Origin of the sequence: Kineococcus sp. TRM81007, from assembly GCF_022669155.1 — a bacterium.
Lineage (GTDB): Bacteria > Actinomycetota > Actinomycetes > Actinomycetales > Kineococcaceae > Kineococcus.
The window spans coordinates 1-57671 of sequence record NZ_JALBVB010000060.1 but is presented as its reverse complement, the minus strand read 5'-3'; the positions used below and the strand labels follow the sequence as shown (position 1 = coordinate 57671).

Annotated in this window: 54 protein-coding genes and 1 tRNA gene (1 of these 55 running past the window's edge); 39 read left to right on the top strand and 16 right to left on the bottom strand. The window is 75.0% G+C overall.

Annotation, left to right across the window (positions count from 1 at the left end):
* From MN205_RS21310 to MN205_RS19390, 4 genes are all read left to right on the top strand, one after another.
* Nucleotides 1-564, top strand: partial view of a flagellin gene (locus MN205_RS21310; protein WP_305037246.1) — the 3' end only. It extends 642 nt beyond the left edge of the window; 564 of the gene's 1206 nt are visible here — the last part of the coding sequence; its start codon lies beyond the left edge, outside the window; its stop codon occupies nt 562-564.
* Between the two features lie 127 nt (nt 565-691).
* Nucleotides 692-2197 (top strand): flagellar filament capping protein FliD, encoded by a 1506-nt coding sequence (fliD, locus tag MN205_RS19400; protein WP_242130082.1) that lies wholly within the window; start codon nt 692-694, stop codon nt 2195-2197.
* A gap of 181 nt (nt 2198-2378) precedes the next feature.
* A complete protein-coding gene (gene fliS, locus MN205_RS19395) occupies nt 2379-2804 on the top strand; it encodes a flagellar export chaperone FliS (RefSeq protein ID WP_242130081.1) in 426 nt (141 codons plus the stop codon).
* On the top strand, nt 2801-3172 hold the full coding sequence (locus MN205_RS19390) for a hypothetical protein (RefSeq protein ID WP_242130080.1): 372 nt from the start codon (nt 2801-2803) through the stop codon (nt 3170-3172). The genes fliS and MN205_RS19390 overlap by 4 nt, the downstream gene beginning before the upstream one ends.
* Nucleotides 3173-3250: 78 nt before the next feature.
* On the opposite strand, the gene MN205_RS19385 is transcribed toward MN205_RS19390, so the two are convergent.
* On the bottom strand, nt 3251-4462 hold the full coding sequence (locus tag MN205_RS19385; protein WP_242130079.1) for an EAL domain-containing protein: 1212 nt from the start codon (nt 4460-4462) through the stop codon (nt 3251-3253).
* 165 nt (nt 4463-4627) lie between these two features.
* On the opposite strand from MN205_RS19385, the gene MN205_RS19380 reads away from it, so the two are divergent.
* Together MN205_RS19380 and MN205_RS19375 are read left to right on the top strand one after the other, a co-directional pair.
* Nucleotides 4628-5203, top strand: coding sequence for a hypothetical protein (locus tag MN205_RS19380; protein ID WP_242130078.1), 576 nt, complete (start codon nt 4628-4630; stop codon nt 5201-5203).
* Between the two features lie 87 nt (nt 5204-5290).
* Entirely contained in the window at nt 5291-5851 is a 561-nt protein-coding gene (locus MN205_RS19375) for a Uma2 family endonuclease (protein WP_242130076.1), read from the top strand.
* 2 nt (nt 5852-5853) lie between these two features.
* Here the strand turns inward: MN205_RS19375 and MN205_RS19370 are convergent, their stop codons facing one another.
* Genes MN205_RS19370 through MN205_RS19355 form a run of 4 tightly spaced genes read right to left on the bottom strand, consistent with a single transcriptional unit; the run spans nt 5854 to nt 12048 of the window.
* Nucleotides 5854-6015, bottom strand: coding sequence for a M15 family metallopeptidase (locus tag MN205_RS19370; protein ID WP_242130075.1), 162 nt, complete (start codon nt 6013-6015; stop codon nt 5854-5856).
* Between the two features lie 19 nt (nt 6016-6034).
* A complete protein-coding gene (cydC, locus tag MN205_RS19365) occupies nt 6035-9484 on the bottom strand; it encodes a thiol reductant ABC exporter subunit CydC (RefSeq protein WP_242130074.1) in 3450 nt (1149 codons plus the stop codon).
* Nucleotides 9481-10554 carry a cytochrome d ubiquinol oxidase subunit II gene (cydB, locus tag MN205_RS19360; RefSeq protein WP_242130073.1) on the bottom strand — a complete coding sequence of 358 codons (1074 nt, stop codon included), beginning with the start codon at nt 10552-10554 and terminating at the stop codon, nt 9481-9483. Before cydB ends, cydC begins: the two co-directional genes overlap by 4 nt.
* A 27-nt stretch (nt 10555-10581) precedes the next feature.
* The gene (locus tag MN205_RS19355; protein ID WP_242130072.1) at nt 10582-12048 is read right to left on the bottom strand and encodes a cytochrome ubiquinol oxidase subunit I; all 1467 of its coding nucleotides are present in this window, start codon (nt 12046-12048) and stop codon (nt 10582-10584) included.
* Nucleotides 12049-12211: 163 nt separating this feature from the next.
* Here MN205_RS19355 and MN205_RS19350 point away from each other — a divergent pair, with 163 nt between their 5' ends.
* Together MN205_RS19350 and MN205_RS22180 are read left to right on the top strand one after the other, a co-directional pair.
* A complete protein-coding gene (locus tag MN205_RS19350) occupies nt 12212-12613 on the top strand; it encodes a BlaI/MecI/CopY family transcriptional regulator (protein ID WP_308220316.1) in 402 nt (133 codons plus the stop codon).
* Between the two features lie 45 nt (nt 12614-12658).
* Nucleotides 12659-13633, top strand: coding sequence for a M56 family metallopeptidase (locus MN205_RS22180; RefSeq protein WP_242130071.1), 975 nt, complete (start codon nt 12659-12661; stop codon nt 13631-13633).
* 135 nt (nt 13634-13768) lie between these two features.
* Here MN205_RS22180 and MN205_RS19340 read toward each other — a convergent pair whose 3' ends face one another.
* Entirely contained in the window at nt 13769-14293 is a 525-nt protein-coding gene (locus MN205_RS19340) for a hypothetical protein (RefSeq protein WP_242130070.1), read from the bottom strand.
* A complete protein-coding gene (locus MN205_RS19335) occupies nt 14290-16701 on the bottom strand; it encodes a hypothetical protein (RefSeq protein WP_242130069.1) in 2412 nt (803 codons plus the stop codon). Before MN205_RS19335 ends, MN205_RS19340 begins: the two co-directional genes overlap by 4 nt.
* A 517-nt stretch (nt 16702-17218) precedes the next feature.
* Here MN205_RS19335 and flgB point away from each other — a divergent pair.
* The 28 genes from flgB (at nt 17219) to csrA (ending at nt 43314) form a co-directional block, all read left to right on the top strand.
* The gene (gene flgB, locus MN205_RS19330; RefSeq protein WP_242130067.1) at nt 17219-17569 is read left to right on the top strand and encodes a flagellar basal body rod protein FlgB; all 351 of its coding nucleotides are present in this window, start codon (nt 17219-17221) and stop codon (nt 17567-17569) included.
* 58 nt (nt 17570-17627) lie between these two features.
* Nucleotides 17628-18023 (top strand): flagellar basal body rod protein FlgC, encoded by a 396-nt coding sequence (flgC, locus tag MN205_RS19325; protein ID WP_242130066.1) that lies wholly within the window; start codon nt 17628-17630, stop codon nt 18021-18023.
* Nucleotides 18024-18028: 5 nt separating this feature from the next.
* The gene (fliE, locus tag MN205_RS19320; RefSeq protein WP_242130064.1) at nt 18029-18454 is read left to right on the top strand and encodes a flagellar hook-basal body complex protein FliE; all 426 of its coding nucleotides are present in this window, start codon (nt 18029-18031) and stop codon (nt 18452-18454) included.
* Nucleotides 18454-20052 (top strand): flagellar basal-body MS-ring/collar protein FliF, encoded by a 1599-nt coding sequence (gene fliF, locus MN205_RS19315; RefSeq protein ID WP_242130062.1) that lies wholly within the window; start codon nt 18454-18456, stop codon nt 20050-20052. The genes fliE and fliF overlap by 1 nt, the downstream gene beginning before the upstream one ends.
* A gap of 3 nt (nt 20053-20055) precedes the next feature.
* The gene (fliG, locus tag MN205_RS19310) at nt 20056-21084 is read left to right on the top strand and encodes a flagellar motor switch protein FliG (RefSeq protein WP_242130060.1); all 1029 of its coding nucleotides are present in this window, start codon (nt 20056-20058) and stop codon (nt 21082-21084) included.
* Nucleotides 21068-21916: a FliH/SctL family protein gene (locus MN205_RS19305; RefSeq protein WP_242130058.1), complete on the top strand. Its 849-nt coding sequence runs from the start codon at nt 21068-21070 to the stop codon at nt 21914-21916. The genes fliG and MN205_RS19305 overlap by 17 nt, the downstream gene beginning before the upstream one ends.
* A gap of 35 nt (nt 21917-21951) precedes the next feature.
* On the top strand, nt 21952-23274 hold the full coding sequence (locus MN205_RS19300; RefSeq protein ID WP_374115993.1) for a FliI/YscN family ATPase: 1323 nt from the start codon (nt 21952-21954) through the stop codon (nt 23272-23274).
* Entirely contained in the window at nt 23271-23720 is a 450-nt protein-coding gene (locus tag MN205_RS19295; protein ID WP_242130055.1) for a hypothetical protein, read from the top strand. Before MN205_RS19300 ends, MN205_RS19295 begins: the two co-directional genes overlap by 4 nt.
* Nucleotides 23717-24799, top strand: coding sequence for an NlpC/P60 family protein (locus tag MN205_RS21305; protein WP_308220315.1), 1083 nt, complete (start codon nt 23717-23719; stop codon nt 24797-24799). Before MN205_RS19295 ends, MN205_RS21305 begins: the two co-directional genes overlap by 4 nt.
* On the top strand, nt 24796-26793 hold the full coding sequence (locus tag MN205_RS22175) for a flagellar hook-length control protein FliK (RefSeq protein ID WP_242130054.1): 1998 nt from the start codon (nt 24796-24798) through the stop codon (nt 26791-26793). The genes MN205_RS21305 and MN205_RS22175 overlap by 4 nt, the downstream gene beginning before the upstream one ends.
* A gap of 87 nt (nt 26794-26880) precedes the next feature.
* On the top strand, nt 26881-27498 hold the full coding sequence (locus tag MN205_RS19275) for a flagellar hook capping FlgD N-terminal domain-containing protein (RefSeq protein WP_242130053.1): 618 nt from the start codon (nt 26881-26883) through the stop codon (nt 27496-27498).
* A 51-nt stretch (nt 27499-27549) separates the two neighbouring features.
* Nucleotides 27550-28818 carry a flagellar hook protein FlgE gene (locus tag MN205_RS19270; protein WP_242130052.1) on the top strand — a complete coding sequence of 423 codons (1269 nt, stop codon included), beginning with the start codon at nt 27550-27552 and terminating at the stop codon, nt 28816-28818.
* A gap of 211 nt (nt 28819-29029) precedes the next feature.
* On the top strand, nt 29030-29344 hold the full coding sequence (locus MN205_RS19265; RefSeq protein ID WP_242130051.1) for a flagellar FlbD family protein: 315 nt from the start codon (nt 29030-29032) through the stop codon (nt 29342-29344).
* 2 nt (nt 29345-29346) lie between these two features.
* On the top strand, nt 29347-30120 hold the full coding sequence (locus MN205_RS19260; RefSeq protein WP_242130230.1) for a motility protein A: 774 nt from the start codon (nt 29347-29349) through the stop codon (nt 30118-30120).
* Nucleotides 30120-31097 (top strand): flagellar motor protein MotB, encoded by a 978-nt coding sequence (locus tag MN205_RS19255; protein WP_242130050.1) that lies wholly within the window; start codon nt 30120-30122, stop codon nt 31095-31097. Before MN205_RS19260 ends, MN205_RS19255 begins: the two co-directional genes overlap by 1 nt.
* Before the next feature lies 1 nt (nt 31098).
* Nucleotides 31099-31596, top strand: coding sequence for a flagellar basal body-associated protein FliL (gene fliL, locus MN205_RS19250; RefSeq protein WP_242130049.1), 498 nt, complete (start codon nt 31099-31101; stop codon nt 31594-31596).
* Nucleotides 31597-31826: 230 nt separating this feature from the next.
* Entirely contained in the window at nt 31827-32771 is a 945-nt protein-coding gene (locus MN205_RS22170; RefSeq protein WP_242130048.1) for a flagellar motor switch protein FliM, read from the top strand.
* Nucleotides 32768-33523 (top strand): flagellar motor switch protein FliN, encoded by a 756-nt coding sequence (gene fliN, locus MN205_RS19240; protein ID WP_242130046.1) that lies wholly within the window; start codon nt 32768-32770, stop codon nt 33521-33523. The genes MN205_RS22170 and fliN overlap by 4 nt, the downstream gene beginning before the upstream one ends.
* On the top strand, nt 33523-33987 hold the full coding sequence (gene fliO / locus MN205_RS19235) for a flagellar biosynthetic protein FliO (protein WP_242130045.1): 465 nt from the start codon (nt 33523-33525) through the stop codon (nt 33985-33987). The genes fliN and fliO overlap by 1 nt, the downstream gene beginning before the upstream one ends.
* On the top strand, nt 33984-34874 hold the full coding sequence (gene fliP, locus MN205_RS19230; protein ID WP_242130044.1) for a flagellar type III secretion system pore protein FliP: 891 nt from the start codon (nt 33984-33986) through the stop codon (nt 34872-34874). Before fliO ends, fliP begins: the two co-directional genes overlap by 4 nt.
* Before the next feature lie 145 nt (nt 34875-35019).
* Nucleotides 35020-35295, top strand: a complete 276-nt coding sequence (locus MN205_RS19225) for a flagellar biosynthetic protein FliQ (RefSeq protein ID WP_242130043.1) — start codon at nt 35020-35022, stop codon at nt 35293-35295.
* A gap of 3 nt (nt 35296-35298) precedes the next feature.
* Complete coding sequence (locus tag MN205_RS19220; RefSeq protein WP_242130042.1) at nt 35299-36087, top strand: flagellar biosynthetic protein FliR; 789 nt, start codon at nt 35299-35301, stop codon at nt 36085-36087.
* Nucleotides 36084-37166 (top strand): flagellar biosynthesis protein FlhB, encoded by a 1083-nt coding sequence (locus tag MN205_RS19215; protein WP_242130041.1) that lies wholly within the window; start codon nt 36084-36086, stop codon nt 37164-37166. The genes MN205_RS19220 and MN205_RS19215 overlap by 4 nt, the downstream gene beginning before the upstream one ends.
* Nucleotides 37167-37415: 249 nt before the next feature.
* Complete coding sequence (gene flhA, locus MN205_RS19210; protein WP_242130040.1) at nt 37416-39470, top strand: flagellar biosynthesis protein FlhA; 2055 nt, start codon at nt 37416-37418, stop codon at nt 39468-39470.
* Nucleotides 39448-41967, top strand: a complete 2520-nt coding sequence (locus MN205_RS19205; RefSeq protein WP_242130039.1) for a hypothetical protein — start codon at nt 39448-39450, stop codon at nt 41965-41967. The genes flhA and MN205_RS19205 overlap by 23 nt, the downstream gene beginning before the upstream one ends.
* A gap of 31 nt (nt 41968-41998) precedes the next feature.
* Entirely contained in the window at nt 41999-42697 is a 699-nt protein-coding gene (locus MN205_RS19200; protein ID WP_242130037.1) for a PilZ domain-containing protein, read from the top strand.
* The gene (locus MN205_RS19195; protein ID WP_242130034.1) at nt 42694-42951 is read left to right on the top strand and encodes a hypothetical protein; all 258 of its coding nucleotides are present in this window, start codon (nt 42694-42696) and stop codon (nt 42949-42951) included. Before MN205_RS19200 ends, MN205_RS19195 begins: the two co-directional genes overlap by 4 nt.
* A gap of 126 nt (nt 42952-43077) precedes the next feature.
* Nucleotides 43078-43314, top strand: coding sequence for a carbon storage regulator CsrA (gene csrA / locus MN205_RS19190; RefSeq protein ID WP_242130033.1), 237 nt, complete (start codon nt 43078-43080; stop codon nt 43312-43314).
* 419 nt (nt 43315-43733) lie between these two features.
* On the opposite strand, the gene MN205_RS22165 is transcribed toward csrA, so the two are convergent.
* From MN205_RS22165 to MN205_RS19165, 4 genes are read right to left on the bottom strand one after another with little or no spacing between them, the layout of a single operon-like run.
* Complete coding sequence (locus tag MN205_RS22165; RefSeq protein WP_308220314.1) at nt 43734-44975, bottom strand: phosphatase domain-containing protein; 1242 nt, start codon at nt 44973-44975, stop codon at nt 43734-43736.
* Between the two features lie 9 nt (nt 44976-44984).
* On the bottom strand, nt 44985-45956 hold the full coding sequence (locus tag MN205_RS19175; RefSeq protein ID WP_242130032.1) for an NAD(P)-dependent oxidoreductase: 972 nt from the start codon (nt 45954-45956) through the stop codon (nt 44985-44987).
* On the bottom strand, nt 45953-48682 hold the full coding sequence (locus MN205_RS19170) for an alpha/beta fold hydrolase (RefSeq protein WP_242130031.1): 2730 nt from the start codon (nt 48680-48682) through the stop codon (nt 45953-45955). The genes MN205_RS19175 and MN205_RS19170 overlap by 4 nt, the downstream gene beginning before the upstream one ends.
* 37 nt (nt 48683-48719) lie before the next feature.
* Nucleotides 48720-49778 (bottom strand): 3-oxoacyl-ACP synthase III, encoded by a 1059-nt coding sequence (locus tag MN205_RS19165; protein WP_242130030.1) that lies wholly within the window; start codon nt 49776-49778, stop codon nt 48720-48722.
* Nucleotides 49779-50061: 283 nt separating this feature from the next.
* On the opposite strand from MN205_RS19165, the gene MN205_RS19160 reads away from it, so the two are divergent.
* A tRNA-Leu gene (locus MN205_RS19160) sits at nt 50062-50146 on the top strand.
* Nucleotides 50147-50281: 135 nt separating this feature from the next.
* Here the strand turns inward: MN205_RS19160 and MN205_RS19155 are convergent.
* Together MN205_RS19155 and MN205_RS19150 are read right to left on the bottom strand one after the other, a co-directional pair.
* The gene (locus MN205_RS19155; protein ID WP_242130029.1) at nt 50282-51070 is read right to left on the bottom strand and encodes a 5'-3'-deoxyribonucleotidase; all 789 of its coding nucleotides are present in this window, start codon (nt 51068-51070) and stop codon (nt 50282-50284) included.
* Between the two features lie 119 nt (nt 51071-51189).
* On the bottom strand, nt 51190-52824 hold the full coding sequence (locus tag MN205_RS19150; RefSeq protein ID WP_242130028.1) for a methyl-accepting chemotaxis protein: 1635 nt from the start codon (nt 52822-52824) through the stop codon (nt 51190-51192).
* A 210-nt stretch (nt 52825-53034) separates the two neighbouring features.
* Between MN205_RS19150 and MN205_RS19145 the strand changes: the two genes are divergently transcribed.
* Both MN205_RS19145 and MN205_RS19140 read left to right on the top strand, forming a co-directional pair.
* Nucleotides 53035-54177, top strand: a complete 1143-nt coding sequence (locus MN205_RS19145) for a DUF2332 domain-containing protein (RefSeq protein ID WP_242124046.1) — start codon at nt 53035-53037, stop codon at nt 54175-54177.
* A gap of 219 nt (nt 54178-54396) precedes the next feature.
* A complete protein-coding gene (locus MN205_RS19140) occupies nt 54397-55275 on the top strand; it encodes a hypothetical protein (RefSeq protein ID WP_242124044.1) in 879 nt (292 codons plus the stop codon).
* A gap of 46 nt (nt 55276-55321) precedes the next feature.
* Here MN205_RS19140 and MN205_RS22160 read toward each other — a convergent pair whose 3' ends face one another.
* From MN205_RS22160 to MN205_RS19125, 3 genes are all read right to left on the bottom strand, one after another.
* Nucleotides 55322-56299: a 3-hydroxyacyl-CoA dehydrogenase family protein gene (locus MN205_RS22160; RefSeq protein WP_242124042.1), complete on the bottom strand. Its 978-nt coding sequence runs from the start codon at nt 56297-56299 to the stop codon at nt 55322-55324.
* A gap of 64 nt (nt 56300-56363) precedes the next feature.
* Nucleotides 56364-57158, bottom strand: coding sequence for a triose-phosphate isomerase family protein (locus tag MN205_RS19130; RefSeq protein ID WP_242124040.1), 795 nt, complete (start codon nt 57156-57158; stop codon nt 56364-56366).
* Nucleotides 57159-57189: 31 nt separating this feature from the next.
* Nucleotides 57190-57671, bottom strand: a 482-nt coding sequence (locus tag MN205_RS19125) for a ribose-5-phosphate isomerase (protein ID WP_242130027.1), incomplete at its 5' end; no start/stop codon positions are given.

The window sequence follows — 57671 nt, the reverse complement described above, 5'->3', positions numbered from 1 at the left end:
ATTGGCGCATCGATCCTGACGGCCATCGGTGCCGAGAACTTCACGGTCACCGTCACCGGCACGAACATCGCCATTGAGGCCAAGACTGCCGTCGACGGCACCTACGACCTCGCCTTCACCGAGGGCACTGTCACTGGTTCTGGTGTCACCGTGGGTACTGCTGCTGCCCCGGGGGCCACCGAGGTCCTGGCGAGCGCCTCCGGGTTCAGCGCGGCTGGTCTCAAGCTCGACGACATCAACCTGATCAAGTCCGGCACCTCCACCATCGCCGAGAACGTGGACGAGGCTCAGAAGGCGATCCGCTACGTCGACAACGCGCTCAAGGGTGTCTCCACTGCTCGCGCCACCATCGGTGCGGTGCAGAACCGCTTCGAGCACGCGGTGAGCAGCCTGAACGTCTCCATCGAGAACATCACCGCGTCGGAGTCGGCCATTCGCGACACCGACATGGCTGCCGAGATGACCAAGTTCACCAAGAACCAGATCCTCTCGCAGGCTGGCACCAGCATGCTGGCGCAGGCGAACTCCGCGTCGCAGAACATCCTGTCCCTGCTCCGCGGCTGAGCATCGGAGCTACGAGGCCGGCTGACGTGAGCTAGCCAGCCGAACCTCACCAGGCGGGGGGCACCGGGAACCCCGGTGCCCCCCGTCCTTTTCTGCATCCGATCCCACCCACGAAAGGAGGGGAATCATGGCTTCTGTCGATGGGCTCGTCAGCGGCATGGACACGACGAGCATCATCTCGCAGCTCATCGCCGTCGACTCCGCGCCGAAGGCGCGCCTGCAGAGCAGCGTCAGCACCGCGCAACTGAAAGTGACCGCTTACCAGTCGGTCAACTCGAAGTTGTCGGCGTTGCAGACCGCGGCGGACAACCTGCAGAAGGCCACCGCGTGGACGCCGGCCAAGGCCACTTCGTCCAGCAGTGCGGTGACCGTGACGGCCGGCAGCACCGCTATCCCGGGGACCATGAACATCAAGGTCACCGGCTTGGCGTCGGCCCGGTCCGTGGCGAGCCCGATGTTCACCCCGGCGAACGGTACGGTCGACCCGACGGCGGCCCCGCTCAGCTACCCGTTGGACGTGGTCCGCAGTGACGGCTCCTACGTGACGCTGCAGCCCAGCAGCGGAACCCTGAGCGAGGTCGTCGACGCCATCAACGAGGCGGAAGGCTTCGGCATCAAGGCCGTGGCCATCCGGGTCGGTGCCGACGCCAGCGGCAACCCGTCGTACCGCCTGCAGATCACGTCTGCCGGCACCGGCACGGAGAACGACTTCAGGCTCGTGCCCCGCGGGTCCGGGCCGGTGGGTACCGCGTCCGACCCTCAGAAGCTCTCGGGCTCGGGTGCCGACGGAAAGTTCACGCCCGCCGACTACGCCGCCCTGGACGAAGTCGCCGACCTGACGCAGCTGAGTGCTGCCGGGAATGCGACGATCCAGCTCGGCGACGGGACCGACCCGATCTCCATCACGTCGTCCACGAACACGTTCGCGGACGTCATGCCGGGTGTGAGCCTCACCGTTTCGGCCGAGACGACCACCGCCGCTACCGTGACCGTCGGCCGGGACTCCAACGCCGTCGCGTCGGCGGTGCAGTCCCTCGTGGATGCTGCCAACGCGGCACTGAAGGACATCACCCTGCAGTCCCGGGCCGGCAGCGTCGGCTCGGACGGCAAGGTGACCGGGGGTGGCACTCTGCGCGGTGACAGCACCATGCGGGCGCTGAAGTCCCAGGTCCTCAGCGCGGTCACCTCCGCCGTGGGCGGCACGTCGGCGGCCACGTTCGGGCTGCAGTCCACCCGCGACGGGGAACTGACCTTCGACAAGACGAAGTTCCTCGAGGCGTACGCGAAGGATCCCGCCGGGGTCCAGGCACTCGTGTCCACCAAGGCCACCGACCCGGCGGCCGCGAGCAAGGGCGTCGTCGAGCGGCTGCGTGAGGTGACCGTCGGAGCCATCGGCGACCTCAAGCTGTCCAGCGCGGCCACCGGCACGCTCACGTCCGTGATCGACGGCCAGAACTCCTCGATCAAGGACTTGACGAGCCGGATCGCGGACTGGGACACCAGGCTCGCGGCGAAGAAGGAGCGCTACCAGAAGTACTACGGCGCTCTGGAGACCGCCCTCGGCAAGCTGCAGAGCCAGTCCACCTGGCTCGCCGGTCAGCTCGGCAGCCTGCCGAGCGGCAGCAGCAGCTGACGACGGTCCCGAGAACGGGCTGGTGGGAGTGCGACAGCACCCCCACCAGCCCGTTCTGCTTTCTCGACGCTCGCCCTTCCCGTCGTCGGCGAAGACGCAGAACGCGGCCTGAACCACTGTATTCCCGGCCTGTCGTGCCGATGGACAGGCAGAACCCCGACAGACCCGGAGGACCACCGAGATGACCTCGACGACGTACGGCCGACGTGCCACGGCGAACCGGTACCTGGCGGACAGCCTGTCCACCGCGAGCCCCGCCACCCTCCTCGTCATGCTGTACGACCGTCTCGTCCTCGACCTGCAGCGCGCCGAGCAGGCGCAGCGCGACGGGGACCGCGAGACCGCGCACGTCAACCTCGTCCACGCGCAGGACATCGTCCGCGAGCTGCTCAGCAGCCTCGACGTGCAGAAGTGGGACGGCGGCCCCGGCCTGCAAGCCCTCTACACGTGGCTCATCCAGGAGCTCGCGGTCGCGAACGTCTCCGGCGACCCCGAGCGCACCGCGGCGTGCCGCACCACCACCGTCGAACCGCTCGCGGAAGCGTGGCGCCAGGCAGCGCTGGAGCACCTCAGCTCCACGCCGGCCACCGGCCACGGGATCGCATGAGCGGTGTCCCGCCCGTCGCGGCCGTCCACGCCAGCGGCACCGCGGAGGACCACTGGCGCGACGCGTGGCGCTCGGCGCTGCGCGCCGTGGAGCTCGACGCCGACGCCGCCGAGGACCTCATCGAACGCCTGCACGGTGAGGACGACGACGTCCCCGAACCGGAACCCCGCGGCGACTGGATCGCCCCCAGCCTGCTCGGCCCCGTCCCGGCCGAATTCGCCGACCGCGCCCGCGCCCTGCTGCAGCGCCAGCTCGACGTCAGCGAGCGCCTCGCCGAGGCGATGGTGCAGGCCCGCTCCCAGCGCCGCGGCCTCGCGAAGCTGGACCGCGCCGAGCGCCCGCCCGTCTTCTTCGACAAGGCCATCTGACCCTCGCCGAGCGAACGACGAACGCCCCCGGACCCTCCACGGGTCCGGGGGCGTTCGCCGTTCCGCGTCCGGGGGCGGTCAGCCCGCCACCGGCACCACCAGCGGCGCAGGCCGCGCCAGGTGGTACCCCTGCCCGTGCGAGACGCCCAGCGCCTGCAGCACCGCCAGCTCCTCGGCCGTCTCGATCCCCTCCGCGACGATCGCCGCGTCGGTGGACTCCGCGAACGTCACCAGCCCCGCGGCCAGGGCGCGTCGCGCCCGGTCGCCGTCGAGGCCGCGCACGAGGCTGATGTCGAGCTTGATGAAGTCCGGCAGGATCGCCAGGACGTGCCGCAGGCTGGCGTAGCCGGCGCCGGTGTCGTCCACCGCCACCCGCAGCCCCGCGGCGCGCAGCGGCTCCAGCGCCGCCAGCAGGCCGGCGTAGTCGTCGATCGCAGCGTGCTCGGTGACCTCCACGACGACGCGGTCCAGCGGGGCCCCCGCCAGCGCCCGGGCCAGGCCCGGGTCGAGGAGGGTGGCGGGGGAGAGGTTCACCGACACGAACCCCGGCAGGTGCGGCAGGCCCGCCAGCGCGGTCCGCACCGCCCGCAGCTCCAACTCCGCGCCGGCGCCCACGCGCGCGGCGTCGGCGAACCACACGTCGGGCGTGGCGGTGCCGGCGGGGAAGCGGCTGAGCGCCTCCGCGCCCACGTGCTGCGACGTGCGCAGGTCCACGACCGGCTGGTACACGATGCCCGGGCCGCCGGTGGCGTCGAGACCCGCGAGGCGGTCCAGGACGGCGCGGCGCCGCGCCTCGGCGGCGTCCTCCTCCTCGACGAGCTCCATGACGACCCCGGCGATCACGCGCAGCACCTCCGCGTCCCGCTCCCGCAGCCCGGCGTCGGGGCGGGAGGACAGGGAGCACAGCGTCCCGTAGAGGGAGCCGTCGCTGCGGTGCAGCGGCACCCCCACGTAGGCGCCGATGCCGCGGGCGCGGGCGCTCGCCGCGGCGCGGTCGGCGCCGGTGTCCGGCACGACGACGGCGTCGCGCGAGCGCACCACCCGCTCGCACAGCGTCCCGGCCAGCGGCTCGGCGTCCCCGGTGCGCACCGGCAGCGGCAGCGGGGTGACGACGGCGCGCAACCGGCGCTGCGAGCCGTCCTGGGCGGCGCCCAGCTCGGCCACGTACGTCAGGTCCGCGCCCATCTGGCGGCGCGTCGTCTCCAGCAGCGCGTCCAGGGCGCAGTGCCGCGCCGCCGGAGAGGCCGCCGGGGAGGAGGTGCGGGGGGTCGTCGTCGTCGCGCTCGTCACCACCTCGGAGGCTTCGGCGACCGCCGCCCGGGGCTTGAGCGCGCGGGTCGAAAACGTCCGTCGTGCGTGCAGTCCGTCACGCGATCGCAAAGCGAATGTCAACACCGTGTAAAGACTCCGGCGTGGCGCGTAACCCCCGGCAGGTCCGCGCCGATGCTCAAGGTGATGACGCTCACGCCCGAGGAGACCGCCATGCCGAGCACCCGCCCCAGCCTCGCCGCCTGCCTCGTCCTGCAGGGCACCAGCACCCCGCCCGCCCTGGAGGCCGACCTGCGCGACCTCGTCCGGGTCGCCGACGAGGTCGTCGTCTACGACACCGCCGACCACGTCGCCCCCGGCACGCCCGCCTTCGCCGCCACCCTGCACCCGGCGGTCACCGTCGTCAGCGGGTTCTGGGCCGACGACCGCGAACGCGCCAAGCAGGCCGCCCTCGCGCACGTCGAGGCCGACTGGGCGCTGTGCGTGCTGCCCGGCGAGAAGGTCCACGCCGACACCGAGGAGCTGCGCCGCGTGCTCGGGGAAGCCGGGGACGCACCGGCGCTCGCGGTGCGGGTGGACGACGTGGTGCGCGGCACCCACCGCTCCGCGCGCCTGCTGCACAAGGACAGCGTCCGGCCCGGCGCGGTGTGCCGGCCCGCCGACGGCCTGGCCGAGGTGCCCAGCCGGCTGCTGACCGTGGAGCAGCCCGTGGCCACCACCGCCAGCGTGCCGCGCCAGCGCGGGGTGTTCGACCGGGTCTGAGGACCTCGACCTCCGGGGCCGCGGCGGTCCCGGCGGACCCCGCTGCGCGCCGCTAGGCTGGTCGCGACCCGCGGGAGGTGCGAGGCGATGACGAGCCAGCCGGTGACCGAGCCGTCCGGGATCGGTCGTGCCCTCTCCTGGGAGGAGTACGAGCGCCTGCCGGAGGACCCGCGTGCCGAGTACATCGACGGACGGCTCGTCGTGAGCCCCAGTCCCAGCGAGCAGCACCAGCGCCTCGCACTGGAACTCGCCTTCGCCCTGCGCGCCGCCCTGCCGCCCACCCACCGCGTCAACGCGGCGTGGGCCTGGAAGCCCGGCCGGGACGAGTTCGTCCCGGACGTCATGGTCTACCCGGTCGAGGAGACGCTCGGGCGTTCCGGAGCGAGGTTCACCGGCACTCCCGCGCTCGCGGTGGAGATCCTCTCCTCGAACCGCGGCGACGACCTGATCTGGAAGGCCGGCAAGTACGCCGCTGCCGGTCTGCCCCACTACTGGGTCGTGGACCCCCGGGACGAGCGCTTCAGCGCCTACGTCCTGGAGGACGGGCTGTTCGTCCCGCGAAGCGTCCTGGAACGCGACGACCCGCCCACCGAGGTGCCCTTCGGCGTGGCGTCCGTGACCGTCGACGTCGCCGCCCTGCTGGGCTGAGGTCAGCCGCCCGAGACGGAGAAGTGCTGGTGGTCCTCCAGCGAGCTCCAGTCTCCGCCCCAGGCGAAGCCCCGCGCCGCGAACGCCCGCACCACCGCTGACGCTTCCCCGGTCACGCCCCGGTCGCGCCCGTCCACGGCGGGGACGGCGGGTGTGCGGCGCATCACCGCGTGCTGGCCGCCCTCACGCCGCCGTGGGGGACGCCACGGCCTCCAGCCGTCCGCCGCGCAGCTCCAGCACCCGGTCCGCCAGGTCCACGCCCTCGTCGCGGTGCGCCAGCAGCAGCACCGAGCGCTCACCCCGCGCCCGCACCAGGTCCGCGACCAGCGCCCGGCCGGTCGCCTCGTCCAGCCCCTCGCTCGGCTCGTCGAGCACCAGCACCGCCACGTCCGCCAGCAGGGCGCGCGCCATCGCCAGCCGGCGCCGCTCCCCGCCGGAGAGCGGGGCACCGCCGTCGCCGAGGCGGCTGTCCAGTCCCGCGGGCAGGGCCGCCAGCCAGTCGCCGAGGCGCACCCGGTGCAGGACGTCGAGCAGGTCGGCGTCGTCGCGGCCGGGGCGGGCCAGCAGCAGGTTCTCCCGCAGGCTCGTGGCGAAGACGTGCTCGTCGTCCGCGACCAGCCCCACCACCGAGCGCACGTCGTCACCAGCCAGGTCCGCCAGCGGCACCCCGTCCAGGGTCACCTCGCCCGCACGCGGGTCCAGGAAGCGCATCAGCACCGCCGCCAGCGTGGACTTGCCGGTGCCGGAGGCGCCGCGCACCGCCACCACCTCACCGGGCGCGAGGTCCAGGTCCACGCCCCGCAACGCCGGTTCCTCCCAGCCGGCCACCACGCCGCGCAGCCGCAGCGCGCGGCCGGCCGGCAGCGGCCGGGGCCCGGCCGGCTCGGTGGCGGTCGCAGGGACGGCGAGCAGCTCGGCGCCGCGCCGCTCGGCCTGGACCGCGCGGTGCCGGGCGCGCACCGCGTCCGGCAGGCCCCGCGTCGCCTCCGCGGCCACGGCCGCCGCCAGCACCACCGCCGCCGCCCACGCCGCCCCCGCGCCCGAGGACGGCGCCAGCGCGGCGGGCCCCAGCACGGCCAGCCCCGCGCCCAGCGCCTGCAGAGCCGCTGTGCCCGCCGCCGCCCGCGCCCGCCGCCGCTCCCCGGCCGCCAGACGGGACACGCTGCGGTGCAACGGCTCCAGCGGCTGCGGCGCGCCGGTGGACCGCAGGTCCTCCACGCCCTCGGCGGTCTCGGCGCCCGCCTGCGCCAGCGCCGCCACGTCGTCGCGGTGCGCGTCGGCGCGCCGCTCGGCCACGCCCGCCACCAGCGGCGCGAGCACCGCCGCCACCACCAGGCCCGGCAGCGCCGCCAGCGCCAGCACCGGGTCCGCCAGGGCCGCCGCGGCCAGCGCGAGGGCCAGCGCCAGCGCCGTGGCAGCCACCGGGTGCCGCCAGCGCAGCAGCGCGTCCACCCGCGCGTCCACGTCGTGCACCAGCTGCACCAGCAGGTCACCGGACCCGCCGGCGCGCCGCCGCGTCAGCGGCCCCGGCACGCGCGGCACCAGCGCCGCCACCACCGCCGCGCGCCGCTGCGCCAGCCGCGCCAGCGCCGCGTCGTGCGACAGCAACCGCTCGGCCAGCACCAGCAGCGGGCGCGCGGTGGCGCTCGCGCGCACCACGACCGCCGCCACCGACAGCGTCAGCACCGGCGGCCGGTCCGCCGCCGTGACGATCAGCCACGTCGCCGTCGCGGTCAGCGCCGCACCCGCCAGCACGGCCGCCGCCCCGGCCACCACGGCCAGCGCGCCGCGGGCCCGCACCGACGCCGTCCACCGCCCACCCGGGGCGGGAACCGTGGTGCCCGCCTCCACCGGGGCGCTCGGCGGGGCGGAGGCGCTGGTCTCCGCGGGGGAGGGGGGAGTGGACGGGCGGGTCAGGGGGACGCCGCGGTCCGCGGCCGCCAGCAGGGCGGGTCGGTGCGCGACCACCAGCACCGCGCACCCCCGCGCCGCCAGGCCGCGCAGCGTCGCCACCACCGCGCGCTCCGACGCGGCGTCCAGGTGCGCGGTCGGCTCGTCCAGCACCAGCCGCCGCGCCCCCAGCAGCACCCCCAGGAAGGTGCGGGCCAGCGCCAGGCGCTGGCGCTGACCGGCGGACAGGCCGCTCGCGCCCTCACCCAGCACCCGCGCCGGGTCCATCTCCGCCGCGGCCGCCATCGCCAGCGCCGCCGCGACCTCCTCGTCCGGCGCCGCCCGGCCCGCGCGCACCGCCTCGGCGACCGTGCGGGCGAACGGGAACGTCGGCCGCTGCGGCAGGTGCGCCACCGCCGCCGCACCCAGCGGGTGCCGCACGGCGCCCGCGTCCGGCACCACCAGGCCGGCCGCCACCCGCGCCAGCGTCGACTTGCCCGCCCCGCTGACCCCGGCCAGGGCCACCAGCTCACCCGGCGCCACCGCCACGTCCACCCCACCGCCGGAACCGGCGCCGCGCGCAGCGGCCACCACGGCGGTGCCGTCGGCGCGCAGCACCCGCACCCCCTCCAGCCGCAGACCGGCGGCGTCCCCGCCGGGACCCGCGACGACGGCGGGGGAGGACAGCAGCTCGTCGACGTCGTCGACGACGGCCGTGGCGTCCGCGGAGTCGTGGAAGCGCGCCCCCACCTCCCGCAGCGGCCGGTACGCCTCCGGCGCCAGCAGGATCACCAGCAGCGCCGTGCGCAGGTCCAGGGTGCCGCCGGCCAGCCGCATCCCGGCCGTCACCGCCACCAGCCCCACCGACAGGGTTCCCACCAGCTCCAGCGCCGTCGACGACAGGAACGCCACCCGCAGCACGCCCAGCGTGGCGCGCCGGTGCGCGTCCGTCGTCGCCGCCACCGCCTGCACCTGCCGCCCGGCGCGGCGGTGCGCGCGCAACGTCGGCAGGCCCCGCACCACGTCCAGGAAGTGCGCCGACAGGGTGCGCGCCGCCCGCCAGCGCCGCCGCGCCCGCGCCTGCGTGGCGCGGCCCAGCAGCACCGCGAACACCGGCACCAGCGGCAGCGTCAGCGCCACCGTCAGCGCCGAGCCGGTGTCCAGCAGCGCCAGCAGCACCAGCACCGTCGGCGGCAGCAGCACCCCCGGCACCAGCGCCGGCAGGTAGCGGGTGAACCAGCCGTCCAGCGCGGGCAGCCCCTGCGCCAGCAGGGCCGTCAGGCGCGCCGCGCCGAAGCGCTGCACCCCCGCCGGGCCCAGCTCCACGGCCCGCGCGGCGGCGCGGCGGGTCAGGTCGGCGCGCACCGCGCTCGCGGTGCGCTGCGCCAGGGCGCTCGCCGCCCACGACGTCGCCGCCCGGGCGACGACGACCGCCGCCAGCGCCCACAGCGCCCGCGCCGGGTCGGTGCCGCGCCACAGGGCCACGACCAGATCGGCCAGCGCGAACGCCTGCGCCACCAGCAGCGCCGCCACGGCCGTCTCCGCGGCGGCGACGGCCGCGACACCGCGCCGCGCGGGACGGGCGTGCCGCAGCAGGCGCGGGTCGACCGGCCCGCGCGGGCGGCGCTGAGCGGCCCCCGCCGGGGCGGGAACGGTGGTCTCCGCCGTCGCGAGGTCGTCCCGAGGGGCGGAGACGGTGGTGTCCGCGAGGTCGCGGGGAGCGGGGGACGTGGGGATCGTCACCGCCCCGAGCGGGCGGGGACGCCGGCCGGGACGGGGCGGCCGCCGCGCGCGGAACCGCGCACCGGGCCGTGGCCGCTGGCCACCCGGCGGCGGAAGACCCAGTACGACCACAGCTGGTACGCCACCACCCCGGGCAGGACCACGACGCCGACCACGGAGATCAGCTCCAGCGCCCCCTGCGAGGCGGCCGCCGCGCGCAGCGTCACGTCCGCCGCCGGCGACAGGGTGCTCGGCAGCAGCACCACCGGGCCGTCGAGGGCGTGCGCGGTGAACACCGCCACCACCGCCACCGCCACCGCCAGGCTGGACGCGGCGAACGCCAGCACCTCCGCGCGGCGCCACGCCGCCACGGCCGCCACCGCCAGCAGCGCCGCCGCCGCGGCCACCGCCGGGTGACCGGCGGCCACGAACACCGCCAGCGCGCACGTCGCCAGCGCCGGGGCGCTCGCCACCGCCAGCCGGCGCGCGCGCACCCGCAGCACCCCGGTGGTGCGCAGCGACAGGAACGTCGCGCCGTGCACGGTGGCCAGCAGCACCCCGGCCAGGGCGCCGAGCACCGCCCACGGGGTGCCCAGCGGCGCGAGCGAACGGGTGAGCCCGCCCAGCGCGCCGCCACCGGAGTGCACCTCGCCGTCGGCGCCCAGGGCCAGGCCGTGCACCAGCACGCCCAGCACGGCGCCCCACCCGGCGGCCAGCAGCAGCGAGGACGAGGCCAGGAAGGCGTCGCAGCGCGCGTGCCAGCTCGCCGAGTCGTGCTTGCCGCGGAACTCGATCGCCACCCCGCGCACGGCGAGCAGCAGCAGGATCGCGACCATCGGCAGGTACAGCCCCGACAGCAGGGCCGCGTACCAGTCGGGGAACGCGGCGAACGTCACGCCGATGGCGGCGACGAGCCACACCTCGTTGCCGTCCCACACGGGGCCGACGGTGCGCACGGCCGCGCCGCGCTCGGCGTCGGTGCGGCCCAGCAGCGGGCCGAGGAACCCGACGCCGAAGTCGAACCCCTCCAGGACGAAGAACAGCACCCAGGCCAGCACCGCGATGCCGAACCAGACGACGGGCAGGTCCACGAGAACTCCAGGTCGCGAGCGGGCGGGTCAGTAGGTCAGGGCGACGTCGGTGTCGTCGGCGTCGTCGGTCTCGTCGGCGTCCTGCCGGTGCGCGGCCGGGACGTCCGGCAGGCCCTTCCGGACCAGGCGGGTGACGAGGACGGTCCACGCCCAGGCCAGCGCGCCGTAGACGAGGGTGAACGCGGCCAGGCTGAGGGCGACCTCGCCGGCGGTCAGGCCGGGGGAGACGCCGTCGGCGGTGCGGTACAGGCCGAACACCAGCCAGGGCTGGCGGCCGGTCTCGGTGAAGATCCAGCCGAACGAGTTCGCGGCCAGCGGCAGCAGGGGCAGCACCGGCACCGACCACAGGACGGTGGAGGCCAGGCGGGTGTCCACCGCGATCGGCCGGCTCTTGCGGGTGACCCACAGGTGCACCAGCGCGACGGCGGCGGCGAGCATCCCGACCCCGATCATGAGGCGGAAGCTCCAGAACGCCGCCGGCACCCAGGGGGTGTAGTCGCCGGGGCCGAACTGCGCGACGTAGGCCTCCTGGAGGTCCTTCAGGCCGGAGATCTCGGCGGTGAAGGACCCCTTGCCCAGGAAGGACAGCACGCCGGGCACCTCGATGCTGAACGTGGGGCGGTCCGAACCGGGCGGGGCGTAGGCGAAGATCGAGAACGGGGCCGAGGTCGTCGTCTCGTACAGGGCCTCCGCGGCGGCCATCTTCATCGGCTGCACGACGGTGATGACCTTGCCGAGCAGGTCACCGGTGATGGCGGTGGCCGCACCGCCGACCAGGGTGGCCCAGGCGCCGAAGCGCGACAGGGTGCGGAACGCGCCGAACTGCTCGGAGCCGGGCTCGTGCCCGCCGCGCAGCAGGTGCCACACGCCCACGGCCATGACGAGCGCGCCGCCGGCCATGACGGCCCCGGCGAGGGTGTGCGGGAACGCGGCCAGGTTCACCTCGTTCAGCAGCAGGTCGCGGAAGCTGCCCAGGCGGGCGCGGCCGGTGGCCTCGTCGATCGTGTAGGCGACGGGGTTCTGCATGAAGGAGTTCGCCGCGAGGATGACGAACGCGGAGATCGTGGTGCCGACGGCGACGACCCAGATCGTCGCCAGGTGCAGCGCGCGGGGCAGGCGGTCGCGCCCGAACCACCACAGGCCCAGGAAGGTGGCCTCCAGGAAGAACGCGAGCATGCCCTCCACGGCCAGGGTGGGGCCGAAGACGTCGCCGTAGAAGCGGGCGAACTGGCTCCAGGACAGCCCGAACTGGAACTCCTGCACCAGGCCGGTGACGACGCCGACGGCGAAGGTGACCATGAGCAGCTTGCCGGTCAGCAGCGCCAGGCGGTCGAAGACCTCCGAGCGCTGCGCGGCGCCGCGCCGGGCGAGCACCACGGAGGTGGTCTGCAGCAGGGCGGCGAACAGCGACAGGCTGATCGACACCGGGACGAACAGGTAGTGGTAGAGCGTCGTGACGGCGAACTGCAGCCGGGTCAGGAGCTCGATGTCCACGCGGGTGCCTCGACGGTCTCGGAGGGGGCGGTCCGCCGCGGCGGATCGTCAACTACGTGCTGTCGTAGATGCGTCCAGGATAGGCCGATCGGCCCCGGATTTCTACGACAGGGGGTAGTACGACGGGTCGCGTTCGTCACACCCGCTCGCGTACCATGCCCCCGTGGCACTGGGAGAGCTCGAACGCGACGTGATGGACCGGCTGTGGGCCGCAGGCACCCCCCTGACCGTGCGCGAGGTCCACGAGCAGCTCGCCGCCCACCGCAAGATCGCCTACACGACCGTCATGACGGTCCTGGACCGCCTCGCCAAGAAGGGCGTCGTGCGTCAGGCGCGCGAGGGCCGCGCCTTCCGCTACAGCCCCTCCGCCAGCCGCGAGCAGATGGTCGCCGGCCTCATGCTCGACGCCCTCGGCGGCGTCGACGCCGTGGACACGCGCCAGGCCGCCCTGGTGCACTTCGTCGGTGGCGTGTCCCCGGCCGAGGCGGCCGCCCTGCGCGACGCCCTCGACGCGCTGTCCCGCCCGCAGGCGCCCAGCGGGGGAGAGACCGCGCCCGCCCCGTGAGGCCGCGCCCGGCGGGGACGCCCGGCGGCGGGCGGTGAGCCGGCGGTGACCGCCTTCTGGTTCGCGGCCCTCGCCGTCCTGCTCGCCGGCCCCGTGCCCGCCCTGCTGGCCCGCGCCCGCTGGACCTGGCAGGTGCCGCGGGCCGCGCTCGTCCTCTGGCAGGCCGTCGCCCTGGCCGCCGTCCTCGCCACCCTCGGTGCGGGCCTGTCGTCGCTGACGATGCTGTTCACCGAGCAACCCGGCCTGCCGTTCCTCGCCCGGCACGGCCTGGCCCAGACCACCCTCATCGGCCTGGGCACCGGCTTCGTCGCCGTCGTCACCGTCCGGTTCTGGGCCGTGGCCGCCCTCGTGGCGGTGCGCACCCGTCGCCGGCGGCGCCGCCACCGCGAGATGGTCGACCTGCTGCACCACCGCGACGCCTCCGCCGCCGTCGACCGCGCCCTGCTCGGGGAGGCGGGCGCCCGCGTCCTGCGGGTGCTCACCGGCCCCGCCCGCGTCGCCTACTGCGTGCCCGGCGTCGGCGGCAACCGCGTCGTCATCAGCGACGCCGTCCTGCGCGAGCTGAGCCCCGAGGAGGTCGGTGCCGTCCTCGCCCACGAGCAGGCCCACCTGCGCGCCCGCCACGACCTCGTCCTCGAGGCGTTCACCGTGCTGCACGCCGCGTTCCCGCGCGTCGTCTCCTCCCGCGCCGCGCTGGACACCGTGCGGCTGCTCGTGGAGATGCTCGCCGACGACGCCGCCCGCCGCCGCACCGGCTCGCTGCCGCTGGCCCGCGCCCTGGTCCAGCTGGCCTCCGCCCCCGGCGAGGGCGCCGGTGGGCAGGGGGAGCTGCGGGTGGGCGCCGACGCCCTCACCCGGGTGCGCCGCCTGGCGCAGGCCCAGCCCGGCGCGGACCGCCGCCCGCCGCACCGCGGGCTGGCCGCCGGCGCCTACGCGGCCGCGGTCGGGGTGCTCGGCCTGCCCACGCTGGCCATCGCCGTGCCCTGGCTCTCCGCGAGCTGGCGCGCCCTCGCCGGCTGACCCCTCACCTCCCGCAGCCGCCGCCCCCGCGCCCGTCCCCCAACACCTCAGCCCGCGGTGATCAAGGAAGTGGCAACNNNCCGCGGGCTGGGGCGGGTGGGTCGGGGTAGGGGTAGGGGGCGGGGTCGGGAAGGGCTACTGCTGCAGGAGGTAGACCTCCAGGCGCACCACGCCCGCCTCGGGGGACTGCGCGTTCACCGCGCGCCAGAAGTCGCGCTTGGCCGAGCCGGCGAACACCTGACCGGCCGCCGCGTCCAGCTGGGCGTTGACCCGGCGCGCCAGCGCCGTGCCCGCACCCGGCGTCGACGCCGTGCCGAACGTCAGCACGAACGCCGCCCGGCGGCCCTGCGCCGACAGCTCACCCACCGCACCGGCCACCGCCGCCCGGATCGCCTCGTCCGAGGCGTCCCGCAGCGGCAGCTCCAGCACGACGGGGGCCTGCGCCACGCCGTCGGCCGGCGGGGCCGGGGGAGCGGGCGGCGCCGGGGGCGCGGTCTCCGTGGGCGTGGGGGCCGGAGCGGCCACCACCACCGGCACCGGGTCCGGCTGACCGGCCTGCACCGCACCCCCGGCCGCCAGGCCGATGATCGTCATGGCCAGCAGGGCGTCCGCGAACACCCAGCCGGCGAACGTGTGCGACGAACCCCGACCGCGGCTCACGAGGGCACCTGCTGGTAGCGGCGCGCCGCCGAGGACGGCAGCGTGCGGACGGGCACCGCCACGAACTCCTCCTGCTCGGCGTCCTCGACCGGGGCGACCGGCGCGACGGGGCCGCGCTCGGGTGCGCGCACGGTGCGGGCCGCGGTGGCGGCGTACCGCTCCGAGGGGTAGCCGTCCGAGGGGTAGCCGTTGGCGGCGTAGCGGTTCGCCACCCTCCGCTGCGGCGACATCGCGGGCGCGGCCGCGACCGGCTGCGCCAGGGGCCTCGACACCGCCTGAGGCACCGCCTGAGGCACCGCCTGGGGAACCGACTGCTGCACCGGCTGCGGGACGGGCTTCGAGACCGGGCGGGACACCGGGGCCGGCGCGGGCGCCGCCGGGGCACCCACCGCCACCGGCACCTGCTGCGCGGCGCGCTGCTCGGCCGCCCGCTGGCGGGCGGCGCGCTGCTCCGCGGCGCGCTCGGCGGCCCGCTGCCGCTCGATCCGCTGCACCGCCTGCGCCGCGGCCTCGTGCGCCGCCTCGTGCGCGGCCTCCCGGGCCGCCTGCGACGCCGCCTGGGACGCCGCCTGCTGCGGCACCGACTCCAGCAGGGCACCGATGCTGCCGGTCAGCTCCTGCTGCATCATCCGGCTGGCGTCGCGGTAGGCGCGGTTGACCTGGCGCACGTGGTCGTCCTGCGCCATCGCCAGCGTCTCGCGCACGTTCGCGGAGACGGCCTCCTCCAGCGCTGCGCCCAGGCTCGCCAGGGCGCGGCCGGTGGCGTCGGCGTGCTCGTGCTGCACCGCCTCCAGCCAGCTCGGCACCCCCCGCATGTCGTGGGCGGCGGCCTCCAGGCGCGCCTCCACGCCCCGCCAGGTCTCCAGCACGGAGTTCTGCGCCTCCAGCAGCGCCGCCATCCGCTCGTCGTGCCGCAGCCGGCGCTGCTGCTCGTCGGCGGCGTCGTCCAGCCCGCGCACCGCCGCGCCCAGGGCGCGCTCGGCGGCCTCGGAGGTGCGCTGCACGTCCGCGCGCAGCGTCTCCATCGTGCGGGCCGCCTGCTCGGCGGAGGCCTCGACGTGCGCGCTGAACGCGTCGCCGGTCACCGCGGTGACCTTCTCGATCGACTCCAGCACCGTCGACTGCAGCCGCTCCACGTGCGCGGCGGCCGTGCGGGTCAGCTCCGTGGTGACCTCCGCGGTCGCGGTGGAGATCCTCTCCACCGACTCGCGCGCCGTGGTGCTCAGCGCCTCCAGGTGGCCGGTGACCTGCTCGCCGAAGTCGGCGCTGTGCTTGCTCATGTCGCGCGCGGAGGAGGCCAGGTCGGCCATCGCGGCGCGGGTCTCGGTGGACAGCAGCGTCACCGAGGAGGTGACGCCCTCCACGGCCCCCAGGACGCGGTCGCGGCTCTCGAAGCTCTCGCGCAGCGCCTCCGCGCTGGCCTTCTCCAGCTGCCCCAGCGAGCGCTCCAGGCGGTCGGTGGAGTCGCGCAGCGTCGCGGTGTGCTGGGCGCGGTCGGCGGCGATCTGCTCGCGGTGGTTGCCCATCGCCTCGGTGACCGCGGCCTCCAGGCGCACCGCCGCACCGGCGACCTGCTCGCCGCCCGTGCTGGCGGCGCGGGCCGCCTCGATCGCGGTGGAGCTGGCCGCGCGCACGTGACCGACGAGGGTGCTGGTGTCGGCGTGCAGGCGGATCGTCTCGGCGACCAGCCGGCCCAGCTCGGTCAGGCCGCGCTCGAAGTGCGCGCCCAGCTGCTCGGCGGCGTTGCTGCGGTGCGGGGCCAGCGCCAGCGTGACCCGCGAGGCCAGCGCCCGCAGGTGGTGGCGGTGCGCCGCGTCGGCGGCCGCGGCCGCCTCGTCGTCAGCGCGGTGCCGGCGGTCGGTGGCGACGCTGACGACGATCGCCGCCGTGATGAGCGCCACCGCCAGCTCGGCGACCCGGTCCAGGGAGAAGAAGGTGCGCCCGCCGAAGCCGTCCAGCCACAGCTGCAGGAACGACAGCCCCTCGCCGTTCTCGCCCGCCTCGGTCATCTGGCCGTACGCGCGCCCGGCGAAGAGCAGACCGGCCCACGTCACCATGACGGGGGCGAAGACCAGCACGGTGCGCAGCGCGCCGGAGCGCAGCAGGCTGCGCCGCTCCGGCGCGGGCGCGGCGGGACCGTCGACGTCCAGCACGGCGAACAGGTCGCAGTCCGCCCAGCGGCCCAGGTCGTCCTGCGCGCGCAGCGCGCCCTCCAGCGAGCGCAGCGTGCTCGCGCGGTGCTCCTGCACCTCCTCGGCCGCCAGCGCGGCCGCCTCGCCCGCCAGGCGCAGCAGGTCCTCGTCCAGCGGGTGGGCGTCCAGGGGGGAACCGGCGTCCGGGACGCCGCGCTCCTGCACGGTGTCGGCGTCGGTGGGGCTCGGTGTCGGCTGGTCGTCGGTGAGCGTCATGTCCTGCCTCGGGGTGGCTGACGGGTACCCGGTCGGCCCTGCCGCACGGGGCGGTGAGCGCGATCGCTGTCCGGTTCTCGGCGCCGGGCGCACCGGGCTTGAGCACGCGCGGGCCGCGGCCTGCTCCGCCCGGGTGCCCCGGACGGGTGACGGCGAGCACGCCCCGTGAGCGCAGCGGCTGCCGCCGCGCCACCACCGGGCCGCCCGGGCGGCGCGCGAGCGGTGGCGACGGGCGCCCCGCCACCGCCACCGGGGCGCGCGCGGGAGGCACGCAGCGGCCGGTCGGGCGACGCCGGCGACCACGCGCGGTGCCGCGCAGCACGCCGCGCTGGGCCGATCGGGTGGCAGTGGCGCCGGAGCGGGGGGAATCGGCGCCGGCGGGGCCCCGCGCGCTCAAGCCGCCTCACCCGTGGGCCGATTGAGTGCCTGGGTGCAGGAAGCACCGCTGAGCGGGCCAGGACGGCCGCGTACGAGAGAAGTCCCCCGCCACCGCGGGGGCCCGTCGGAAGGTGGTCCCGTGGCCGATCTCACCAGCGTCGCGCTGCACACGGCGCTGGACGGGCTGCAGGCCCGCCAGCGCGCCATCGCCGACAACATCGCGAACATCAACACCCCGCACTACACCGCCAACAAGGTCTCCTTCGAGAAGTCGCTGGCCCGGGCCGTCGCCACCGGCGACGCCCGCGCGGCCGCCACGTCCGGCATCACCACCGCCAAGTCCCTGGAGCCCACCCGCGAGGACGGCAACAACGTCAACCTCGACCAGGAGACGATCTCCAGCATCTCCACGGGTCTGAGCTACCAGACGGCGCTGTCGGCGCTGAACTCCAAGTACTCCCTGCTGCGCACCGCCATGGGCCGCGCGTGACGACCACCGCCTGCCGCCCTCGTCCCGTGACCACCACCTGATCCGGAGCCCCCGACCCATGAGCCTCTTCGACGCGATCGGCATCGCCGGCACCGGCGTCACGGTGAACCGCAAGTGGATGGACGCCGTCAGCGACAACCTCGCCAACATCAACACCGTCAAGCGCACCGACGAGGACGCGTTCGCCGCGCGCTACGTGGTGGCCACCGAGGCCGGTGACGGCAAGGGGACCCAGGTCGCCGGCATCGTCACCGGCAGCCCCGAGGGCCGGATGGTCCACGAACCGGACCACCCGCTGGCCGACGAGAACGGGTACGTGAAGTACCCCGACATCGACATGAGCACGCAGATGACGAGCCTGATGATGGCCCAGCGCGCCTACCAGGCGAACCTGCAGACCATCACCAGCGCCAAGGACGCCTACCAGGCCGCCCTGCAGCTCGGGAAGGGGTGAGCGCGGTGAGCATCGAATCGATCGGCGCCGTCGGCGGCTCCCTCGGCACCCAGGCCGTCGGCTGGGGCCAGGGCCTGGAGAACACGGACAACGCCCAGATGACCCGCGGGGTCACCGTCGGCGACCAGGCGGTCGTCGGCACCACGGGCATCGCGAACCTCGCCGGTGTCACCGGCACCACGGGCACCGGCGCGGTGGGCGACGCCTCCGGCACCGACTTCGCGACGCTGCTCTCCGGTGGCCTGGACAAGCTCCAGAGCGTGCAGTCGAGAGCCGATGACCTGGCTGTGAAGGCCGCCACGGGCGACCTGACCAACGTGCACGACTACATGATCGCCAGCAACGAGGCGCAGCTGACCACCCAGCTGACCGTGGCGATCCGTGACAAGGCCGTCGAGGCGTTCAACGAGATCATGAGGATGCAGATCTGATGGCGAAGAGCAAGGGGCCCGCGGCGATCGTCGACGGCGCCAAGCGCTTCGGGGAGGGGTTCAAGTCCTTCTCCGCCGGCCAGAAGGCCGTCGTCATCGCGGTCCTGGTGGCCCTGCTCGCCGGCGGCCTGGTCTTCTCCCGGTGGGCCTCGACGCCCGCCTACGCACCGCTGTTCTCGAACCTCTCCGGTTCCGACGCCAGCGCCATCGTGGAGAAGCTCAAGGCCGACGGCGTCCCGTACGAGCTCACCGACGGCGGCACCACGATCACGGTGCCGCAGGAGGCCGTCTACGACCAGCGCCTGGCCATGTCCGGCGAGGGGCTGCCCGCGGACACCGACTCCGGTTTCTCCCTGCTGGAGCAGTCCGGGGTGACCACCTCGGAGTTCGTGCAGCAGAAGGCCTACCAGCGCGACCTCGCCAACGAGCTGGAGGAGACCGTCCAGTCGATCGACGGCGTCGAGTCCGCCGTCGTGAACCTGGCGATCCCGAAGAAGGACGTCTTCCTCGACGAGGAGGACCCGACCACCGCGTCGGTCCTCGTGGGTCTCAAGCCCGGCGAGCAGCTGTCCAACGACCAGGTGACGTCGATCGTCAACCTCGTCGCCGGCGGCGTCGAGGGCATGGACCCGCGGAACGTCTCCGTCGTCGACGACAAGGGGCGCACCCTGTCCGGCGACGACTCCGGCAGCTCCGCGCAGCAGGAGAAGACCGGCGACTACAACGCCGCCCAGAGCACCAACCTCCAGCAGATGCTCGAGAGCGTCCTCGGCGCGGGCAACGTCAAGGCCACCGTCAACGCGACGCTGGACTTCGACGACACCACCCGCAACTCCCTGGTGTACGAGCAGCCGGAGGAGGTCGCCCCCCTGGTCAGCAGCACCGACGTCGAGAAGTACACCGGCGGCGCCGCCGGCGCGGCCACCGGCGTGCTGGGCCCGGACAACATCCAGGTCCCCGCCGGCGAAGCCGGCGCCAGCGCGTACGAGAAGACCTCCGAGACCCTGAACAACTCGATCAACCGCATCGAGACCACGACGAAGGAAGCCCCCGGGCAGGTCGAGCGCCAGTCCGTCGCCGTCGTCATCGACGCCGCGAACGCCGGTGCCGCCGACGTCAACGCCATCACCCAGCTCGTGACGCAGGCCGCCGGCCTCGACCCCGCCCGCGGGGACACCGTCACCGTGCAGAAGATCGCCTTCGACGCCACGGCCGCCGACGCCGCGGCCGAGGCCCTCGCGGCCGCCGAGGAGCAGGAGCAGCGCGACGCCCTCGTCGGCTACGCCAAGACCGGCGCGCTCGCCCTGCTGGTCCTGATCATGCTCGTGGTCGTCCTGCTGGCCTTCCGCCGCCGCAAGGTGGAGACGGTGGACGTCCTGGACGTCGCACCGATCGACCTGGGCGACATCACCGCGGACGACGACCTCAAGCAGTTGGACGCTCCTGCCGAACGTCCAGTGGCGCTCGAAGCAGCACCGGTCGACCCGGCCCTGGAGGCCGCGGCGGCCCGCCGCACCGAGGTCGTCGAGCTCGTCTCCCGCCAGCCCGAGGAAGTCGCGGAACTGCTCCGCGGCTGGCTCGCCGATCGGAGGTCCTGACCCGTGACCACGTCCACGGAGATCGAGGTCGCGCCCCTGTCCGGGGCGCAGAAGGCCGCGGTCCTGCTCGTGCAGGTCGGCCAGGAGAACGCCGCCAAGGTGCTCTCCCACATGCGGCCCGCCGAGATCGAGGAGCTGACCGCCGAGATCCTTCGGCTGCGGTCGGTGTCCCCGGAGATCGCCGGCGTGGTCCTGGAGGAGTTCCACTCGATGATCGCCGCGCCGCTGCGCGGCGGCGCCGGCGGCATGGACTTCGCCCAGGCCCTGCTGGAGGGCGCCCTGGGCGCCGACGGCGCGGCCGAGGTCCTCGGGCGCGTCGCCGAGTCCCAGGTGGTGCAGCCGTTCCAGTTCCTGCACCAGGCGGACCCGCAGCAGATCCTCACCTTCCTCACCGGCGAGCACCCGCAGACCATCGCCCTGGTCGTGGCGCACCTGCGCCCCGACCAGGCGTCGATGATCCTCGGGGGCCTGTCCCCGGAGATGCAGGCGGACATCGCCTACCGCATCGCCACCATGGAGGCCACCAGCACCGAGTACGTGCGCCTCATCGAGGACGTCGTCCAGCGCCGCACCTCCACGGTGCTGCAGGCCAAGCAGAACACCGCCGTCGGCGGCGTCCAGCCCCTGGTCGAGATCATCAACCGCGCCGACCGCGGCACCGAGCGCAGCATCCTCGAGGGCCTGACCGCCAAGGACGCGCCCCTGGCCGAGGAGATCCGCGCCCTCATGTTCGTCTTCGAGGACATCACCACCCTCGACGACCGCGCCATCCAGCTCGTCCTGCGCGGCGTGGAGACGGCCGACCTGGCCACGGCCCTCAAGGGCGTCAAGGACTCGGTGCGCGACAAGATCCTGCGCAACGTCTCCGAGCGCGCCCGCGAGAACCTCCTCGACGAGATCGAGATGCTCGGGCCCGTCCGCATGTCCGCCGTCGAGGAGTCGCAGCAGAAGGTCGTGCAGGTCATCCGCCAGCTGGAGGAGTCCGGCCAGATCGTGCTGACGCGCGGCGGTGACGATGACTTCGTGGCCTGAGGCCCGCACCGGCTCCCCCCGGGCCTTCCGTCCGGCGGACACCTCCCCGTCCACCGGCCCGCGCCCGTTCGTCACCGCCCCCGGCGGTGGCGTCGGGTCGCAGCCGCGGGCGTTCACCGGCATGCGGCTGCCGCGCAGCGCGGCGGACACCGAGGCCCTGCGCGCCGAGCGCGAAGCGGCCCGGACCGCCGGCTGGGCGGCCGGCTGGGCCGCCGGCATGCGGCAGGCGGCCGAGGAGGCCGCCGCCGACCGCCTGGCCGCGCGCCAGGCGGCCACCGCGGCCGCCGCCGCCCACGAGGCGCAGCGCGCCGCCGCCCTGGCGCGCGCCGAGTCCGCCGTCCGGCAGGCCGCCGACGCCATCAGCGCCCAGCGCCTGCCCGCCGTGGCGGCCCTGGCCGACACGGTGCTCGAGCTCGCCCTGGAGCTGGCCGGCGCCGTCCTGGACCGCGAGGTCACCCTCATGGCCTCCCCGGTCCACGAGGCCGTCCAGCGGGCCCTGCGTCCCCTGGACGACGAGCGTCCCGTCACCGTCCGCGTGCACCCCGACGACCTGGACGCCCTGACGGGTGACGGCCGCACGGGTGAGGACCCGGCGGGCGACGCGCTCAAGGGCGCGGCCGGCGCCGCCGATGCAGGACGCGTGAGCTTCCTGCCCGACCCCACCGTCTCCCCGGGCGACGCGATCGCCCGGCAGGGCGACACCGACGTGGACGCCGGCCTGCGCGCCAGCGTCGCGCGCGCCCTCGAGGCCCTGGTCTCGCCCGACGCGCTGGCCGGTGCGCCCGCGGCCGGGGGCGCCGGGAGCGCCGAGGTGACCGGGCAGCGCGCGTGAGCGCCCCCCTGGTCTCCTCGGCGCTCGCCGACGGCGTGCGCGACCTGCTGCGCCCGCAGCTGCGCCGGGCCGCCGAGGCGGCCCGCCCCCTCGTGCGCGGCCGGGTCAGCTCCATCGTCGGGCTGTCCGTGGAGGTCTCCGGCCTGGAGGCCGCGGTCGGCGAGACCGTCGTCCTCGGCGAGGGCGCCGGCGCCGTGCCCGCCGAGGTCGTCGCCGCCGAGTCCGGCCGCCTGCGCTGCCTGCCGCTGGGTCACCTGACCGGCCTCGGCACCGGCGCCCCCGCCGTCGCCACCCGCCGCGCCCCCACCGTCCCGGTGGGCGCCGCGCTGCTGGGCCGCGTCGTGGACGCCCTGGGCAACCCCCTGGACGGCGGCGAGCCCCTGCACGCCGCCCCGCGGACCCCGCTGCACGCCGCCCCGCCGCCCGCCCTGACCCGCCAGCGCGTGAACCAGCCCCTGGGGCTGGGCGTGCGGGCCCTGGACACCCTGGTGCCCGCCGGGCGCGGGCAGCGCTTCGGCATCTTCGCCGGCTCCGGCGTCGGCAAGTCGTCCCTGCTGTCCATGATCGCCCGCGGCACCGCGGCCGACGTGTCCGTGCTCGCCCTCGTCGGCGAGCGAGGCCGCGAGGTCCGCGAGTTCCTCGAGGACGACCTCGGCCCGGAGGGCCTGGCCCGCTCCGTCGTCGTCGTCGCCACCAGCGACGAGGCGCCCGTGGTGCGCCTGCGCGCCGCGTTCACCGCCACCGCCATCGCCGAGTCCTTCCGCGACGGCGGCGCCGACTGCGTGCTGATGATGGACTCCCTGACCCGCACCGCGATGGCCCAGCGCGAGGTGGGCCTGTCCGTCGGCGAGCCCCCCGCCACGCGCGGCTACCCGCCGAGCGTGTTCGCGCTGCTGCCCCGGCTGCTGGAGCGCGCCGGGCCGGGAGTCGTCGGCTCCATCACCGGCATCTACACGGTCCTGGTGGACGGCGACGACCACAACGAGCCCGTCGCCGACGCGGCCCGCTCCATCCTCGACGGCCACGTCGTCCTCGACCGCCGCCTCGCCACCGCCGGGCACTTCCCGACCGTCGACGTGCTGGAGTCCGTCTCCCGCGTCGCCGGCCGCGTCACCACGCCCGAGCAGCGCGCCCAGGCCACCGCCCTGCGCCGCGTGCTCGCCGCGCACCGCGACGCCAAGGAGCTCATCGACGTCGGCGCCTACCAGCCCGGCGCCAACCCCGAGGTCGACGCCGCCGTCGCCGGCATGCCGGCCATCGACGCGTTCCTGCGCCAGGACATCCACGACATCACCCCCGCCCCGGAGGCGTGGGCGCGTCTGGCGCAGCTCGTCACCACCCTGGGAGGTGCCCGGTGAGCACCAAGGCGATCCTCGCCCTGCTGAAGCTGCGCCGCGCCCAGCAGGAGGAGGCCAAGGCCGAGCTGGCCGCCGCCAACGCCGTCCTGCGCCGCGAGCAGCAGCGCGCCACCCGCGTGCGCCGCGACCTCGGCGACGCCCACCTGAGCGACGAGACCATGGCCGCCTGGACCGCGACCGTGGCCCGCCGCGCCGCGCTCGTCGCCGACCTGGACGCCACCCGCGCCCTCACCGCGCGGTTGGCGGACGACACGGGCGCCAAGCAGGCCGCCTGGGCGCGCGCCCGCCGCGCCGAGCGCTCCCTGGAGCGCGTCGTGGAACGCCACGAACTGGCGCAGGAGAAGGCGGCCCTGGCCGCCGACCAGCGCGCCCTCGACGACCGCACGGTCGCCGAGTTCGCCGCACGCGCCCGCCGGCGCGCCGAACAGGGGGGAGGCACGCCGTGAGCGGCATCGCCGAGGTGCAGGCCCGCGTCGCCGACATCGAGTCCCGCATCGCCGCCCTCAGCGGCGGCCACGCCACCCCCGCGCTCCGGGCGGCGACCACCACGTCCGCCTCCTCCGCCACGTCCGGCACGCAGTTCGCCGACGTGCTCGCCGGCGGCACCGTCACCCGCGGCACCCGAGCCGTCAACGCCACCTGGGACCCCACCGGCACCAGCAGCACCTCCAGCACCACGGGGGATCGACTGCTCGCCGTGGCGAAGAAGCACACCGGCGTGCCCTACCTGTGGGGCGGGACCACGCCCGAGGGGTTCGACTGCTCCGGCCTCATCCAGTACGCCGGCAAGCAGATCGGGATCTCCCTGCCCCGCACCGCCGCCCAGCAGGCGAAGGTCGGCACCCAGGTGCCCAGCCTCGCCCAGGCGAAGCCCGGCGACCTCGTCGTCCTCGAGAACGGCTCCCACATCGGCATCTACGTCGGCGACGGCAAGATGCTCCACGCACCGAAGGCAGGGGACGTCGTGAAGATCTCCAAGGTCTGGGAAACCCCCATGACGATCCGCCGCCTGGGCACCACCGCCGCCACCACGGCAGCCGCCGGGCTGGCCGCCGCCGCCCTCGTGACGGGCACCACCGGCGCCGCCGCCACCGACAGCACCGCGTACGTGCGGCCCGCGTCCCTGTCGACGTCGAAGTCCGCGCCCTACGACGCCGCCTTCACCGCCGCCGAGGGCAGGTACGGCCTGCCCGCCGGCCTGCTGTCCGCCGTCGCCAAGCAGGAGTCCGGGTACGACCCGAACGCCCGCAGCCACGCCGGCGCCGTCGGGCTGATGCAGTTCATGCCCGGCACCGCCCGCGACGTGGGCATCGACCCCCTCGACCCGATGCAGGCCATCGACGGCGCCGGGAAGCTGCTCGCCTCCCACCTGAAGACCTTCGGCTCGCTCGAGAAGGCCCTGGCCGCCTACAACGCCGGCCCCGGCAACGTGCGCAAGTACGGCGGCATCCCGCCGTTCAGCGAGACCCAGAACTACGTCAAGAAGATCATGTCCACCCTCCAGAGCACCGGGAGCGCCGCGTGAGCACCCCCACCGTCAGCACGCTGACCGCCGCGAACCCCGTCCCGGCCCGCGAGGACCGCCGCGGCAGCACCGACGGCGGCGCCGAGTTCGCGCGCTCCTTCGGCCGCGCCGCCGCCGAGCTCGACCAGCGCGCCGCCGAGGCCCTCGAGAGGCGCGCGCCCGAGCGCGACCGCTCCGCCGACCGGGCGCAGCAGCGCCCCGCCGACCGGGCCGTGGACAGGGGCACCGAGCGGACCGCGGGCCGGGACGCGGACCGGGCGGCCGAACGCGCCGCCGCGGACCGGGCCGCCGAGCGCGGCGCGGACGACGCCCGGCGCCGCGGGCAGCCGCTGCGCCGCGAGCACCACCGCCCGGACGCGCTGTACCGCCCGGGGGAGCGCCGCCGCGCCGACGCCACGACCGGGGCGGGCGCGACCACCCCCGCGGAGGGCAGCACCGCGCAGGCGAGCACCGCGGAGGCCGGTGCCGGCACGGGAACCGCTGCCGCGCACCAGGACACCGCACCGCAGGACACCGCACCGCAGGACGCTGCGCAGCAGGACACCGCACAGCAGAACGCTGCGCAGGTGCTCCTCGCGCTCGTCCCGCCGGCCGCCGTCCCGGCGCTCGCACCCACCACCGTCCCCGCGACCCCGTCCGGAGGGGCGGGGGAGCAGGGCGCCCCCGCGCAGGTACCGGCCGCCGCCGTCACCGGTTCCGCCCTGCCCGGTTCCGCCCTGCCCGGTTCCACCGGGGCGCCGGTCGCCCCGGGGACGACCGCTGCCACGTCGGCGCCGTCGGCGCCGTCGGCGGCCGCTGCCGGGGTCCCGGCCTCGCCGGTGGTGCCGGGGACCGCCGCGGGGGTCACGGCGGGGGCAGCCGCTCCCACCGCCGGCCCCGCCGCCACAGCCGCCCCGACCACCACGCCCGCAGGGACCGGTGCTCCCGTCCCCGGGACGGCGACGCCTGCGTCCGCGACCACCGTCGTCACCTCCGGGACCGCGGTGGCCGAAGCGGGAGCGGCCGCACCGGCGAACGCCGTGGCCGCCCTCGTCCGCCCGGCCGCGCTGGCCGCTGCGCAGGAGCCCGCCGCTCAGGCCGCTGCCCAGAGCGCGGCCCAGACCGGCGCGCAGCCCGCTGCCGCCGCGCTGGGCCAGCCCGCCCAGGACCCCTCGGCGGGTGCCGCGGCCACCCCGGGCGCGTCCCTGCCCGCACAGGGTGCGACCGGCGACGGGACCGGGCAGCCCGGTGGCCAGCCCGGTGGACAGCCGGGCGGTCAGCCCGGGAACCCGGCCGCCGGCCGGGCCGCGAGCACCGCGGTGCCGCCCGCCGCCACCGCGCCGGCACCGGGCACCCCGACCGCCGGACCGGCCACGGCGCAGGCCGCCACCGCGACCACCGGCCCCACCCCGGCGCCCGCAGCTGCGGGGGCCGCGGAACCCACCGCGGTTCCCGCGCCGCTGACGGCCCCGGTCACCGCCGGTGCCGCGGCGACGGCCGCGCCCGCCGTGGCACCCGCCTCCACGCCGCCCGCCCCGCTGCCGCTGACGAACCCGCTGGCCTTCGCCCAGGGCGTCAGCGCCCGGCTCGAGCAGCTGCCGGCCGCCACCGACGCGGTGCACCGCATGAGCGTGGAGGTGAACCCGCTGGGCCTGGGCCCCGTGCAGGTCACCGCCGAGGTCCTCGACGGGGCCCTCAGCGTCCAGCTCACCGGTGCCTCCGACGCCGCGCGCCACGCGCTGCGCCAGGCCGTCGGCGACCTGCAGCGCGAGCTGGCCGGCACCTCGTTCACCTCCACCACCGTCGAGGTGCGCGCCGATTCCGGGACCGCCCAGCAGCGGCAGGGGAGCGAACCGCAGCTCGGCGGCCAGGGCGGGGACCGCTCCGGTGCGGGGCAGCAGCACGGCTCCGGCTCCTCCGGCAGGCGCAGCGCCCTGTTCAGCGCCGACGAGCCCCGTTCGGTCCGCCAGGCCGCCGCGGCCGCCGCCGAGGGCCGGCTGGACCTGCGCGTCTGACCCGGCGCACGCCGCGACCCCACCCCGCGGGCCGCTGAAGAGCCCGGACGGGCTACAGCCCGCCACCCGAACGACCGAAGGATGAGCATGACCATCGATGCGGCCAGCGGGGCGAACCCCTACGCGTCCCTGATCGCCAACTCCGACGCCATGACCCAGACGGAGGCGGCCAAGAACGCGGGCAGGTCCGACACCAGCGCGAAGGCGGCGGACAAGACCGCCGAGGACAAGGACACCTTCCTCAAGCTGCTGGTCGCCCAGCTGCGCTACCAGGACCCGTCCAAGCCGGTCGACTCCACGCAGTTCATCGCGCAGACCGCGCAGTTCTCCTCGCTGGAGGCCATGCAGGACATGGCCAAGAGCTACACGCAGATGCTGTCCGGGCAGGACAAGCTGCAGGCCAGCGCCCTGATCGGCCAGACGGTGTCGTACGTCGGCCCCGACGGCACCACGGTCACCGGGGTCGTGCGCTCCGCGTCGTTCACCACGTCCTCGGTCGGCGGCACCGGCGGTGAGCCGGTCCTCGACGTGAACGGCACCAAGGTCGTCCTGTCGAAGGTGACCGCCTTCGGGGACACGAGCACCACCTCGACGACCGCAGCGGCCACCACCGCACCGGCGACCACGACGTCGACCGCTCCGGCGACCACGACGGAAACCGCGCCGGAAGCCACCGGGTCGGACACGCCGCCGGCGTCCGCCTGACCCCCTGAACGCCCCTCCCGCCTCCACCCAGCCCTTCGAAAGGTCTGCACCATGCTCCGTTCCATGTTCTCCGGCGTCAGCGGCCTGCGCTCGCACCAGACGATGATGGACGTCGTCGGCAACAACATCGCCAACGTCAACACCACCGGCTTCAAGAGCTCCAACGTCGTCTTCGCCGACACGCTGTCGCAGTTGACCAAGGCCGCCGGCGCCCCCACCGAGGTCACCGGCGGCACCAACCCGTCGCAGGTCGGCCTGGGTGTCCGCGTCGACGCCATCACCCAGAACATGACGCAGGGTTCGGCCCAGTCGACGGGCAAGTCCACCGACCTCATGCTCAGCGGCGACGGCATGTTCGCCGTCCAGCAGGGCGACGGGGTGTTCTACACCCGCAACGGTTCCTTCACCCTCGACGCCGACGGCTCCGTGGTGACCAACGCCGGCGCCTACGTCATGGGCTGGCGTCCCGACGGCCAGGGGAACATCAACACCAACGGGCAGACCGAGAAGCTGGTCATCCCGTCCGACACCGTCATGGCGGCACGGCAGACGAGCGAGGTCGACGTCACGGGCAACCTCGACAAGACGTCCACCGGTGCCAGTGACCCGGCGAAGGGCGTCATCACGTCGGTCGCCGCCTACGACGAGCAGGGGGTGGCCCAGACGGTCTACCTGCGGTTCGTCAACGATGACGGCACCGACACCTGGACCGTGACCTCCTCCACCGACCTCAAGGTGGATCCGGACGACTGGGCGGACGCCGGCACCTTCAACTTCGACGCTGACACCGCCGCCACGCCTCCGACCGTCAAGGGCCAGAAGGCGACCAGTGCCGGCATCACGGTTCTGGCTGACGACAGCCCCACGGGCGAGAACATCGTGGTGGACCTCGGCGCCCTCACCGGCTTCGTCGGCACCACCGGCAAGAGCAACGTCGAGTCGAAGGGCAACGGCGCCCCCATCGGCACCCTGACCAGCTACTCGTTCGGCACCGACGGCGTCATCACCGGCTCCTACTCGAACGGCTACAAGCAGACCCTCGGCCAGGTCGCCATCGCGACCTTCAACAACTCCGCGGGCCTGGTCAAGGAGGGCAACTCCCTCTACAGCGTGTCGACGAACTCCGGCAACCCCGTCTTCGGCATCGCCGGCGACGCCGGCCGCGGCGCGATCCTCGCCGGCAGCCTGGAGATGTCCAACGTCGACCTGTCGGCGGAGTTCACCAACCTGATCCTCGCCCAGCGCGGTTTCCAGGCGAACTCCCGCATCATCTCCACCTCCGACGACATCCTCCAGGAGCTCGTCAACCTCAAGCGCTGACCCTCGTAGCGCTGTCGATGGACGCCCTCCCGGGCCGCGTGGTGCGCGGCCCGGGAGGGCGTTTCTCGTCACACCCCGTCACCCTGCTCGCTCCGTTAGCACGAACGGGTGCATGAGGCAACCCCCACTCAGGTCCTGCCCGGGCACGCCGATGGGATCAGTGAAACCGGCCCAGGGACGGGCCACTACTCCACCCAAGGACGGAAACCCCGTGATCCTCGTGACTCGCCTCAACGGGTCGGTGTTCGCCGTGAACCCCGACCTGATCCAGCGCGTCGACGCGACCCCCGACACGGTCATCACGCTCGTCGACGGCGCGAAGTTCGTCGTCACCGAGCCGCTGACCGAGGTCGTCGAGCGCGTCATGGCGTTCCGGGCCCGCGTGGTCGCCACCGCGCACGCCCTCGAGGAGACGGGGACCGCGGACGTCCTCGAGCTGCCGGCTCACCCCCACACCGAGACCACCACCAGCGACGCCGACGGGGAACTGCCCGCTCCGGTCCCGCTGCACCGCAGGAGGCCGTGACCATGGACTTCGCCACCATCGGCGGGCTCGTCATCGCGACCGCCGCCGTCCTCTGGATGCAGAACCACGAGGGCGGCACCATCGGGAGCATCCTGCTGCCCGGTCCGCTCGTCCTCGTCTTCATCGGCACGCTCGGTGTCGGCCTCATGGGCGGCATCATGAAGGACGGCATCGCCTCCATCGGCACGCTGAAGAAGGCGCTCCTCGGCAAGGTCGCCAACCCCGCCGGAACCGTCGAGATCCTGATCCAGATGGCCGAGCGCGCCCGCCGCGAGGGACTGCTGGCTCTTGAAGACGCCATCAAGGCCGTCGACGACGACTTCCTGCGCGACGGCCTGCAGACCGCCATCGACGGCACCGACCCCGACGAGCTGTACGAGATCCTCACCGCCCAGATCCAGGCGAAGAAGGCCGCCGACAAGCAGGCCGCGAAGATCTTCGGCGACATGGGTGGTTACGCGCCCACCGTCGGCATCTGCGGCACCGTCATCTCGCTGGTCGTCGTGCTCGCGAACCTGTCCGACGCCGCGGCCCTGGGCCCGATGATCGCCGGCGCCTTCGTCGCCACCCTGTGGGGCGTGGCCAGCTCGAACTTCTTCTTCCTGCCCGTGCAGAGCCGCCTGATGCGCCTGTCCGGCATCGAGGTGGCGCAGATGGAACTGGTCGTCGAGGGCATCCTCGCCATCCAGGCCGGCTCCAACCCGCGCTCGGTCGCCAAGAAGCTGCAGAGCCTCCTGCCGCCGGGCACGGCGGTGGCGGACAAGAAGGCCGCCTGATGTCCTCCTCGGCGCACAAGCGGCGCCACAAGCACGAGGAGCACGACGAGCACGTCAACCACGAACGCTGGCTGGTCTCCTACGCCGACATGCTGACCGTCCTCATGGCGCTGTTCATCGTCCTGTTCGCCATGTCGCAGATCGACCAGCTGAAGTTCGCCCAGTTCAAGGAGGGCTTCAACGAGGGCACCTCCTCGTCCAACCTGGTGCTCAGCGGCAACAAGGGGATCAACGACATCGACAACGGCGCCGACCCGGTCAACATCAAGGTGATGGCCGGCGGCGACCCGATGCAGGCCCCGAACGCCGAGCAGATCATCGCCGAGGCGCAGACCGCGCAGGAGACCGCCCGGTCGGCCAGCCAGCTGGAGGCGGCCCGGGCGGAGGTCGCCGGCTACCGCGAGATCATCGAGCGGATCGACGCCGCGCTGGAGCCCCAGGGCCACCAGGACCAGGTGACGTACCGCATCACCTCCGACGGCCTCGTGGTCGGCCTGGTCGCCGACAACGTGTTCTTCGCCAACGCCAGCGCGGACGTCCAGCCCGTCGGCCTGCAGGTCCTCGACGCCGTCGGCCCCATCCTCGGAGGCCTGCCGAACGACGTGGTCGTCCAGGGGCACACCAACTCCCTGCCGCTGAGCTCCACCGTCCGCTACCGCGACAACTGGGACCTGTCCACCTCGCGCGCCAACAGCGTGGTGACCCGGTTCATCGACGTGCACCACGTGCCCGCCGAGCGCCTCACCTCCACCGGGTACGGGCAGACCCGCCCGCTGTACCCCGACAGCGACGACCGGGCCCTGGCCGGCAACCGCCGTGTCGACCTCGTCGTCGCCTCGCCCTCATCGGAGGCCGTCAAGGCCCTGCTGCCCCAGGTCGCCGAGACGATCCCCACCGACGGGCCCACGGAGCTGAGCACGCCCGCCAGCGAGACCGCCAGCCACGACACCACCACGACCACGACGGGAGGCCACTGACATGGCCGGCAAGAAGGACGGCGACAAGGCCGAGGCCGCGCCCGGCGGCAAGAAGAAGCTCATCATCGTCGCCGCTCTCGGCGCGGTGCTGCTGGCCGGCGGCACCGGCGGCGGCGTGTTCCTGCTGACCAAGGGCGACACCGCCGCCGCGGCCGCGACCGAGGAACACCTGGAGCCCGGTGACGTCACGACCCTGGACGCCATCAGCTTGAACCTCGCCGACGGCCACTACCTCAAGATCGGCCTGGCCCTGCAGGCCGTGGCCAGCGAGGGCGGTGGCCACGGCGGCTCCACCGAGCTCGACGGCAGCAAGGCGCTGGACCTGACCATCTCCTCCTTCAGCGGCCTGTCGATGGCCGACCTGTCCAACGCCGAACAGCGCCAGCACCACAAGGAGCTGCTGCAGGAGAAGATCATCGAGGCCTACGTCACGGAGACCGAGGGCGTGGAGCACAAGGAGGTCATGGGCATCTACTTCACCCAGTTCGTCATGCAGTGACGAGCTCGGTGAGGGCCCGGCACGACCCGCTCCGCACGAGGGCGCGGCAGGCNGCCGCGCCCTCGTGCGTCCCCGCTCTGCTCCTCACCGCGGTCTCGCGCGGGTGAACGCTCAACCGTGCAAGATCACCACGGGAGGGGGGCGGCGCGGGGCGGGGCGCGGGGGAGGGGCGCGTCACCCGTTCAGGTGCGCGCTAAAGGGTGAGGGCCCTTCGTGCCGATAGGTGCAGCGTGGCACCCGAGACCTCCACCAGCGCAGAGCGGACGGGCGGCCGCCGCTCCCGGCGGCGCGGCGTCCCCGTCCCGTACGACTTCCGGCGGCCGACCAAGCTGTCGCGCCAGCACGCCCGCGTGCTCGAGATCACCTACGAGACGTTCTGCCGCCAGTGGGCGACGCTGCTGTCCTCCACCCTGCGCACCAGCGTGCAGGTCGAGCTGGACGGCGTCCAGCAGTTCAGCTACGACGAGTACGCCGCCACGCTGGCCACCCCGTCGATCATGACGGTGTTCGACCCCGAGCCGCTCGTCGGCGCCGGCGTCCTGCACCTGGACACCCCCCTCATGCTCACGTTCGTCGAGCGGATGCTCGGCGGCACCGGCGCCCACGAGCAGCCGCTGCGCGTGCTCACCGACATCGAGGCCGTGCTGTGCCGCGGCATGGTCGAGCGCACCCTCGGCGAGCTCGCCGCCTCGCTCACCTCGATCGTGGACCTCAAGCCCCACCTGACGAGCATCGAGCAGAACCCGCAGTTCGCGCAGGCCTCCGCCGCCACCGACGTCATGATCGTCGCCTCGTTCCACCTGCAGGTCGAGCGCATCGAGGGCACCGCCACCCTCGCCCTCCCGCTGGACCCGCTCTCCGCCGCGCTCAGCGCCGCCGAGCTGCGCGTCGCCAGCCCCGAGGAGCTGCGCATCCGCCGCCTCATGCGCGACCGCCTCGACGACCACCTCGAGCACATCCCCGTCGAGGTCTCGGTGCGCCTGAACGCCACCCAGCTGCGCCCCGACCAGATCCTCGCCCTCGTGCCCGGCGACGTCCTGCGCCTGCCGCACGCGGCCGAGGCCCCCCTCGAGGTCGTCGCCTCCGACACCCTCGTCGCCTCCGCCGTGGCCGGCAGCCGCGGCTCCCGCCTGGCCTGCCTGATCGTCCCGACCCCCGAGGAGTCCTCCCGATGAGCACCATCACCCACGCCGACCTGCAGGCCCTCCTCGGTGAAGCGGCCCAGGCCGCCCTCGCGGTCCTGCCGCTGTCCGCTCCCGGCACCGTCACCGGGATCGTGGACGCGTCCGCCGCCCCCGACATGGGCGACGAGGGCACCGCCGTCTCCGCCAGCTTCGCCGGCGCCTCCACCGGCCGCGTCGCCGTCATCGTGGGGGAGGAGACCCTCAACACCCTCCTGATGAGCCCCGAGGGCGCCCTCGACCCGGTCGACGCGCTGCGCCCCGCCCTGGAGACCGTCGTCGCCAGCCTGGGGCAGTGCACCCTGGACGTCGGCGTCGAGGGCGACCCCGCCGAGGCCGTCGCCGCCCTCGAGGGCGGCGCCGTGGCCGTCGTCGGCGCGGGCGGGGAGACGCTGGCCCTCATCGGCCTGACGTTCTCCGCCGACGCCCCCCAGGTCTCCGTGCCCGTCATGGCCACCCCGACCAGCGCGCCCGTCGCCGGCGGCGGCCCGCGCCGCACCATGGACCTGCTGCGCGACGTGCAGATGGACGTCACCGTCGAGCTGGGCCGCACCAACATGACCGTGCAGGACCTGCTGGCCCTGACCCCCGGCTCCGTCGTGGAGCTGGACCGCGCCGCCGGCAGCCCCGCCGACGTGCTCGTCAACGGCCAGCTCATCGCCCGCGGCGAGGTCGTCGTCGTCGACGAGGACTACGCCATCCGCATCACCGAGATCGTCACCCCGGGCACGGAGGCCGGCGCCTGATGGAGGCCCTCGCCGCCCTGGGGCGCATGTCCGTCTCCCTGGTCGCCGTCCTGGGCCTGCTGTGGCTCGGCGCGCGCTGGCTGCGCCGCTCCCGCGCGGTCGGCGCGGCCACCAGCGGCCTGGAGGTCCTCAGCAGGGTCGGCGTCGGCGCCAAGGCCGGTGTGGCGGTCGTGCGCATCGGCGAGCGGGCCCTCGTGGTGGGCGTCACCGAGCAGCAGGTCACCCTGCTGACCGAGGCGCCCGCCGCCGACCTCCTGCCCGCCCCGCAGGTGGAGCCCGACCAGGTCGTCGAGATCCCCGCCGAGACCGTCGCCGCGACCCCCGCGGTCGTGCCCGCGGTCGCCACCGCGCGCCCCGCCGCGGTCGCCACCGCGCGCCCCACCGCGCTCAACGGCTCGGCCCTGTCGCCGGCCACCTGGACCAAGGCAGTCGACGTGCTGCGAGAGAGGACGACCCGCCGGTGAGCACCCGTACCGCCCGCAGGCTCGCGGCCGCCGCGCTGCTCGCCGGGGGTCTGCTGACCGGCGCCGCCGCCAGCGCCTCGGCCCTGCCCGCCGCGCCCCTGCCCGCCGCCGCCCCCGCGCTCGGCGCGAGCACCGCGACCGCGCTGCCCGCCGCGCTGCCCGCCGTCACCGCCCCCACCGCCCCGCAGGCCCCCACCGACCCCGCCGGTGCCGGCTCGGTGACCGTGGACGTGGCCGGCATCACCGGCGCCGACGGCAAGCCCAGCCAGTCCGTCACGATCATCATCGCCCTGACGGTGCTGTCCGTGGCCCCCGCGCTGCTGCTGCTGACGACCTGCTTCACCAAGATCCTCGTGGTGCTGGGCCTGACCCGCAACGCCCTCGGCCTGATGGGCACCCCGCCGAACCAGGTCCTCGCCGGCCTGGCGCTGTTCCTGACGATGTTCGTCATGGCGCCCACCTTCAGCGCCATCAACGACGTCGCGATCCAGCCCTACCTCAAGGGCGACAAGACCACCACGCAGGCGTTCACCGACGGTTCGCAGCCGCTGCGCGAGTTCATGTGCGGGCAGACGCGCGACGACGAGCTCGCCCTCATGACCAAGGCCGCCAAGCGCGACAAGCCGAAGAACTGCGCGGAGACGCCCATGAGCACCCTCGTGCCGGCGTTCGCGCTCTCCGAGCTGCGCTCCGCGTTCATCATCGGATTCGTGATCTTCATCCCGTTCCTGGTGATCGACATCGTCGTCTCCGGGGCGCTGATGAGCCTGGGCATGATGATGCTGCCGCCCGTCACGGTCTCCCTGCCGTTCAAGCTCCTGCTGTTCGTCATGGTCGACGGCTGGGGCCTCGTCGTGAAGTCGCTCGTCGGCAGCTACGCCGGCTGACCTCCCCTCAAGGGGATCACCCGATCGGCCGATGCACCGGTCGAACGTCACGGCCGGCACCCCGGCTGCACCGTCACGGCCGGCACCCCGGCCGAACCCTCGGGCCGGCGCACCGGCCGACCCGCCCCGACCGGAAGGCCCCGCGATGTCCGACGTGACCGTCATCCACCTCGGGATGACCGCTCTCGTCCTCGCCGCCAAGCTCAGCGCCCCCCTGCTCCTGACCGCCCTGGCCGTCGGCTTCGGCATCTCCCTGTTCCAGTCGGTCACCCAGCTGCAGGAGCAGACCATCGCCTTCGTGCCCAAGGCGCTCGCCGTCGGCATCGCGATCGTGGTGTGCGGCAAGTGGATGCTGCACGAGCTGACCGCCTTCACCACTTCCCTGTACGGGCAGATCCCCGACCTGGTCAGCGGCGGCTGAGCCGTGCAGGGGCTGTCCACCACCGTCGGGCTGGACCTGCTGCTGGCCGTGCTGCTGGCCTCCGTGCGGGCCGTGGCGTTCCTGATGCTCGCGCCGCCCTTCGCCTCCCGCGCCGTCAACGGCCGCGTCAAGGCGATGCTGGCGCTGGCGCTCGTCCTGCCCGTCGCCGGTCAGCTGCGCGGGCAGGTGCCCGCCGCCGAGCCGGCCGCGCTGATCGGCGCGATCGTGCAGCAGGTCGTCGTCGGTGCCGTCCTCGGCGCGTTCTGCGCCCTCGTCTTCGCCGCCGTCCAGGCGGCCGGTGACCTGCTGGACCTGTTCGGCGGGTTCCAGCTCGCCAGCGCCTACGACCCGCTGAACCAGACCCAGTCGGCGATCTTCGGCAAGCTCTACAACTGGACCGCCACCGCCCTGCTCGTGCTCTCCGGCGGGCACCTGCTGGTGCTGCAGGGGTTCCTGCGCACCTACGAGGTGCTGCCGCTGGACGCCGGGCTCTCCTTCAGCACCGTCGCGCAGGTGTTCACCACCGGCATCGGGCAGCTGATGCTCTCCGCGCTGCAGATCGCCGCGCCCCTGGTGGCGGTGCTGTTCGTCGCCGACATCGGCCTCGGCCTGCTCTCGCGCGTCGCGCCCGCCCTCAACGTCTTCGCGATGAGCTTCCCGCTGAAGATCCTCATCGTGCTCACCCTCGGCGGCTTCGCCTTCGCCGTGCTGCCCGAGGTCGTCGACGACATCGCCGGCACCCTGCGCGAGACCCTCGTGCGGCTGACCGGGAGGGGCGGGGGAGGGGAGTGAGCGGGGAGAAGACCGAGAAGCCCACCCCCAAGCGCCTCACCGAGGCGCGCAAGGAGGGCAACGTCCCGCAGTCGCGGGACGTGGCCGCCTGGCTGTGCACCGCCGCCGGTGCGCTGCTGGTGCCCCGCACCATCGAGGCCGCCGGCGACGCCGGCCGGCAGGCGCTGCGCCGCGTCGCCGACGTGGCCGCCGACCCCGAGCCCGGGCGCGCGCTGGCCGCCTTCAGCAGCGCCTTCAGCGCGCTCCCGGGCGTCCTGGGGCCCCTGCTGGTCGTCACGGTGCTGGCCGTCGTGGTCTCCGGCGGGGTGCAGGGCACCCTGCGCCCGGCCACCAAGAAGCTCAAGCCCAGCTTCAAGGCCCTCAACCCCGTCAACGGCTTCAAGCAGCACTGGGGCCCGCAGGCGCTGTGGGAGGGCACGAAGTCGCTGCTGAAGACCCTCCTCATCGGCGGGGCGCTGTGGGTCGTCGCCAAGGGGCTGGCCCCGAAGCTCGTGGGGCAGGGGGTGCTGCCGCTGTCGTCGGTGCTGTCGGCCACCGGCTCCGCGATCAGCTCCATGCTCGTCGTGACGATCCTCGTCGGCCTCGTCATCGCCGCCGCCGACTACGCCATGAGCCGCCGCCGGATCATGAAGAACCTGCGGATGAGCAAGCAGGACATCAAGCAGGAGCACAAGAACGCCGAGGGCGACCCGCTCCTGAAGGGCGCCCTGCGCTCCAAGCAGATGGCCATGTCCCGCAACCGGATGATGGCCGACGTCGCCACCGCCGACGTCGTCGTCGTCAACCCCACCCACATCGCCGTCGCCCTGCGCTACGAGCCGGGCAGCGGCGCCCCCAAGGTCGTCGCCAAGGGCGCCGGCACCATCGCCGCGAAGATCCGCGAGAGGGCCAAGGAGAACGACGTCCCCCTGGTCAAGGACGTCGAGCTGGCCCGCTCCATGTACAAGAGCGTCAAGGTCGGCCAGGAGATCCCCGCCGAGCTGTTCGCCGCGGTCGCCAGGGTGCTGGCATTCGTCATGAACCTGCGCACCCGCGGGGCGACCACGGCCCTGGGCGAGGCCCACACCCTGCCCGCCTGACCCAGCCCGGCCGGCGCGTGCCCCACACGCACCCCACCGCCCAGCACCCTCGGTGGTCGAGGAAGTCGTCACTTCCTCGACCACCGAGGGTGTTCGCGTTCGGGGCGAGGGAGGGCGTCCGCCGGGCGGGGGCTCAAGGATCCGCGCCCGGGTGCCGAAGGTGGCAGTAGCCAGGACGGCGCAGCAGGGCCACGGATCGGCCGCTGGACGAGGGAACCCGCACGGGTGACCAGGACGACAGGCGGTGCAGTGCGCTTTCGCAACCTCTCGCAACTGGCGGTGCCCGTGGGCGTCGTCGGCATCATCCTGCTGCTCGTCGTGCCCGTGCCCGCCGCGCTGCTGGACTTCCTCATCGCCGCGAACATCGTGTGCTCGCTCATCGCGCTGCTGGTCTGCATGGCCGTCAAGCGGCCCCTGGACTTCTCCGTCTTCCCCTCGCTCATCCTGGTCCTGACGCTGTTCCGGCTGGGCCTGAACGTGGCGTCGACGCGGCTGGTCCTGTCCGACGGGTACGCCGGCAAGGTCATCGAGGCCTTCGGGCACTTCGTGATCTCCGGCTCGCTCGTCATCGGCCTGGTGATCTTCCTGATCCTCGTGGTCATCCAGTTCGTGGTCATCACCAAGGGCGCCGAGCGCGTCGCCGAGGTCGGCGCGCGCTTCACCCTGGACGCGATGCCCGGCAAGCAGATGGCCATCGACGCGGACCTCAACGCCGGCCTGATCGACGAGGACGAGGCGCGCAGGCGCCGCTCCGACATCAGCGCCGAGGCGGACTTCTACGGCGCCATGGACGGTGGCTCGAAGTTCGTCAAGGGCGACGCCATCGCCGGCATCATCATCGTGCTGATCAACCTGATCGGCGGCTTCGCCATCGGGATGGTCCAGCTGGGCCTGGGACCGGCGGAGGCGATCCAGCAGTACGCGCTGCTGAGCATCGGCGACGGCCTCTCCTCGCAGGTGCCCGCGCTGCTGCTCAGCGTCGGCACCGGCCTCATCGTCACCCGCTCCACGTCCAACGGCGACATGGGCACCGAGGCCATCAAGCAGCTCGGCCAGCAGAAGTCGGTCCTGCAGATCGCCGGCGGGGCCGCGGCCTTCCTGGCCCTGATCCCCGCCATGCCCAAGGTGCCGTTCCTCCTCGTCGCCGGCCTGTGCTTCGTGGGCGCCAGCCGCATCGGCAAGCGCGACGCCGCCGAGGCCAAGGCCACCGAGCTGGCCGAGCTGGCACCGGCGCCCGTCAACCCCGCCGAAGCCGCGGAGTCCCTGCTGGAGGAGATGCGCGTCGACCCGCTGGAGGTCGTCCTCGCCCCCGACCTGGTGGACCTGGTGGACACCTCCGGCGGTGGCGACCTGCTGGAGCGGGTGCGCGCCCTGCGCCGCAAGATCGCCCTGGAGGTGGGCCTGGTCGTGCCGCCGGTGCGCACCCGCGACTCCCTCGACCTGCCGGTGTCCACCTACGCGGTGCGCATCTCCGGCGTCGAGGTCGCCCGCGGCACCGCCCCGCCGGGCCAGGTCCTCGCCCTGGGCGACAACCTCGACGGCCTGCCCGGCCGCGCGACGGTGGAGCCCGTCTTCGGCCTGAACGGCAAGTGGATCCCCGCCGAGCTGCGCCACCAGGCCCAGCTGACCGGTGCCACCGTCGTGGACCGCGCCAGCGTGCTCATCACCCACCTCGGTGAGCTCGTGCGCACCCACGCCCCGCGCCTGCTGGGCCGCGAGGACGTGCGCTCCCTGGTGGACGCGCTCAAGCGCACCCACCCGGTCGTCGTGGACGAGCTCACCCCGAGCGTCCTGACACTGGGGGAGGTGCAGCGCGTCCTGCAGGCCCTGCTGGAGGAGGCGGTGCCGATCCGCGACCTGGCCCGCGTCTTCGAGGCCCTGAGCCTGAAGGCCAAGCAGGGCTCGGACCTGGACGGCCTCGTGGAGGCGTCCCGCGCCGCGCTGGGGCCGGCCGTGGCGGCGGTGCACGAGCAGGACGGCGTCCTGCACGTCATCACCCTCGACCCGCTGCTGGAGCACTCCCTGGCCGAGGCGTTGCGCCCCGGTGAGCACGGCGCCAGCCTGGCGCTGGACGCCGCCACCGCCGAGCACCTCGTGACGGCCTCAAGTTCCTGCGTGGAACGTGCCGAACAGCAGGGCATCTCCGCCGTGCTGGTGTGCGCCCCGCCCCTGCGGGCCCCGCTGCGCCGGCTCCTGAAGGTGGCCGTCGGCCGCCTGCACGTCCTGTCCTACGACGACGTCAGCAACCACCCCCGGATCGAGACGGTTGGATCGGTGAGCGGTGTCCACGCACTTGCTTCTTGAGGGCCCCGACCTGCAGGACCTCCTGGCCCAGGTCCGTCAAACCCACGGTGACGCCGCCCGCGTCGTCCGCGCCGAGCGCATCCGCTCCGGAGGCGTCGCCGGATTCTTCAGCAAGGAGCGCTACGAAGTGACGGTCGAGATGCGACACGACGGCACCGCCGGCGACGAGCAGCAGCCCGCTGGCGGGGAGGCCCTCGACTTCGAGGCGCTGCTCGCCGCCGCCGACCGCGCCGAGTCGGAGGCCGCCGAGGCCGCCGAGGACCAGGACGCCGCCGCGCCGTCCGCCGGGCGGCACGCCGCCCCCGCGGCACCGGACGCGGAGACCGCGCCCTCGCCCGTCCAGGCGCTCAAGGAGGCGGCCGCGGCTGCCGATGACTTCGAAGAGGCCCGGCAGGGCCTCGTGGAGATGCTCAAGGCCTCCGGTGCCGTGAGCAGCGCCCGCGCCGCGGGCCTGCTCGGTGCCGACGGCCCGGGCGAGGCCGGCGCCGCCGGTGAGCCCGGCCAGGAGGTCGTCGAGGAGGTCGACCTGGCCGCCGCGCTCGCCGAGGCGGCCCGTCGTGAGGAGGAGCGCCGACTGGACGCCGAACGGGCCGAGGCCGAACTGGCCGAGGAGCAGCGCCTGGAGGCCGAGCTGGCCGAGGCGCAGCGCCTGGAGGCCGAGCTGGCCGAGGAGCAGCGGATCGAGGCCGAGCTGGTCGAGGCGCAGCGCCTGGAGGCCGAGCTGGCCGAGGCGCAGCGGATCGAGGCCGAGCTGGTCGAGGCGCAGCGGATCGAGGCCGAGCTGGTCGAGGCGCAGCGGATCGAGGCCGAGCGCCTCGAGGCCGAGCACAGGGAGGCGGAGCGGCTGGAGGCCGCCCGCGCGGAAGCGGAGCGTCGGGAGGCGGAGCGCATGCAGCAGGAACGTGTGGCGACGGAGCGGCTGGAGACCGAGCGCCGTGAGGAGGCCCGCCGCGAGGAGGCCCGCCGCGAGGTGCGCCGCCGCCAGGCCGAGCGCATCGAGCGCACGACGGTGCCGGCTCAGGCGTCCGGGCGCAGCCTGGGCGACGTGCTGGCTGCCGCGGAGGCCGCCGACGGCACCGACCGCCTGCGGGCCATGCTCTCCGCCGGCCGCGGCGCCGGCACGGGGCGCGGTCGTCCCGAGGCCGCGCCGCAGCGCCCGCTGCCGCCGCACCGGCCCCTGTCGACCGAGGGCACGGGCTTCGCGGCCACCATGGCGGCGGTCCGGCACCTCGGCGCGGTCGACGCGACCACAGGACCGAACGTGATCCCTGATGTACGCTCGGTCACTAGGCAGTCGTCGCGTCCCTCGGGGACCCGCCCGGGCCGGCCGGCGGCCGCTGCAGGCGCCGGCGCCCCGTTCGGCGCGCTGCCCGCTCGCACCACGGAGGATCGCGTGACTCCTGACCAGTTCGGTGCCGCCAACGGCGTCGCCGCCCCCCGCCGCGTGGAGCGGACCGACGCGCCGGCCGAGGGCCGCGGTCGTGCGGGGGAGCAGGAGGCGCCGCTGCGCGGCGAGGGGCTCGAGGCGCGCCGCGGTGCGCCTCGCCGCCCGGAGCTGCGCCGCCCGGCTCCCGTGGAGGACCACTTCGGCGACCGCTTCGTGGAGGAGGAGCCGGCGCTGCGCGGCGCGGGTGCCGGTTACGCGGAGGACGACTACGAGGCTCCGTTCGAGCCCGCGGGGGAGCGCCGGCAGGCGTACCCGTACGCGGTGCCGGACGACCGCGCGCAGCCTCGCGACGAGCGCGGCGAGCCGCGCCACGAGGCGCGGGCGCAGCAGGCGCCCTCGCACACGCACAGCGTGGCCGGCGAGCGCGCCGCCCACGACGGGGACGACAACGAGGCAGCTGACATGGACCTGACTTACCGTGATTCTGTGACCACCTACAGCGACCGCCCGGCGGCTCGTGCTCCCTACCGCGAGCCCCACGACTCCGGCGACGTCCTGCGCCTGGCCCGCGAGATCGAGGTCCCCGTGCCGCTGCGCGTGGGTTCCGGCGAGCTCGTCGTGGTCGTCGGCGAGGCCGACGCCGTCGTGGCCGCAGCGCTGCTGGTGGCCGACGAGGTCGGGTCCGAGGCGCCGCTGGTCCTCGGCCGCGCCGACGTGCAGAACACCGTCACCGCCGAGGAGCTGCCCGCCCGCCAGGAGCAGGCGCGCCGCTGGAGCGCCCCGCTGACCGTCGCGATCCCCGCCCGCCCGACCGGTGCCGACGCCGAGCGCGCCGCGCGCCTGGCCGCCGAGATCGGCGCCGCGGCCGTCGTCGTGTGCGTGGACGCCACCCGCCGCAGCCACGCCGTCGCCGCCCAGCTGCGCGCGCTGGACGAGGCGGGCGTGCCCGCCCGTCGCCTCGCGGTGCACCGCGCCGCCGAGAGCCCGGACCCCCTCGACGTGCTGTCGCTCGACGTCCCCGTCGGCTTCCTGGACGGGCGGCCGGCCACCTCCGGCGCCTGGGCGGGTCTGCTGCTCGACGCGACGTCCGGTGGCGGCGCGGCGCGCTGACCCCGTGGCCAGGCGGACGAGCGCCGGGGTGGTGAGCTCCACCTCCCCGGCGCAGTGGCCCGCGGTCAACGGCAGGGTGCGCGTGCAGGTGCAGCTGCCCGAGGCTCTCGGCGGCGACCTCCTCGAACTGCCCACCCGCGTGGAGGACTCCGCCGAGGGCAGCCTCGTGGTGGCTGCCCCCGGCTTCTCGGGAGACCTGCACCTGGTCGCCCCCGGGATGCCGGTGACCGTCCTGTGGGCCAGCGAGCGCGGGCAGATGCGCCAGGACTTCCTGATCGCCGAGGTCGTGCGGCGCCGCGTCCCCTCGTGGGACCTGGCCCCGTGCGGGGAGGTCGAGGTCCAGCAGCGGCGCCGCTTCGTGCGGGTGCCCGTCACCGGGAACCTCCGCCTGCACGCCGTGCCCGGTGACCCGGTGCGCCAGGACCCCGACGCCGCGCCGGAGCCGGCCGTGACGGCCGCCTTCGTCGACCTCAGCGAGGGCGGGGCGTGCGTGCGCGTGCGCAGCGACGCCTGGCCCGAGGCGGGCCGGCTGGTGCGCACCGTGTTCGAGCTCGACGGCGGCCCCGTCGAGCAGCTCGCCGAGGTGGTGCGCCTCGTGCCGGACCCCGCCGGGACCGGTGAGCACGACGACCTCGTCCTGTCCTTCGTGGAGCCCGTCGCGGCGTCCGACCGCCTGCGCCGCCACGTCATGCAGGAGCAGATCCGCAACCGTCGCCGGGAGGCACCGTGACCCCGATCGTGATCGCCGCCAGCCTGCTGCTGGCCGGTCCCTCCGTCGCGGCGGCGCTGACGGGCACCGGCAGCGTGGACACCGCGCTGCTGCACCTGCTGCTGGCGCTGCTGGTGTGCACCGTCGCGGCGCGCGCGGTGCGCGCCCTGGTGCTGCACTACCAGGGCGCCGTGGAGGCGGCCGCGGAGGCTCAGCTCGAGGCCGACGGCGACGCGGGGGCCGACCACCCCGCCCGCCGGCGCGGAGACGCCTGAGCGGGCCGTCCCCACCGCTGCGGGACCCCGCCGCGACGCCCGTCCCCACCGNGGGCGTCGCGGCTCGCCGGGCCGGTGTGACGCGCAGGCGAAGGCTGGCCACGGATCGTCACCTATGCTGGGGCCATGCTCGTCCTGACGCGCAAGGCCGGAGAATCCGTCGTCATCGGCGACGAGGTCGTCGTGCGCGTCCTGGAGGTGCGGGGGGACGTGGTGCGCGTGGGCATCGAGGCGCCGCGCGACGTGCAGGTCCACCGCCAGGAGGTCTACGAGGCGGTGCGCGAGGCCAACGTCGCGGCGGCCGCGGCCAGCGAGGAGGCCGTCTCCGCCCTGCAGAACCTGGTGCGCCGCACCGGCACCTGAGCACCCGGCACCTGAGCACCCGGCACCGCGGACCGGTGGTCGCGACGGGGACCGCGTGACGAAGATCACGTGGTGGGGGGCACCCGGACGGGTGGTGCGGCCCCGGCCCGGTCTCCCTACAATTCCCGCACCGGTTCCGCCTCGCGGTTCCGGTGACGATCCGCCACCCCCGTGGTGTGAGGACAGGGCTGTCCGCGGTTCGAGCAGCAGACCGGTACGCCGGTCACCGTCCGGGACCAGGAGGTACGAAGATGGACCAGAACACTCCCGTGCAGGACACCGACGTCGTCATCGACGTGCGTGACGCCGCCGACCTGACGACCGTCGCCAACCCGCGCCGCGTGCGTCTCTGACGCCCGCCGCACCCGAGCCGGGGCCGGCACCGCACCGCGGTGCCGGCCCTCTCGCGTCCTGCGTCCTCAGGCGTCCCGCAGCAGCCCCGCGCGGTGCCAGCGGTGCATCAGCTCGAAGCCGTTGTCCCCGCTCACCCACGGCACCCGGGAGTCCGCCGGCGCGGCCGTCGCCGTCAGCGGTCGGCCACCGGCCAGCAGCTGCTCCGCGGGGGTCAGCCGCCGGATCGCCACGCCGGCCACCCGTTCCGGGGCGGCCGCCACGAACTCCGCGTACAGCTGCGGGTCGTGCTGGCCGTCGTCGCCCACCAGCAGCCACGTCACCTGCGGCAGCTCCCGCGCCAGCCGCGCCAGGCTGCCGCGCTTGTGCGCGCTGCCGTCGCGGAACCACCCCGTGTTCGTCGGCCCCCAGTCCGTCAGCAGCAGCGGCCCCTCCGGGTACCCGGAGCGGCGCAGGAACCGCGTCATCGTCGGCGCCACGTTCCACGCGCCCGTCGACAGGTACAGCACCGGCGAGCCCGGGTTCTCCGCCACGAACTGCTGGTACATCTCCGCCATGCCGTTGACGGGCACGCGCGCCTTCTCGTTGAGCACGAAGCTGTTGTAGGCCGCCAGCATCGGACGCGGCAGGCGGGTGACGACGACCGTGTCGTCGATGTCGGAGAGCAGCCCCAGCTGCGCCTGCGGGCCCACCACCACCACGCGGGAGGTGCCGTGGTGCTCCCGCGCCGCCTCCGGCGTCCGCTCCCCGCCCCCCTCGGTGTCGTCCTCGACGCGCTCCAGCGCCTCCTCGAGGGCCTCCCGGTCCACCCGGTGGTCCGGGCCCACGGTCAGGGTGATCGGGTGCTCACCCGGCGGCAGGTCGACCTCGACCACCTCGTCCAGGTAGCCGCCGCGGTCCGTGCGCAGCCGCACCCGGCGACCGCCCACGTGCACCGTGACCTCCACCCCCGCCACCGGCACGGTGAGGAAGTTGCGCCAGCCGCGCACGCTGCGCGCGGCCTCGCGCTCCAGCTCCGCGGCCTCGCCCTCGCGGCCCAGGACGACCCGGCCCAGCACCCGCACCCACCCCGGCCCGCCGTAGCAGGGGTAGGCCACCGCGCGGGCGTGGTAGCCGCGCCGGCGCAGACCGGAGCCGACGACACCCTTGACGGCGTCCTCCACCCGGGCCGCGCGGTGCAGGCCGTGCTCACCGGGTCGCGGCGTCAGGTCCAGCCCGCGCAGCTCCTCCAGGTCGCGCAGCGCCTCCTCGCGCCGCCACACCCGTGCCCCGGAGCGTGCTGGGCCCGTCGTCGTCCCCCGTGTGATCACGGGTTCACGCTAACGGGGCTCGAACCCGGCGGCGAGGCGGCGGAACCCCTCCTCCAGCGGCACCCGCGGCTCCCAGCGCAGCGCCTCGCGCGTGCGGCGCTGCTCGAACCAGTGCGCGGTGGACAGCTGCTCGGCGAGGAACCGGGTCATGGGCGGCTCGTCCGCCACCCGCAGGCCCGTCCAGGCGCGCTCCACGACGCTCCCGGCGACCTTCGCCACCGCCGACGGCACCCGCCGGGCCGGTGCCGGCACCCCCGCGGCCTCGCAGATGCTCGCGAGCCACTCCGCCACCGTGCGCGGCTCGCCGTTGGTGACCACGAACGCCTGCCCGTGCACGTCCTCGGCGCGGTCCAGAGCCGCCACCAGCGCGTCCACGGCGTTGTCGACGTAGGTGGTGTCGATCAGCGCCGTGCCGTCGTCCAGCAGCGGGAGGCGACCGGCGCGGGCGCGATCGGCGATGCGCTGCACCAGCTGCGTGTCGCCGGGGCCGATGACGATGTGCGGTCGCACCGCGACGACCGCGAAGCCGGGGGCGTCGGCAGCCAGCGCCAGCAGCTCCGCCTGCGCCTTCGTCACCGCGTAGGAGCCGTGCGCGGCGGACGGATCGGCGGGCGTGGTGCCCACCCCCACCAGCGCCGAACCGCCGTGCGCGACGGACGGCGAGCTCACCATGACGAACCGGGAGGCGCCCGCGGCGCGGGCCGCGGCCAGCAGCCGCTCGGTGCCGCGCACGTTCGTCTCCACGTACTCCTCGTGCGGGCCGGTGATGGACACCTTCGCCGCCAGGTGCACCACGGCGTCCACACCGGCGCAGGCGCGCTCCAGCGCAGCGGCGTCGGCGACGGACCCCAGGACCTCCTCGACGCCGTCGAGGCCGGCGGGGCGGCGCTGCAGGACCCGCACGTCCTCGCCCCGGCGGGCCAGGGCCAGAGCGGTCTCGCGGCCCAGCATCCCGCTGGCACCGGTGACGAGGACCTTCACGCGAGCCTCCCGGCCTTCTCGCCGGCCAGGACCCGCTCCGCCCAGGCGGCGACGCGGACCCGGTCGATCTTGGAGTTGTGCCGCACGTCCGTCGGCAGGGCAGGCACCAGGAGCACCGCCGCCAGGTTCCGGCCGGTGGCGTGCCGCACCCGCCGGGACAGCGCCGGGGGAGCGACGGTGGTGCGCCCCACCGGCCCGGTCACCGCCGTCTCCGCCTCCGCCACGACGACGAGCTGGCGCGCCCCGCGCGGTCCGACCCCGACCAGGGCCGCACGCGCGATCCCGTCGACCGACTCCGCGCGCTGCTCCACGCCCACCGGGGTGACGACCTCGTCGGCCGTGACCACCACGTGCGCCAGTCGGCCCTCGATCCACACCCGGCCGGCGTCGTCGAGGTGCCCGACGTCACCGGTGCGGTGCCAGCGCCCCGCGCCGACCGCGCGGGTCAGCTCCTCCGAGGGCCGCACCCGCACGCTCGCCGCGTGCGTGGCCCACAGCTGGTCGTAGTGGTCCTTCACGTGCTCGCCGCCCACGACGACCTCACCCGTCACCCCGGGCGCGGCCACCACGTCGTCGCCGGCGGCGCCGTCGGCGTCCAGCGGCGCGATGCCGACGACCACCCCGGGCACGGGACGGCCCACGCAGGTGCCCTCGCCCTCGCCGGCCTCCAGGACGTCGGAGAGGCTGACGTCGGTGGCCGGCAGCACCTCGGTGGCGCCGTACGGGGTGCGCGGGTCCGCCAGCGGCATCAGCTCGCGCACCCGCTGCAGCAGCGGCGTGGGCACGGGCGCACCCGCCGACAGCAGCACCCGCACCCCGGCCAGCGCCTCGCGGCGCCGCTCGTCCAGGTCGTCGGCGGTGGCCAGCACGTTGACGACCGCCGCCGGCGACAGGAACGCGGAGGTGGCGCCGCTCGCGGCGACCGCGTCGGCCAGCGCCGTCGCGGTCAGCGTCGCCGGCTTCGTCACGTCCATCGCCGGCACCACGCAGGTGGCGCCCAGAGCCGGCCCGAACAGCGCGAACGGCGCGAACGCCGAGACGAGCGGGTGACCGGGACCGGTGCGGATCACCGCGCCCATGGCGACGGCCAGCCCCGCCAGCTGCGCGTGCGTGTACACCACGCCCTTGGCGGGGCCGGTGGAACCGGAGGTGAACAGGACCGCGCCCTCGGCGTCCCCGGCCGGCTCCGCAGGCAGGGCGGCGCCCCCCGCGAGCCGGTTCTGCCCGCGCTCGGCCACGTCCAGCAGCGTCGCCTCCGCACCCGTGGCGCGCAGGACCGCGTCGCTCACCGGCCCGGCGGCCACGCGCCGTCCCGGCCAGCGCAGCGCGCGCGCGGCGGCCAGCGCCTTCGGCACCCCGATCACCCAGTCGACCCCGCTGGCGGTGACCGCGCGGGTCAGGCCCCGCACGCCCAGCCCGGCGTCGGCGACGACGGCCACCGCGCCCACGCGCAGCACGGCGTACAGCGCCGCGGTCAGGTCCGCCCCGGGCGGCACCAGCAGCGACACGCGCTGCCCGGGCCTCACGCCCAGGTCCTCCAGGCCCGCGGCGAGCTCCCGGGTGCGCCGCGCCAGCAGCGACCAGCCGATCGCCCGGGAGGTGCCGTCGGGACGGACCTCCACGACGGCCGGTCCCTCGTCCTCCGAGCGCTCCTCCAGCGCCGCCCACAGCCGCGGCGCCCCGAGCCCGGTCGCGGCGGCCGTGCCGGTGGTGACCGGCGGAGCAGCGCCCTCCAGGCGCGCGCCGAGCCAGTCCAGCACGACCGGCGCGAAGCGCGGGTCCTCGGGCGTCAGGTGGCTCGCGCCGGCGAGGCGGTGCACGTCGGCGCCGGGCAGCCGCCGGCGCCAGTCCCGCAGGAACCCCTCGCCGAAGACGGGGTCGCGCGGGCCCCACAGCACCAGCGCGGGCAGACCCGCCTCGCGCAGCCGGTCCACGCCGGCCGTGACCGCGTCCAGCGCCGGACGGCTGGGGTGGTCGTGCCCGACGGGCACGTCCGCGACGAAGTCCTCGATGCCGGCGCGGTCGTCGGCCGTGCGGTACGGCGCCCGGTAGGCGTCGCGCACCCGCACGTCCAGGGCCGGCTTCGGCAGCGCCAGCGTGGTGCGCAGGAAGACCTCCGCGCGGCGCGTCACCAGCGGCAGCACCCCCGGCAGCAGCGCCGCACGCAGCGCCCCCGGCGGGGGGGCGTCGGCGGGGTACGAGGCGGCGGTGTTCGCCACGACCAGCCCGGCCAGCCGCGCCTCGCCGCCGTTGGCGCGGTGCCGGCCGGCACCGCCGCGCTCGCGCTCCAGCTGCTCCGCGGCCCACCCGGTGACGACGATGCCGCCCCAGTCCTGCCCGACGGCCACCACCGGCCCGGTCAGCTCCAGCGCGTCCAGCACGTTCGCCAGGTCGCGGGTGCGCTGCGTCAGCGTGCGGTGGACGCCGGTGCGCTCGGAGAAGCCCATCTCCAGCTGGTCCACGGCCACCACACGCCACGGCCGGGCTGCGGCTGAGGCCGCCGCCGCCAGGTGCCGCCACAGGTACGACCACGTGGGGTTGCCGTGCACGCACACCAGCGTCCCGGCCACGTCGTCCTCGCCGGCACCCGGAGCGGTGTCCAGCAGGTGCCAGGTGCGCTGCACGCCCGCGCTGTCGGGGGCCCGCACGAGCCGCGACCAGGCCGGGTCCAGCCCGGGCAGGCCGGCGGGCGGCAGGGCGGCCGGGCGCAGGGGAGGGGTCACCACCGTCGGCGCTCGCTGCCGGCGGGGCGCTGCGGGGCGTTCACCAGGCCAGCTCGATCATCGCGGTGTTCAGGCCCGACCCGACGCCCATCGCGACGACGCGGTCGCCGCGGCTGAGCTCCGGGGCGGTCGCCGCCAGCGTCATGGGCAGCGAGATCGGCCCGACGTTGCCCCAGCGCGGGAACGTCATCGGCACCTTCGCCGGGTCGATGCCGACGCGCTCCACCAGCGTCTGCGTGTGCACGCGGGAGATCTGGTGGATGACGAAGCGGTCGGCGCCGCGCCAGCCCCACAGCTCGTCACCGCCGTTGAAGGCGTCGGCGACGATCTCGATGCCCTCGTTGAGCAGCAGCTTGGTGTCGGTGCGCATGTGGTTCATGTCGCCGATGCACAGCTCGTGGTGGGCGGTGCCGGCGCGCGTGACACCCCCGAGGACGCGGTGCGCCTCCGGGTGCTCGTCGGCGCGGCCCAGCACCGCAGCCGCTGCCCCGCAGCCCAGCGTCATGGTCGCGAACTCGTTGAGGAAGTCCTTGCGGGTGATGCCGTCGCGCTGCAGGCGCGCGATCGTCCCCTCGTGCATGCTGCGCACGTCCTCGGCGCCCAGGACGACCGCGTAGCGCACCGCGCCGGCGTCGATCATCGCCGAGGCGACCTGCAGGCCGTTGACCCAGCCCAGGCAGGCGTTCGTGATGTCGAAGTTCATCGCCGAGGCGGGCAGGTCCATGCCGTGGTGGACGGCCGTGGCGATGGCCGGCTCCAGGTGCGGGCGGGTCACCGTGGTGCTGATGACCAGCCCCACCTCGGACGCGTCCACCCCCGCCTCGGACAGCGCCTTCACCCCGCACTCGGCGGCGACCTCGGCGGCGTCCTGACCGTCGGCCCACCAGCGCCGCTCCGTCACGCCGGCGACCTTCTCCAGCAGGCCCGGGCGCAGCCGCAGGCGCTCCAGGGTCGGTGCCAACACCTCGTCGAAGTGGGAGGACGGCACGACCACCGGCGCCTCGACGTGCGACACCGACAGCAGGGCCGCGTTGGCCGGACGGAAGGTCGAATTGCCCAGCGCGTCCCGGCCGGTGCTGTCGTTCAAGGGCTTCCCCACATCCTCGCTCCTGCGCCGCCCGGTGGACCACGTGCTGCCGGCGGCCCCTCGGGGACACCGGCGCGGCAGTCGCGGCGAGGGATCAGGTTAACCGCCTGTCGCCGCGGCGCCTCCCGAGGCGGTCCTCCGACTGCAGCGGGCTCCTGCGGACCTCGCCGGTCGTGCACGGCAGGTGCACGGCGGGTGATCAGCGGGTGCCCGGTGGGTGCTCGGGGAGGGGGCGCCGCCGTGCTACGGTTTTCCTCGTCCTGAGCGCGCCGGGAAGGCGGGCGCAGGGTCACTCGTCCGGGTGGCGGAATAGGCAGACGCGCTAGCTTGAGGTGCTAGTCCTCGTATAGAGGGTGGGGGTTCAAGTCCCCCCTCGGACACTCGTTGAGACAGCGACGAGATCGGCTCTGACCAGCATTCGTGCAGGTCAGGGCCTTTTTCGTGTCCGGGCGTCTTCGTCCGGAGCTCGTGGGCGAACCGGCGCCGGCAGCGGCGGGGTGGCTACGGCGGGGTGGCTACGGCAGGGTGGCGCGGACCCGGCGAGCGCGGGACGGGGCGGGCGGCGGCGTCCGCGCGGCGGCACGGGCACCCCCGCCGGCGGGCGCCCGGCCCCGCACCGGTGCCGGGCGGTGGGTGCTGGCCGGGGTGCGCGCGTCGGCCAGGCGTGGCAGGACCAGGGTGCCGCGGGCGGTCCGCTCGGCCTCGACGGTGTCGAGGACCTCGCTCCAGCTCGACCAGTCCAGGTGCTTCCCGGGCAGGTTCTCGTTGTAGCCGGTGCGGTAGTACACGTGCGTCCAGCCCGGGGCGGCGAAGGTGCCCACCACCTCGGGCTTGTCGTCGATGAGCACGTCACCGGCGACCAGGGTCTTGTCCCGGGTGACGATCACGCGTTCCGTCCAGTGCAGCCCCAGGTGCTCCTCGACCCACTCGTACTTCTCGCGCACGCAGTGCCGGTAGGCGCGCACCGGAGCGGTGCAGATGCGCACGTCGTGGCCGGCGTCGAGCATCGCCTCCAGCGCCCGGCGGGCGCCGGGCAGGGGGCGCAGCTCGCGGAAGAACCCCTCCTGCGCAGGGACGGCGCGGATGCTCTCGTGCCACTGCTCGGGGTAGCTGTCCTCGATCCAGTACGAGTCCGCCTGCGCGCGCGGGACCAGCGGGGCCTCCGGGTGCGCGGCGGAGAAGCGGCGGTCGAAGCCGTCGCCGAAGTCCGCGAGCGTCTGGTCCTGGTCCACGAGGACGAGCACGAGCGGACCCCTCCCGAGGCGGTGGACGACGGCGGCGCCCGAGGGCGTCCGGGTGCTCATCGGCACGAACGCCCCCGCGGTGAAGGCCCGTGGACGGGGAGGGCGCCGGTACCGGCCCGGGCGGGCGGGGTCCCGAGCGGGCGGGGTACCGCGGCGGTGGGACGGCCGAGCCCGGCGGTTCAGACCCGGAAGCGCCCCACGAGCCCTTGCAGCTCAGCCGCCGTGCGCGAGAGGTCCGCGGCGGCCCGGCTGGTCGCGGAGGCGCCCTCGTCGGTCTCCCGGGCGACGGTGGACACCCCGGAGACGCTGCGGGCGATGCCGTCGGCGCCCGCGGCGGCCTGCGCGACGGAGCGGTTCATCTCCTGCGTGGTGGCGGTCTGCTCCTCCACCGCGGCGGCGATGGTGGCCTGGCGGTCGTTGATCTGGGCGATGATCCCGCTGATGCCGTCGATGGCCCCGACGGCGGCGGTGGTGTCCTGCTGGATGGTGTGCACCCGCGCGACGATGTCCTCGGTGGCGCGAGCGGTCTGCTGCGCGAGCTCCTTGACCTCGCTGGCGACGACGGCGAAGCCCTTGCCGAGCTCGCCGGCGCGGGCGGCCTCGATGGTGGCGTTCAGCGCCAGCAGGTTCGTCTGCTCGGCGATGGCGGTGATGGCCCTCACGACGTCGCCGACCTCCGCGGAGGAGCGCCCGAGGCGGTCGACGATCTCGCCGGTCTCCTGCGCCATCCCCACGGCGCGCGTGGCCACCTCGCTCGCGCCGGCGGCGTTGTCCGCGATCTCGCGGATGGACGCGCCCATCTCCTCGGTGCCCGCGGCCACGGTGGACACGCTGCCGGAGACCCCGTCCACGGCCTGCGACGCCTGCTCGACCCGGGCGGCGGAGTCCCGCGCGTTCGCCGACAGCTGGGCGGAGGTGGCCGTCAGCTCCTCGCTGGCGGTGGCCAGGGCGTCGGCGTTGCCGGAGATGGCGCGCACGGTGCCGGCCATCCCCGCGATGGCCTTGTTCAGGGCGCGCGCCATGTCGCCCACCTCGTCGCGGGTGTCGACGTCCAGGGTGCGGGAGAGGTCGCCGTCGGCCAGCCCCTCGAGGACCTCCACGGTGCGCTCCAGCGGCTTGGAGACCATGCGCGCGATGCCGACGGCCAGGGCCAGCCCCAGCGCGACGGCGGCGACGATGGTGACGACGGTGACGGTCCGGGCGGTCGCGTAGGCCTCGCGGGCGTCCGCGAGGTAGGCGGCGCCGAAGTCGCGCTGGACCACCTTCAGGGCGTCGAGCCGGGTGCGCGCCTGCTCGAAGAGCGCGTCGGCGCGCTCCGCGCGGGCGGCGGCGTACTCGCCGCCGTCGTTGCTGCCCAGGGCGATGGGCACCAGGACGGTGTCGCGCTCCTGGCGCCACTGCGCGACGAGGTCCGCGACCTCGGCGATGGACTCGCCGGTGGCGGCCGGGGCGTCGGGGCCCGCGCCGGCGGCGAGGTGCGCGTCCAGCTCGTCGTCGACGGTCCCCAGTTCGGCGACCAGCTCGGTGACGGCCGAGGCGTCGGTCTGCATGAAGAGCTCGTCGAGCTGGACCAGGGAGCGTTCCAGGCGGACGTGGGCACGCTCGAGCTCGTCCAGGGGCTGGGTGACGTTGACGTCGTAGGCGCTCAGGCGTTCCTGGGAGTCGCTCAGGCGTGCCAGGCCCAGGACGCCGACCACGACGACCGCGCAGCAGACGACGAGGAAGCCCGCCATCAGCTTCGACGCGGTCCTCAGGTCGCGGAAGGCGCCGAGCGGCCCGCGGGGACCGGGGGTGGGCGGGTGAGCGCTGGCCATGGTGGTCCTCCGTCGGACGTCGGCCGTGGACGGCCCGGGGGGTGCGCCGCGCTCGGCAGGTGCTGCCTGTGCCGTGCTCATCGGCACGGGCACCGGGTCGGTTGAGGCGTTCGAGGCGTTCCGCCGGTTCCGTCCGGGGCGCTCCGGTCCGGGGCGCACGGGTGCGGGCGTGGTGGGGTGCCCGCGCCCGGCGCTCGCTAGCGTGGGTGGATGACCGGTGAGCGGGCGGGGGACGGGGCGGACGCGGGCGGGACGGCAGGCGCCGGGCGGCTCGTGGACCTGCTGCGCGACCAGGCGCGCGCCTGCGCCGACCTCGGCTCCCCCCTGTACGCGCGACTGCTCACCCGCGCCGCCGACGACGTCCTGGCCGGTGGCCCGGTGCGCCTGGTGCTCGCCGGGCACGAGGACGACCCGCCGGGTGCGGCGCTGCCGCTGCGGCTGCTGGGCGTCGCGCACCGCCTGGCCCTGTCCGGCGCCGCCCCCGGCTACGCCGCGCACCTGCCCAGCACGGGCGGTGACGGCGACGCGGAGGCCGCCTGGTCGGCGTTGCGCGACCTGCTGGCCGCCTCGGGGGAGGAGGTGCGCGCGGGGTTGCGCACGGCCCCGCAGACCAACGAGGTGGGGCGGGCCGCGGCGCTGCTGGGCGGCCTGCTCACCGCCGTCGCGCAGGTGCGCCCCACTCCCGGCCCGCCCGTGCCGGTGCGGCTGCGGGAGGTGGGCTGCTCCGCCGGGCTGAACCTGCTGCTGGACCGCTTCCGCTACCGCGGTGGCGACGGGCGGGTGCGTGGGCCGGAGGAGTCGCCCGTCGAGCTGGAGGGGGCCTGGGACTCCGAACCGCCGGCGTGGCCGGCGCCGGGTTCCTTCCGGGTCGTCGAGCGCGTCGGCGGCGACCCGGACGTCGTGGACCCCACCTCGGCCGACGGCGCGCTGCTGCTGCGCTCGTACGTGTGGGCGGACCAACCGCACCGCGCCGCACGCCTGGAGACCGCCCTCGAGCTGGCGCGGCGGGTTCCGGTGGACCGCCGCCGGATCGGGGCGGCCGGTCTGCTGGCGGACCTCCGGCTGCAGGACGGGGCGCTGACGGTGGTGCAGCACTCGGTGGTGTGGCAGTACCTGCCCGACGACGAGCGGGAGGCCGCCGAGCGGCGGCTGGCGCAGCTCGGCGAGGCCGCGACGCCCGCGGCCCCGCTGGCCCGGGTCTCCCTGGAACCCGGTGGTGGCGACGCGGGCGCCTTCGACCGCGGGGAGACGGGTTACCCGGTGACCGTCACCACCTGGCCGGGCGGGCAGCGCCGCGTCGTGGGGACGGCTCCACCGCACGGCGTCCCCGTCCGGTGGGACGCCCAGCGGTAGGCCGGGTCCGCGGGCGCCGCCCCCGGGCTCGGGGGCCTCGCGGTCGGGCTCCGGTGATCGCCGCGCGCGACTGGGAGAAAATGCCGTTATCGCGGGTACAAAATCCGGTAAAAAACCCGGTGCGATCCGGCAGCGGAGGGGAACCGGTGTCTGCGCGCCTCCCTACGGTGTGGACGCCGGAACGACGGGTCCCGGCGTCTCGATGGTTTGGAGGAGCGCGTGCGGCGACTGGTCGTGGACGTGGGGCTCGCCGTGCTGGCGGCTGCGGCGGGCGCCGCGCTGGGTCTGGAGCGGGCCGGCACCTGGGACGGCGGCCCGGGCGTCGTGGCCGCCCTGGTGCTGCTCACCGCCGTCCTCGCCGTCGTCTCCACTGTCGAGCAGGCGGTCGGCCGGTGGCGCGCCGGACGGCGGGCCGCGCACCGGGACGTGCTGGACGACCTGCTGCACGCGGTGCTGTGGAGCGTCGTGGACGCGACCGGGCTGGACCCGCGCGAGCTGGCGGTCGCCGCCTACCGGCTGCACCGGCCGGCGTGGCCGGGGCGCCCCGCGCGGTTGCTGCGGCTGCACCGGGTGCGCGCGGGGCGCCGTCCCGCGGCCTCGGGGACGGTCTGGGCGCCCGGCAAGGGCGTGATCGGCCGGTGCGTGGCTGAGGGGGAGGTCGTCGCCGTGGACGTGTCCGCCGCCGAGAGCGCCCTCGGCGAGGTCGACGCCGCCGGCTGGCGGCGCCTCCCCGCGGAGGCGAGGCAGGGGCTGACGTTCGAGGAGCACCGCCGGTTGCGCGGCAAGTACGGCGCCGTGGTCGCCGTGCCGCTCGTGGACGACTCCGGGCCCGTGTCGGCCGTGGTGGGCTGCCTGGCGCTGGACGGCCCCGCGGGCTCCCTGCCGCGCCTGACCGACCCCGTCGTGCTGGGGGTCCTGGAGGCCAGCGGCCGGGCGCTGCGCCGCCTCGAGCTGCCCGCGGCGTCGGCCGCGGCACGCGCCGCGGCCCAGGGCGCTCCGGACGCCGGGTGCCTCGTGCTGCACGCGCAGCTGCAGCGCCTCGACGTGCCGGCCGAACGCGTGCGGGCGCTGACCGGTGAAGGGGTGCCCGGGAGCTGACCCGGGCGGGACCGGCCCTCCACCCGGGGTGGAGGGCCGATCGTGCTCACTCGGCGAGCGGCGAGGGGCCCAGGTCGGCCAGCAGCTCGGCCATCTTCTTGTAGGCCTTGTTGCGGTAGTCGATGAGCGCGGCGAGCTTCTCCGGCTCCAGCTCCAGGAACCCGGAACCGGTCTTGGTGCCGAACTTGCCCTCCGCCACCAGCTCCAGCAGGTTCTGCGGCGCCGAGAGGCGCTCACCGAAGTGGTTCTCCAGGACCTTGAAGCCCTTGGCGTACACGTCCAGGCCGGCCATGTCGGCGATGGCGAACGGCCCGAAGAACGGCAGGCGGAAGCCGAAGGTGGTGGAGACGATCGTGTCGACGTCGGTGGGCGTGGCCACGCCCTCCTCGACGACCGTCATGGCCTCCTTCAGCAGGACGTACTGCAGGCGGTTCAGGACGAAGCCGGGCACGTCCTGCACCTGCGCGCCCTTGCGGCCGGCGCGGGTGAGCAGGTCGTCGATGAGGGGCAGGACGGCCGGGTCGGTCGCCTCGCCGGTGACGAGCTCGACGCCCGGGATGAACGGCGCCGGGTTGGAGAAGTGCACGGTGAGGAACAGCGAGGCGTCCTCGAAGGCCTCGGCGAGCACCTTGACCGGGATGGTGGAGGTGTTGGTGCCGATGATGGTGCCGGGGGTGACGGCCTTCTCGACGCGGGAGAGGACGTCCTTCTTGACGGCCGGGTCCTCGAAGACCGCCTCCTCGACGAAGTGGACGTCGGCGACGGCCTCCTCGATGGAGTCGGCGGGGTGGAACTTCTCCTTCAGCACCTCGGTGCTGCCGGGCGCGAACAGGCCCTGCCCCTCGAAGAGCTCGGACTCCTTCAGCAGGCGCTCGTAGTTGCGCTGGGTCGACTCCTTGTCGGCGTCGGCCAGCCAGACGTCGTTGCCGGCCAGTGCCAGCGACTGGGCGATGCCGCCGCCCATGTAGCCGGTGCCGATCTGGGCGACGCGGGTGATCTTGTCGGTGCGGGGTGCGGTGGGCACAGCGTTCTCCGGTCGTGAGTGGTGGGTGGCCGCAGGAGCCGCGTCGCACCCCGCCGGGGCGGGGTCAGGCGCGGTCGCCGGCCTGCGGGCCGGGGACGTGGTCGGCGGTGCCGCGCAGTTCGGCGATCTCGTCGATCACCGCGCGGAAGTTGGCGACGTCGTGGGCGAAGCGCCCCAGGAACAGGCCGTCGACGCCGTCGGCGACCTGGGTGAACAGGCCGGGGCCTGCGCTGCCGCCGTAGAGGATCCGGGTGGTGCCGCTGCGGTGCGACAGCGCCTCGCGCAGCCGGGTGGTGACGCCCACGACGTGCTCCGGGGGTGCCGGTTCGGTCTGCCCGATGGCCCAGTTGGGCTCGTAGCCGATGGCGACCTCGGCGTCACCGGGCACCTCCTCCAGGGCGGCCAGCACCTGGCTGATCGTGGTGCGGGCCGCGTCCTCGACGTCGATGCGCACGTTCTCGCCGATGCAGATCAGCGGGACCAGGCCGTTGCGGGCCGCCGCGGCGGCCTTGCGGGCGGTGACGATGTCGTCCTCGGCGAACATGCGGCGGCGCTCGGCGTGGCCGATCTCGACGAAGCGGACCCCCGCTTCGCGCAGCGCCGCGGGGGAGACCTCGCCGGTCAGCGCCCCGAAGTCCTCCCAGGAGGCGTCCTGCGCCCCCACCGCCACGGGCGTGCCGCGCAGCAGGTCCACGGCCGTGGTGATGTTGAGGAAGTCGGGGATGACGAACGCGTCCACGCCGCTCGCCGCGACGTCCGGACCGAGGGCCGCGACGTCGGCGAGGTAGCTGCGCGTGCGGGCCAGCGAGAAGTACATCTTGAGGCTGACCCCGACGAGCGGGCGTGGACGGCTGGTCATGGTGCGTGCTCTCCGGTGGTGTGCGGCGGTCTCAGCAGGAGGCGACCGTATCGGCCTCGGCCGCGTCGGACGCGTCGGTGTCGGTCTCGTACCCGCAGATCGCGTCGACCTTGGCCTTGGAGGCGCTGGAGGGGTCGAAGACGTAGCCGAGGAACTCCTTGGCCAGCCGGCGCGCGAGCTCCTTGCCGATCACGCGCTCGCCCAGGGTGAGGACCTGCGCGTCGTTGGAGAGCACCAGGCGCTCGACGGAGAAGGAGTCGTGCGCGGTCGAGGCGCGCACGCCCTTGACCTTGTTCGCGGCGATGGCCACGCCCATGCCGGTGCCGCACACGAAGATGCCGCGGTCGGCCTCACCGGCGGCGATCTTGCGGGCACCGGCCACCGCCACGTGCGGGTAGGCGGTGTCCTCGTCGCCGTTGATGCCGACGTCGATGACCTCCTTCACGCGCGGGTCCTTCTCCAGGTCGGCCTTGATGGCGTCCTTGTAGGACAGCCCGGCCTCGTCGGCGGCGA

Coding starts and splice junctions, on each gene's coding strand:
- MN205_RS19150 (WP_242130028.1), bottom strand. CDS start 52,824: ATGGCCAGCGCTCACCCGCCCACCCCCGGTCCCCGCGGGCCGCTCGGC.
- MN205_RS19390 (WP_242130080.1), top strand. CDS start 2,801: ATGAGCGGTGTCCCGCCCGTCGCGGCCGTCCACGCCAGCGGCACCGCG.
- MN205_RS19305 (WP_242130058.1), top strand. CDS start 21,068: ATGACTTCGTGGCCTGAGGCCCGCACCGGCTCCCCCCGGGCCTTCCGT.
- MN205_RS19270 (WP_242130052.1), top strand. CDS start 27,550: ATGCTCCGTTCCATGTTCTCCGGCGTCAGCGGCCTGCGCTCGCACCAG.
- fliO (WP_242130045.1), top strand. CDS start 33,523: ATGGAGGCCCTCGCCGCCCTGGGGCGCATGTCCGTCTCCCTGGTCGCC.
- flgC (WP_242130066.1), top strand. CDS start 17,628: ATGAGCCTCTTCGACGCGATCGGCATCGCCGGCACCGGCGTCACGGTG.
- MN205_RS19275 (WP_242130053.1), top strand. CDS start 26,881: ATGACCATCGATGCGGCCAGCGGGGCGAACCCCTACGCGTCCCTGATC.
- MN205_RS19155 (WP_242130029.1), bottom strand. CDS start 51,070: ATGAGCACCCGGACGCCCTCGGGCGCCGCCGTCGTCCACCGCCTCGGG.
- fliF (WP_242130062.1), top strand. CDS start 18,454: ATGGCGAAGAGCAAGGGGCCCGCGGCGATCGTCGACGGCGCCAAGCGC.
- MN205_RS19335 (WP_242130069.1), bottom strand. CDS start 16,701: ATGACGCTCACCGACGACCAGCCGACACCGAGCCCCACCGACGCCGAC.
- MN205_RS19130 (WP_242124040.1), bottom strand. CDS start 57,158: ATGACCAGCCGTCCACGCCCGCTCGTCGGGGTCAGCCTCAAGATGTAC.
- fliD (WP_242130082.1), top strand. CDS start 692: ATGGCTTCTGTCGATGGGCTCGTCAGCGGCATGGACACGACGAGCATC.
- fliN (WP_242130046.1), top strand. CDS start 32,768: ATGAGCACCATCACCCACGCCGACCTGCAGGCCCTCCTCGGTGAAGCG.
- MN205_RS19145 (WP_242124046.1), top strand. CDS start 53,035: ATGACCGGTGAGCGGGCGGGGGACGGGGCGGACGCGGGCGGGACGGCA.
- fliS (WP_242130081.1), top strand. CDS start 2,379: ATGACCTCGACGACGTACGGCCGACGTGCCACGGCGAACCGGTACCTG.
- MN205_RS19375 (WP_242130076.1), top strand. CDS start 5,291: ATGACGAGCCAGCCGGTGACCGAGCCGTCCGGGATCGGTCGTGCCCTC.
- MN205_RS19255 (WP_242130050.1), top strand. CDS start 30,120: ATGTCCTCCTCGGCGCACAAGCGGCGCCACAAGCACGAGGAGCACGAC.
- MN205_RS19380 (WP_242130078.1), top strand. CDS start 4,628: ATGACGCTCACGCCCGAGGAGACCGCCATGCCGAGCACCCGCCCCAGC.
- csrA (WP_242130033.1), top strand. CDS start 43,078: ATGCTCGTCCTGACGCGCAAGGCCGGAGAATCCGTCGTCATCGGCGAC.
- MN205_RS19260 (WP_242130230.1), top strand. CDS start 29,347: ATGGACTTCGCCACCATCGGCGGGCTCGTCATCGCGACCGCCGCCGTC.
- MN205_RS19370 (WP_242130075.1), bottom strand. CDS start 6,015: ATGCGCCGCACACCCGCCGTCCCCGCCGTGGACGGGCGCGACCGGGGC.
- fliL (WP_242130049.1), top strand. CDS start 31,099: ATGGCCGGCAAGAAGGACGGCGACAAGGCCGAGGCCGCGCCCGGCGGC.
- MN205_RS19225 (WP_242130043.1), top strand. CDS start 35,020: ATGTCCGACGTGACCGTCATCCACCTCGGGATGACCGCTCTCGTCCTC.